Origin of the sequence: Streptomyces flavovariabilis, from assembly GCF_000725785.1 — a bacterium.
GTDB classification, from domain to species: domain Bacteria; phylum Actinomycetota; class Actinomycetes; order Streptomycetales; family Streptomycetaceae; genus Streptomyces; species Streptomyces hawaiiensis.
The window spans coordinates 1-57331 of the sequence record NZ_JNXD01000008.1 but is presented as its reverse complement, the minus strand read 5'-3'; the positions used below and the strand labels follow the sequence as shown (position 1 = coordinate 57331).

Below are 57331 nucleotides of genomic sequence, written 5' to 3'. Positions count from 1 at the left end.
GGCGCCCGCTATGTGCTCGACCCGCGCCGCAAGCACGGCCCGTCCCTGCTCGATCCGGACCCCGACGACCGGGCCCGCCGCACCGACCTGCTCGCCCGGGCCGTCCGGGTGGCCGCCGACCTCGGCGCCCACGCGGTGCACTGCTTCAGCGGGGTCGTCCCGCAGGGAACCGGCACCGACAGCGCGTGGAAGCGCCTCACCGAGGCCCTCACCCCCGTCCTGGACGCCGCAGCGTCCGCAGGCATCCCGCTCGCCGTCGAACCCGAGCCGGGCCACCTCCTCGCCACCCTGGCCGACTTCCACCACCTCCGCCGTGCCCTGGGCGACCCCGAACCCCTCGGCCTCACCCTGGACATCGGCCACTGCCAGTGCCTCGAACCCCTTCCTCCCGCCGACTGCGTGCGGGCCGCCGCCCCCTGGCTGCGGCACGTGCAGATCGAGGACATGCGACGCGGTGTCCACGAGCACCTGCCGCTCGGGGACGGGGAGATCGACTTTCCGCCGGTCCTGGCGGCCCTCGCCGCCACCGGTTACCAGGGGCTGACCGTCGTCGAGCTGCCCCGCCACTCCCACGCCGGCCCTCACTTCGCCGCGCACTCCCTCCCGTTCCTCCGCCACGCCGAGCGGACCGCGGCCACCGTGCCGCCCGGCTCCGCTCCGGCCCTCCAGCAGACCGCGCCACCCCACGGCGCTCCCTCCACCACCCCTGAAGGGAGCAGCAGATGACCCACCCCCGCGCCACGCCCGGGGCGAGAACCGCGCGCACCCAGGACGCCCCGAGCACCGGAACCCACACCGGCGAAACGACCCCGGACACCACCCTCACCACCCGCCCCTCACTCACAGACCTCCAGGACCACCTCACCACCCACCTCGACCCACCGGCCCGCTCCTGGCTCGGCCACGCCCTCGACGAGGCCGCCGCCCAGCCCGGCATCCACGGACCCATCTCCGTATGGGAGCTGCGTCTCGCCGAAGCCGGACGCCGCTGCGGCCCCCTGCACGCCGACGCCGCACGGGTCCTCATCCTGAACGCGGCCCGCGCCGGCCTCGACGCGCTGACCCGGGTGTACTTCCAGGGCACCGCCGACGAGCGCCGGGCCGTCCTGCACGCCCTGCCCCACCTCGTGTCCGGCCCCGGCGCCCTCCCGCTGATCGAGGACGCCCTGCGCACCAACGACACCCGGCTCCTCAGCGCCGCCGTCGGCCCCTACGCCGCCCGGCACCTGCCCGCCCACGCCTGGCGTCACGCCGTGCTGAAGTGCCTGTTCACCGGCGTCCCCGTCGACCAAGTGGCGGATCTGCCCCGGCGCGCCGCCGGCGACGGCGAACTCGCCCGGATGCTGGGCGACTACGCCGCCGAACGCACCGCCGCCGACCGCTCCGTCCCCGAGGACCTGTACCGCGTCCTGGACCTGACCGAGTCCGTCACCCCGGCCGCCGGCACGGACCGCCCCCACGGCAAGGAGTCCTGATGCGCATCTTCGACCCCCACATCCACATGACGTCCCGGACCACCGACGACTACGAGGCCATGTACGCCGCCGGTGTCCGCGCCGTCGTCGAGCCGTCCTTCTGGCTCGGCCAGCCGCGCACCTCGCCCGCCTCCTTCCGTGACTACTTCGACTCCCTCCTCGGCTGGGAGCCCTTCCGCGCCGCCCAGTACGGCATCGCCCACCACTGCACGATCGCCCTCAACCCCAAGGAGGCGAACGACCCGCGCTGCCTGCCCGTCCTCGACGAACTGCCGCGGTATCTCGTCAAGGACAACGTCGTGGCGGTCGGGGAGATCGGCTACGACTCCATGACCCCCGCCGAGGACACCGCCCTCGCCACGCAGCTCCAGCTCGCCGCCGACCACGGTCTGCCCGCCCTCGTGCACACCCCGCACCGCGACAAGCTCGCCGGGCTGCGCCGCACTCTCGACGTCGTCCGGGAGTCCGCACTGGCCCCGGACCGGGTCCTGGTCGACCACCTCAACGAGACCACCGTCAAGGAGGCCAGGGACAGCGGCTGCTGGCTGGGCTTCTCCGTCTATCCGGACACCAAGATGGACGAGGAACGCATGGTCGCGATCCTGCGCGCCCACGGGACCGAGCAGGTCCTGGTGAACTCCGCCGCGGACTGGGGAAAGAGCGACCCCCTCAAGACCCGCAAGGTCGGCGACCTGATGCTGGCCGAGGGCTTCGACGACGACGACGTCGACCAGGTGCTGTGGCGCAACCCGGTCGCCTTCTACGGAATCAGCGGCCGTCTGAACCTCGACGTCACCGGCACGGAGGGCACCCACGAGGGCAACTCCATCCTCCGCGGCGCCCCGAAGGATCCGGGCGAGCCGGACGCCGGGACCGGCAGGCCGGCCCGCGCGTCCGCCGCGGAGGCGTGACCCATGCGCTTCCGCCACCCCGACGGCACCACCGTCCACCTCGCCTATTGCACCAACGTCCACCCCGCCGAAACCCTGGACGGCGTTCTCACCCAGCTCCGCGACCACTGCGAACCCGTCCGTCGCCGCCTGGGCCGCGACCGGCTGGGCATCGGCCTGTGGCTCGCCAAGGACGCCGCCCACGCCCTGGTCACCGACCCCTCCGCATTGCGCAAGCTGCGCACGGAGCTGGACCGGCGTGGCCTCGAGGTCGTCACCCTCAACGGCTTCCCCTATGAGGGCTTCGGCGCCGAGGAGGTCAAGTACCGCGTGTACAAGCCGGACTGGGCCGACCCGGAACGCCTCGACCACACCACCGCGCTGGCCCGCGTCCTCGCCGGACTCCTCCCCGACGACGTCACCGACGGGACCATCTCCACGCTGCCCCTCGCCTGGCGCACCGCGTACGACGCCGAGCGCGCGGAGACCTCCCGCACCGCGCTGCGCACCCTCGGCGAACGCCTCGACGCCATCGAGGAGCTGACCGGACGCTCCATCCGCGTCGGCCTCGAACCGGAACCCGGCTGCGTCGTCGAGACCACCCGCGACGCCATCGCCCCGCTCACCGCGATCGGCCACGACCGCATCGGCATCTGCGTCGACACCTGCCATCTCGCCACCTCCTTCGAAGATCCGCACACTGCCTTCGACGCCCTCACCGGGGCCCGCGTCCCCGTCGTCAAATCCCAGCTCTCCGCCGCCCTGCACGCCGAGCACCCTCATCTCCCCGAGGTCCGCCACGCCCTCGCCGCCTTCGCCGAACCCCGCTTCCTGCACCAGACCCGCACGGCCACCGCCGCCGGCCTGCGAGCCACGGACGACCTCGACGAGGCCCTCGCCGGACACGCCCTGCCGGACGCCTCACCCTGGCGCGCCCACTTCCACGTCCCCCTGCACGCGGCCCCCGCCGCGCCCCTCACCTCCACCCTCCCGGTCCTGAAATCCGCACTGACCCGGCTCGTCGGCGGCCCGGCCCCGCTCACCCGCCACCTGGAGGTCGAGACCTACACCTGGCAGGCCCTCCCGCCCGAGCTGCGGCCCAGGAGCCGCACCCAGCTCGCCGAGGGCATCGCCGCCGAACTCGCCCTCGCCCGCGACCTGCTGACAGACCTCGGCCTGAAGGAGCTGCCATGAGCACCGGCACCCATGAGCACCCGGACCAGGCCGCCACGGACCGCCCCACCCCGCTCCTCGTCCTCGACGTCGTCGGCCTCACCCCCCGTCTCCTCGACCACATGCCCCACCTCAAGGCGCTCGGCCAGTCCGGCTCCCGCGCCCCGCTGGGTACCGTCCTGCCCGCCGTCACCTGCGCCGCCCAGTCCACCTTCCTCACCGGCACCATGCCCTCGGAGCACGGCATCGTCGGCAACGGCTGGTACTTCCGTGAACTCGGCGACGTGCTCCTGTGGCGCCAGCACAACGGGCTCGTGGCGGGCGACAAGCTCTGGGACGCCGCACGCCGAGCCCTCCCCGGCTACACCGTCGCGAACATCTGCTGGTGGTACGCCATGGGTGCCGACACCGACATCACCGTCACCCCCCGTCCGGTCTACTACGCCGACGGCCGCAAGGAACCCGACTGCTACACCCGGCCGGCCGCGCTGCACGACGAACTCACCGAGAAGTTCGGCACGTTCCCCCTGTTCCACTTCTGGGGCCCCGGAGCGGACCTCGTCTCCAGCCGGTGGATCATCGACGCGACCCGGCACATCATCCGCACCCGGCACCCCGACCTGACGCTCTGTTACCTCCCTCATCTCGACTACGACCTGCAGCGCTTCGGCCCCGACGACCCGCGCTCCCTGAAGGCGGCCGCCGACCTCGACGCCGCCGTGGCTCCGCTCCTGAGCGACGCCCGCGCCGAGGGCCGTACCGTCGTCGTACTGTCCGAATACGGCATCACCCGCGTGAACCGGCACGTCGACATCAACCGCGCCCTGCGCCGCGCCGGTCTGCTGGAGGTGCACACGCAGGACGGCATGGAGTACCTCGACCCGATGGCGTCCCGCGCCTTCGCGGTCGCCGACCACCAGATCGCCCATGTCTACGTGCGCCGCCCCGAAGACCTGGACGCCACGCGGGCCGCACTCGACAACCTGCCCGGCATCGACCGGCTCCTGGACGACGAGGGCAAGAAGACCCACCATCTCGACCATCCGCGCGCGGGCGAACTCGTCGCCGTGGCGGAACCCGACGCCTGGTTCACGTACTACTACTGGCTCGACGACAACCACGCGCCCGACTTCGCCCAGCTCGTCGAGATCCACCGCAAACCCGGCTACGACCCGGTCGAACTCTTCATGGATCCCCTCGACCCGTACGTCAAGGTCAAGGCGGCAACCGCTCTGGCGCGCAAGAAAGTCGGCATGCGCTACCGCATGGCGGTCGTGCCCCTGGACCCGTCACCTATTCGCGGCAGCCACGGCCGCCTTCCGGCGAGCGACGACGACGGTCCGCTCCTCATCTGCTCCACCCCCCGTGCTGTCGGTGACCGCGTCGCGGCCACCGATGTGAAGTCACTGCTGCTCCGACTCGCCGGTCTCGGCTGAGGCCACAGCCCTCGGTCCCGACTGGTCACAAGTGAAGCACTCACCACTGACAACGCCCCGCGATCACGAGGAGTTCCACGCATGAGCCGCTACTCCCAGCCCGACCCAGAGCTCGGCCACCGCCTCAGCAGACGAGGCATGCTCGGCGTGGCCGCCGGTGCCACCGCCGCAGCGCTGCTCGGCGCCGCGGCCCCCGCGAACGCCGCTCCCGCGACGGCATCCACCGGCACCGCGGCGGGCGCCAAGGGCCGTGGCCGCCCCGTCCTGCCGCCCGGTCGCCTCGGCATCCAGCTCTACAGCCTGCGCGACAAGGTCGCCACCCTCGGCTTCGGCCCCGTCTTCGCCGAACTGGAGCGCTACGGCTACGACGAGGTCGAGTTCGCGGGATACACCCAGGGCTCGGCGGGCCCCATCACGCTCGCCCAGCTCAAGCGGCTGGCCCGCAACCACGGCCTGAACCCGATCGGCAGCCACGTCGGCTACTACTCCGACGACCCGAACGCCTACACCTTCGCCCAGAACCTCACCAAGGTCCTCGACGACGCCCAGGCCCTCGGCCTCAAGCACATCGGCACGGCCGCCGGGCCGTTCCGCTACGGCTCGACCATCGACGCCTGGAAGCGCGCCGCCGAGGACTTCAACACCTACGGCGCGGCCGCCAGGGCCCGGGGCATGAAGTTCTACCAGCACAACCACTCCGAGGAGTTCTCCTTCGCCACCGACAACCCCAAGGTCCGCCTCTACGACGTCCTGCTCAAGGAGACCGACCCGGACCTCGTGCACCTGGAGATGGACATCTACTGGGCGTACGTCGGCCAGTTCCGCTTCTCCAAGCGGCCCGACGGCACACCGGCGCCGTTCGAGCCGCTGAACTACGTCCTGCGGCAGCCCGACCGCTATCCGCTCTTCCATGTGAAGGACGGCGAGAGCGACCCGTCGAACCCGTACGGCTACCGCATGACCGACGTCGGTGACGGGGACATCGACTACCAGCGGTTCATCTCCGCCGTGACCAGGCTGCGCGGCCACCGCCTGGCCCACCACTGGCAGGCCGAGCACGACAACCCCGCCGAGTCCTTCACGTTCGCGCGCCGCTCCAGCGCGCACCTGCACTCCCTGAGGGAGAAGTGCTGACCGGCGTACGGACGTGAGGAGGCCCCTCCCCGTCCGGGGAGGGGCCTCCTCACGTGGGGGGACGGTCAGCCCACGGGCCGCGCCCGGCCCGGGACGTCCCCGCTCATCTCGCAGAGGCGGTGGACGCGGTCGTGGAGTCGGTCGTTCGACGAGGGGGGACGGTGTACGGCGGACGGTGTGGAGGGTCTGCTCGCCGCGGGCGGATCCGCTGTCATGTCAGGCCGTGTCCTCGCCGAGCGGTCGCGGGTTCGGAGCGATGCGGCGCGTTTCCTTGTCGCGTCCCGGCGGGGTCAGGAACAGTGCCACGCAGCCGGCGAAGAGGGAGATGGAGCCGGCCAGGATGAAGGCACCGGAGTGCCCCCAGGCACCGACGACCACGGCACCCATGCCGGCCCCCAGGCCGGAGACGAGCTTGGCGCTGTAGACCATGCCGTAGTTGGACGCGTTGTTGTTCTCACCGAAGTAGTCGGCGGTGAGCGCGGCGAACATCGGGAAGATGGCGCCGCCGCCGAAGCCGGAGATCGAGGAGAAGATCAGGAACAGCGGAAGGTTCTCGGCGTTCGCCGACCAGAGGATGCCGTACTGGGACAGGCCCAGGATCACGCACACGGCGAGCAGGCATCGCTTGCGGCCGTACAGGTCGGAGAGCCAGCCGATGACACCGCGGCCGGTGCCGTTGACGATGGCCTTGAGGGACATGGCGGTGGCGACGACGCCGCCCGCGAATCCGGCCTCCTCGCCGATCTCCACCTGGAAGGCGATACCGAAGATGTTCACGCCGGACGTACAGGCCAGACAGAACCACATCAGGGCCACCCGGCCGGTCTTCCACGCCTCCTTGGGGGAGTACTGGCGCACCGCCGGCGGGTTCATGCGCATCGAGCGGGCCGCGCGCGGGTCCTTCGGCGGGTTGAGCGGGTCGATGTCGGAGGGCCACCAGTTCTTCGGCGGGTCTTTGAAGAAGTAACCGGAGCACGCGACTATTCCGGCCAGGAACAGGCCTACGGAGACCAGGACCCAGCGGAAGTTGGTGAGGTCCATGTAGCCGTTGAAGAGGAAGACGAAGGGCACCGAGCCGTAGGCGAAACCGCCGTTGACGAAGCCGGTCTTGCCGCCCTTGCGCTCCGGGTACCACTTGCCGACCATGTTGACGCACGTCGCGTACACCATGCCGGCGCCCATGCCGCTGAACATGCTGAAGCCGATGTAGGCGACGACGACGTGCGGTGCGAAGGCGAGTGACAGGTAGCCCAGCAGTGTGCCCGCCGCGCCGCACATCATCGCCCAGCGAGCGGGGAGTTTTCCGCTCTCACGCAGCTTGCCCGCGGGGAAGGCCACCGCGGCCTGGAAGAAGACCCAGACGGTCATCATCCAGAAGATGTGCATGCTGTCCCACGCGTGTGCCGTGTGCAGGGTCTCCTCTGCGGACGCGAACGCGTACTCGGCGGAGGAGATGCCCATCATGCCGATCCAGGGCAGGATCACCATCCACTTGCGCTTGCGCCCCATGATGTCGATGTCGGTCTCACCGAGGCGGTAGACGCGTCCGTTCGCGTCGGTGACCTCCCGGTAGGGAACCGTGGTGGGCAGATCGGTCGTTGTCATGTCGTGTCGCACCCCTTGCGTCGAAAGATCTGGCCAGCGCCCCCTGTCCCATGCCTTTCGTGCGCGCGCGGGTCCCGGGGCCGGCCGACGCGCACCCTCGGCCGGCCCCCCGCTCACTCACCTCATGTACCGCCCCCCAGCAGCCCCGCCGCCCGTGCCCAGCGGTATTTCGCGCCGAGCACGGCCACCGGCTTCTCGGTCGTGTACGGGTACGCCACGACCCCGCGCTCGAAGAGGTACTGGCAGGCCTCCTCGACCTCCACGTCCCCCGCGAGCGACGCCACCACGGGCTTCTCGATCCCCCGCTCCCGGAACTCGGCCACCACGCGCGCGGTGAGCTCGGCGAAGACCATGGGAGGAGTGACGATGGTGTGCCAGTAGCCGAGGACCAGCGCATGGATGCGCGGATCCTCCAGACCCAGCCGGATCGTCGCCTCGTACGTCGACGGCGGCTCGCCCCCGGTGATGTCCACCGGGTTGCCCGCGGCCCCGAAGGGCGGGATGAACTTCCGGAACGCCTCGTCCAGATCGGGCGGGATCTCCATCAGTGACAGGCCGTTGTCCGTCACCGCGTCGGAGAGCAGCACACCGCTGCCGCCGGCGCCCGTGATGATCACGACGTTGTCGCCCTGGGGAGCCGGAAGCACCGGCAACGCGCGCGCGTACTCCAGCATCTCGTTCAGCCCCGGCGCCCGGATCACCCCGGCCTGCCGCAGGATGTCGTCGTACACGGCGTCGTCGCCCGCCAGGGCACCGGTGTGCGATCCCGCGGCCTTGGCACCCGCCGCCGTCCGCCCGGCCTTCAGCACGACCACCGGCTTCTTCGGCACGGTCGCCCGGGCGGCCTCCACGAAGGCGCGGCCGTCCTTGAGGTCCTCCAGGTGCATCGCGATGCACTCGGTGTGCGGGTCCTCGCCGAACCAGGTCAGCAGGTCGTCCTCGTCCAGGTCCGACTTGTTGCCGAGCCCGACGATCGCCGACACACCGGTCTTGGTGGTGCGGGCGAAGCCCAGGATGGCCATCCCGATGCCGCCCGACTGCGAGGTCAGCGCCACCCCGCCCTTGACGTCGTAGGGCGTGCAGAACGTGGCGCACAGGTCGTGCCAGGTCGAGTAGTAGCCGTAGATGTTCGGGCCCAGCAGCCGGACGCCGTGCCGCTCGGCGATCGCCACGATCTCCGCCTGGAGTTCGTGCTCGCCGGTCTCAGCGAACCCGGAGGGGATCAGAACGGCGTTCGGGATCTTCTTGCGTCCCACCTCCTCCAGGGCCGAGGCCACGAACTTGGCGGGGATCGCGAAGACCGCCACATCCACCTCACCGGGAACGTCCGTGACACTCTTGTACGCCTTGCGGCCCAGAATGTCATCGGCCTTGGGATTCACCGGATGGATCTCCCCGGCGAACCCCCCGTCGATGAGGTTGCGCATCACCGAGTTGCCGATCTTGCCCTGCTCGTTGGATGCACCGATCACGGCGACCGAGCCCGGCTGCATCAGGCGGCGCATCGAGGTGAGGATCTCGTCGCGCGAGTACTTCCGGCGCGGCACGGGCTGCGACTCGGCGAGGATCACCCGGATGTCGGCCGCGACGGCCCCCTCCGCCGTCGCGATCACGGGATTGAGGTCCACCTCGGCGATCTCGGGGAAGTCCGCGACGAGTTGCGACACCCGGCGGATCTGCTCGGCGACCGCCCACCGGTCCACGCCCGCCTGGCCGCGCACCCCGCGCAGGATCTCCGCCGACCGGATCGAGTCCAGCATCGACAGCGCCTCGTCTGCGGTCACCGGCGCGAGCCGGAACGTGACGTCCTTCAGGACCTCGACGAGCACCCCACCGAGCCCGAAGGCGACCACTTTCCCGAACGTCGGGTCCGTGACCGCGCCGACGATGACCTCTTGTCCCTTCGGCAGCAGCTCCTGCACCTGCACGCCCGAGATACGGGCATCGGCGTTGTACGCTCGCGCGTTGTCGATGATGCGGTGGAAGGCCGCCCGTACGTCGGTCGCGCCCTCGACCCCGACGATCACCCCGCCGGCGTCGGTCTTGTGCAGGATGTCCGGGGAGACGATCTTCATCACGACGGGCCCGCCGAAGCGCGCCGCGAACGCCACGGCCTCGTCGACGTCCGTGGCCAGTTCCTCGCCCGGTACGGCGATCCCGTACGCGTCGGCGATCACCTTGCCCTCGGGCGCGGTCAGCGCGGTCCGTCCCCCGGCCCGCACGGACTCCAGGAGGGACCGCACCCGCAGGACCCGGTCTTCCGCCATCACGTCAGATCACTCCGTTCGACTTGAGCAGGCGTACTTCCTCGTCGCCGAGGCCGAGTTCGCCGACGTAGACCTCTTCGTTGTGCTCGCCGAGCAGAGGGGAGCTGGTCACCTCGACGGGGGAGTCGGACAACTTGAGCGGGCTGCCGACGGTCACGAAGTCGCCGCGCTCGGGGTGGGGGACGGTGACGACCATCCCGTTGGCGACGAGCGAACGGTCCTCGATGATCTCCCGGGTGGACAGGATCGGCCCGCACGGGATGTTGCGCGCGTTGAGCCGCTCCAGTACCTCCCACTTGGGCAGCGTCGAGGACCACTCCTCGATCAGCTGGAACATCTTGCCGAGCTTGGGCAGCCGTGCCTCAGGCGTCGCCCACTCGGGGTCGTCGGCCAGCTCGGGCCGGCCGATGAGCTCGCTGATCGGCTGCCAGCCGACGGGCTGCACGATGACGTACACGTAGTCGTTCGGGCCGCCCGGCGCGCACTTGACCGCCCAGCCGGGCTGGCCGCCGCCGGACGCGTTTCCGGACCTGGGGACCTCGTCGCCGAAGTCCTCGTTGGGATATTCAGCGAGCGGCCCGTGTGCCAGACGCTGCTGATCCCGCAGCTTCACCCGGCACAGGTTGAGTACGGCGTGCTGCATGGCCACGTTGACCCGCTGCCCGCGCCCGGTGCGCTCCCGTTGGTAGAGCGCGGCGAGGATGCCCGCCACGGCGTGCACACCCGTCCCCGAGTCCCCGATCTGGGCCCCCGTCGCCAGCGGCGGCCCGTCCTCGAAACCGGTGGTCGACATCGACCCGCCCATGGCCTGCGCGACGACCTCGTACGCCTTGAAGTTGGTGTACGGGCCTTCGCCGAACCCCTTGATGGAGGCATAGACGATCCGTGGATTGATCTCCTGGATGCGGTCCCAGGTGAAGCCCATCCGGTCCACCGCGCCCGGGCCGAAGTTCTCGACCATGACGTCGGAGCGCCTGATCAGCTCGGTGAGGATTTCCTTGCCGCGCCCGGTCTTGGTGTTGAGGGTGATGCTCCGCTTGTTGCAGTTGAGCATCGTGAAGTAGAGGGAGTCGACGTCCGGCAGGTCACGCAGCTGCTTGCGCGTGATGTCGCCGGTCGGCGCCTCCAGCTTGACGACGTCCGCGCCGAGCCAGGCGAGCAGCTGCGTCGCGGAGGGTCCGGACTGGACGTGGGTCATGTCCAGGACGCGGATGCCTTCGAGGGCCTTGGTTCCTGTCATCGGGGGCACCTCACTTGTACATGGTCTGGTTCATGGTTCCGGGGGCGTACGCGTCGGGGTCGACCCAGACGTTGATCAGTGACGGCTTGCCGGACTCGCGGGCGCGCAGCAGGGCGGGGCCGATGTCGGCGGGGTCGCGGACCTCTTCGCCGTAACCGCCCAGCATCTGGGCGAACTTGTCGTAGTGGACGTCGCCGAGGGTGTTGCCGACCCGGTCGCGGTCCTTGCCGTACTTGGCGGCCTGGCCGTAGCGGATCTGGTTCATGGAGGAGTTGTTGCCGACGATGCCGACGAACGGGAGGTCGTAGCGGACGAGCGTCTCGAAGTCCCAGCCGGTCAGGGAGAACGCGCCGTCGCCGAAGAGCGCGACGACCTCCTTGTCGGGCCGCGCCTGCTTGGCCGCGAGCACGAAGGGGACGCCGACGCCGAGCGTGCCGAGGGGGCCCGGGTCCATCCAGTGCCCGGGCGACTTGGGCTGCACGACCTGCCCGGAGAAGGTGACGATGTCGCCACCGTCTCCGATGTAGATGGAGTCCTCGGTGAGGAAGTCGTTGATCTCGCTGACCAGGCGGTAGGGGTGGATGGGCGAGGCGTCGGACTTCAGGCTGGGCAGCCGCTTGTCCAGAGCGGTCTGCTCGGCCGCCCGCAACTCGTCCAGCCACTCCTTGCGCCTGGACGCACCGCCGTTGACGCGCCCTGAGGCCGCCTCGGTCACCGACTTCAGCACCAGGCCGGCGTCACCCACGATGCCGAGGTCGATGTCGCGGTTCTTGCCGACCGTGCGGTAGTCGAGGTCGATCTGCACGACGGTGGCGTCCGGAGACAGCCGCTTGCCGTAGCCCATGCGGAAGTCGAAGGGCGTTCCGACGATGACGATGACGTCGGCGTTGGAGAACGCGTACCGGCGCGAGAGCTGGAAGTGGTGCGGGTCGCCGGGCGGAAGGGTGCCGCGTCCCGCGCCGTTCATGTAGGCGGGGATGTTGAGGGCCCTGACGAGCTCGATGGCCGACTCGGTGCCCCGGGTCGTCCACACCTGGCTGCCGAGCAGGATGGCCGGCTTCTCGGCGTGCACCAGCAGGTCGGCGAGCTTCTCGATGGCCTCGGGGTCGCCGGCCGAGCGGGTCGAGGCGCGGTAGGCGCCTTCCTGCGGCACGCGCGCCTTGGACGCGGGCACCTTGGCGTCCAGCACGTCGCGTGGGATCTCCAGGAAGGAGGGGCCGGGTGCGCCGTGGAAGCATTCGCGGAACGCCATGGACACCATGTCCGCGGCGCGGGCCGTGTCGGGCACGGTCGCCGCGAACTTGGTGATGGGGTTCATCATGTCGACGTGCGGCAGGTCTTGCAGGGAACCCATCTTGTGCTGGGTGAGAGCCCCCTGGCCGCCGATCAGCAGCATGGGGGATTCCGCGCGGAAGGCGTTGGCGACACCGGTGACGGCGTCGGTCGTTCCGGGGCCGGCGGTGACCACCGCGCAGCCGGGTTTGCCGGTGATGCGGGCGTAACCGTCGGCGGCGTGGGCGGCGACCTGCTCGTGGCGTACGTCGACGACTTCGATGCCCTCGTCGACGCAGCCGTCGTAGATGTCGATGATGTGGCCGCCGCACAGCGTGTAGATGCGGTCGACCCCCTCGGCCTTCAGCGCCTTGGCTACGAGATGACCACCGGAAATCAAGTCCTGGGTGTCGTCGGGCATGGCGAAGTCCTGTCCCTTCGTAGGGGGTTGGAGCGGCTCGCAGTACATTGCATACAGTCGACGAATACTGTATGAAGCTTGTTATCCCGCATCCGGTGGGTGGTGTCCAGGGGGCGTGCGGCACTTTCGGGGGACTGGGGGTCGCTCCCCGGAAGACACAGCAGTCAGGAGCCGAAATGGACCTGTACGAACACCAGGCAAGGGAACTCTTCGAAGAACACGGCATTTTGGTGCCGCGGGCCGAGGTGACCGACTCGCCCAAGGAAGCACGCGCGATCGCACGCCGGCTCGGCGGCCGGGTCGTGGTGAAAGCCCAGGTGAAGACCGGTGGGCGTGGCAAGGCCGGCGGTGTGAAACTGGCCGCCGACCCGGTCGCCGCGGAGCTGACCGCACGCCAGATTCTCGGCATGGACATCAAGGGCCACACGGTCGGCACGGTCATGCTGGCCCAACCGGTGGACATCGCAGCCGAGTTCTACGTGTCCTACGTACTCGACCGTGCGGCGGGCCGCTTCCTCGCGATCGCCTCGGCCGAGGGCGGCATGGACATCGAGGAGGTCGCCGCCACGAGGCCGGAGGCGGTCGCCCGCATCCCCGTCGACCCGGCCGAGGGCGTGACCCCGGCCAAGGCCACCGAGATCGCCGACGCCGCCGGACTGCCGCACCAGGCCGTCGACGTGCTCGTACGCCTGTGGCAGGTCCTGGTCCGCGAGGACGCCCTCCTCGTCGAGGTCAACCCGCTCGTCCGCACGAAGGAGGGCCGGATCCTGGCCCTCGACGGCAAGGTCACTCTTGACGACAACGCCCGCTTCCGGCAGGCACGCTGGGGCGCGGACGACACCGGGCACGACGACCCTCTCGAGGCGGCCGCCGCCGCGAAGGGCCTCAACTACGTCAAGCTGGACGGCGAGGTCGGCATCATCGGCAACGGCGCCGGCCTCGTCATGTCGACGCTCGACGTGGTCGCGGGGTGCGGCGCGCGACCGGCCGACTTCCTCGACATCGGCGGCGGTGCGAGCGCCCAGGTGATGGCGGACGGGCTGGCGGTCATCCTCTCCGACCCGGCCGTGAAATCAGTCTTCGTCAACGTTTTCGGCGGGATCACCGCCTGCGACGCGGTCGCCGACGGCATAGTCCGGGCGCTGGACACCGTCCGGCTGACCAAGCCGCTCGTCGTGCGTCTCGACGGCAACAACGCGGCCCGGGGCCGGGCCATCCTCGACGAGCACGCCCACCCGCTGGTCCAGCAGGTCACCACCATGGACGGCGCCGCCGCCCGTGCCGCCGAACTCGCCACCACGGCCTGAGGAGAGGGAACGCCATGGCCATCTACCTCACCAAGGAGAGCAGGGTCCTCGTCCAAGGCATGACCGGCGGCGAGGGCATGAAGCACACCCGGCGGATGCTGGAGGCCGGAACGAACGTCGTCGGTGGCGTCAACCCGCGCAAGGCGGGCCGCACCGTCGACTTCGACGTCCACCAGCGACTGAAGGGCCTGGGAGGCGCCCCCATGGCCGTGCCCGTCTTCGGCTCGGTCGCCGACGGGATGCGCGCGACCGGAGCGGACGTCACCGTGGTCTTCGTGCCGCCCGCCTTCGCCAAGGCGGCCGTCGTCGAAGCCGCCGACGCCGGCATCGGCCTCGCGGTCGTCATCACCGAGGGCATCCCCGTCCACGACTCCGTCGCCTTCACCGCGTACGCCCAGGACAAGGGCACCCGCATCGTCGGCCCCAACTGCCCAGGCCTCATCACGCCCGGCCAGTCCAACGCCGGCATCATCCCGGCCGACATCACCGAACCGGGCCGCATCGGACTGGTCTCCAAGTCCGGCACGCTGACGTACCAGCTCATGTACGAGTTGCGCGACATCGGCTTCTCCACCTGTGTCGGCATCGGCGGCGACCCCGTCGTCGGCACCACGCACATCGACTGCCTCGCCGCTTTCCAGGACGACCCCGACACCGAACTGATCGTCCTCATCGGCGAGATCGGCGGCGACGCGGAGGAACGCGCGGCGGCGTACATCCGCGAGCACGTCACCAAGCCGGTCGTCGGCTACATCGCCGGATTCACCGCACCCGAGGGCAAGACCATGGGGCACGCCGGCGCGATCGTGTCGGGCTCCTCCGGCACGGCCGCCGCGAAGAAAGAGGCCCTGGAGGCGGTCGGAGTGAGCGTGGGCGGCACACCGACCGAGACGGCGAAACTGGTGCTCGCACGACTCGAAGGCCGCTAGCCGGGCCACCGCCATGCTCGCGCGACTCGAATCCCGCTAGCCGGGCCGCCACCATGCTCGCCCGACTCTCGAAGGCCGGTAACCGGGCCGGCCACCATGCTCGCCCGACTCGAAGGCCGCTAGCAGGCCACTCACGCCGATTCCCCGCCCCCGACTGTGCACCGAGAGCGGAGCAACCCCATGGCACCCACCCTCACCCTCAAGACCGGCACGTCCTGGCCCGACGCGTGGCGGCGCTGCCTCGCCGTCGCCCCCGAGGCCTTCCGCGACGACCGGGTCCTCAACCTCTGGAACAGCGCCTGGCAGGAGGACGGCCGGGTCCTGCCCGCCGTCAGCCCGGTCGACGGCAGCCCGATCGCCGGTCCGCCACGCCTGGACGGGACCACCGCGCACCGGGCCGTGTGCGCCGCACTCGACCAGCACCGCGCCTGGCGGCACCTGCCTCTGGAGGAGCGCCGGGCGCGGGTCGCCGCCACCCTCGACGCGCTCGCCGAACACCGCGGCCTGCTCGCACTCCTGCTCGTCTGGGAGATCGGCAAGCCCTGGCGGCTCGCCCAGGCGGACGTCGACCGGGCCATCGACGGGGTCCGCTGGTACGTCGACGGCATCGAACCGATGCTCGCCGGCCGGGCCCCGCTGGACGGACCGGTCTCCAACATCGCGAGCTGGAACTACCCGATGAGCGTGCTCGTTCACGCAATGCTGGTCCAGGCACTGGCAGGCAACGCGGTCATCGCCAAGACCCCGACCGACGGCGGTGTCGCCTGCCTGACGCTGGCCTGTGCCCTCGCCGCCCGCGAGGGGATTCCCGTGACGCTCGTCAGCGGCAGCGGAGGCGAGCTGTCCCAGGCGCTGGTGCGGGCGCCCGAGATCGGCTGCGTCTCCTTCGTCGGCGGCCGCGACACCGGCGCCGCCGTGGCCACGGCCGTCACCGACCTCGGCAAACGACACGTACTCGAACAGGAAGGACTCAACACCTGGGGCATCTGGAACTACTCGGACTGGGACACCCTCACCGCGGTGATCCCCAAGCTCTTCGACTACGGCAAGCAGCGCTGCACGGCGTACCCGCGCTTCGTCGTCCAGCGGCACCTGTTCGACGCGTTCCTGGCGGCGTACCTCCCGGCGGTGCGCACGCTCAGAGTCGGGCATCCGCTCGCCGTGGAGCAACGGGACGACCCGTACCCGGAGCTGGACTTCGGGCCGGTGATCAACGCGGCCAAGGCGAAGGAGCTGCGGGACCAGGTCGCCGAGGCGATCGAGCGCGGCGCCGTACCACTGCACCGCGCCACGCCCGACGACGCCCGCTTCCTGCCCGGCCAGGACACCGCCGCCTACGTCCAGCCGGTCACGCTCCTCAACCCGCCCTCGTCCTCTCCGCTGCACCACGCGGAGCCGTTCGGCCCGGTCGACACGATCGTCCTGGTCGACACGGAGGCGGAGCTGCTGGCCGCGATGAACGCCTCCAACGGCGCGCTGGTCGCCACGCTGTCCACGGACGACCGGGCGACGTACGACCGGCTAGCCCCGCACATCCGCGCGTTCAAGGTCGGCCACGGCGCGCCCCGCTCCCGGGGTGATCGCCACGAGCTGTTCGGCGGGCTCGGGGCGTCCTGGCGCGGCGCGTTCGTCGGCGGCGACCTGCTGGTGCGCGCGGTGACGCGGGGACCGCAGGGGGAGCGGCTGCCGGGGAACTTCCCGGAATACCAGCTGCTGCCCTGACGAGGGGGGCGTGTCCGACGCCGGTTCGCCACGCCGTCCGCCCCGTGGCTGCCGGCGTCGGACGCCGAGCGCGGTCCGACGCTCCGGCCCTGCCCGGCAGCCCCACCGCTCCGCCACCGCTCCCTCCCGTCCCGGGTGGGCCGGATCCGGTTCCCCCTCGCGTGCCGGGCCTGGCCGTTTGCCGCTCGTGCCCGAGCGCGCCGGGCGTCTCTCAGCCGATCCCCTGCCGGTCCGGGCGCAGGGCGAACTCCCGGTCCGACGCGGTCGGCGCGGTCTGGTCGACGGCCTGCCGGAGCAGTTCGCGATGGCGCAGCAGCGGCTTACGGCGTTCCGGCGGGGCGAGCAGAAGCAGGTCGTCCAGTCCGGCCAGCATGCGCCGGGAGACCTGCGGACTCCCGACGGCACAGACCCGTACCTCGGTGAACCCGAGATCCACCAGCTCGGTCCACCCCGGCACCGGCTGCACCAACCGCACCGCACCGGCCCGGTCCCGGTGCAGGGCGGCGTCCAGCGGGCGCCGGCTCAGCGCCGCCAGGAACTGGACGATACGGTCCAGCGCCTGCACGGCGGTCGTCGGATCGTTGATCGCCGAGGACAGGGCGCGCAGCGCGATGTCGGACAACTGGCGCAGCCCGAAACCGAGATCCTGGTGGTAGGTCCGCTCCACCCCCACCGAGATCGCGTACCGCAGCACCCTGCGCGGCGGCACCGGCCCGCCGTGCACCGCCAGAACCGGCATACCGGGCACCACGAAGTCACCGATCCGAGGGATCAGCCGCAGCACCACCCCGTGTTTGCGCGCCACCCGCACCAACCGCGCGATGTGCACGTCCCGCAGCACCCCCGCCCGGCCCTCGTGCGGCACCCACGCGGTCTCGGCGCCGAGGCCCGAAGCCTCCTGCCCGCCCACCGGCACGGGCATCGAGGCGGCCACCCGGAACGACTCCGAGGCGATCCGCGCGATCACATGGCTGATCCGCATCAGCCGCAGGGTGGCGTTCACGTACAGCACGAAGAGCAGCAGGCTCAGCCCGACCATGCAGAGGGTGAGAACCGACTGCACCAGAGGCACCGATGTGACGGCCCGGGGGTCGTCGACACTGTCGAAGCTCGTCAGGACCAGCAAGGTCAGCACGAAGGTCGCCAGGAAGACCGCGAAGGTCGCCTTGGTGATCCGGCTCCGGACGAAGAGCCGCACCACGCGCGGGGTGAACTGCCCGCTCGCCATCTGCACGGCGACCAGCGAGATGCTGAAGACCACACCGATGAAGGTCATCATCGCCGAGCCGACCGCGTTCACCACGGCCTTCGCGTCGTCCGCGAACCGCAGCAGCTCGTCGAGCGTCTCGTAGTCCCGGTCCTCCTGGAGCGTGTCGACGACGACCGTGTCGAGCGCCTGCGCCCCCACCCAGATCACGAAGACGCTCACCATCGCCGCGGTCGGGGCGAACCAGAACGTGTCCCGCAGATGCTCCCTGAGCGGCGACAGCGCGCGCGGGCGACGCCCCGCCGAGGAGCTCCGCGTAACCATCCAGTCACTCATGGTGTGACCCTAGAGGTATCGGAGCGCGAGGGCCCGGACCCCCGCCAGGCGGACGGAAACGCAGGTGAAAGGCACTCCGAAAGCTTGGTATTGTTGTCCGTGTCGCCGCGGGGAACACCCTTGCAAGGCGGCAGACACCTGGTCCGGGTGGCGGAATGGCAGACGCGCTAGCTTGAGGTGCTAGTGCCCTTTATCGGGCGTGGGGGTTCAAGTCCCCCCTCGGACACAGACCAGCTCGGGCGGGTCGAGATCATCTCGACCCGCCCGAGCTGTTTGTGCGTGCCTGCGGCTCAGCGCCGGTAGCTCCGCAGCTTGCGGTACAGCGTCGCCCGGCCGGTCCGTCCCGGACGGCGCCCCTACGGCGCCTGGGCACGCCGGCGCGATATCTCCGGCGCGGGCGCCCTTCTCGTCCGTCCCGACGGTTTCGTCGCCTTCCGGCACTTCTCCGCCGCTCCGGACGCGGAGAACCGCTCACGGACGCGCTGCGGCGCATGCTCGGGCATGCCTGGGCACGCCATCATGGAGGAAGCGGACATCGACGACGAGGAGCCGGGATGACCACCGATGCGACCGGGACCGGCGTCACCGAGCAGGCTTTGGCCAGCCTGCGCGGGACCGCCGACCCGCGGCTGCGTGAACTGCTCACCGGCCTCGTCCGCCATCTGCACGACTTCGCGCGTGAGACCCGCCTCACCCAGGAGGAGTGGGAGCGGGCGATCGCCTTCCTGACGTCGACCGGCCGGGCCTGCACCGACACCCGGCAGGAGTTCATCCTGCTGTCGGACGTGCTGGGCCTCTCCATGCTCGTGGAGACCGTCAACGGCCATCGCGCGGCCGGCGCCACCGAGTCGACCGTGCTCGGCCCCTTCCATATGACCGAGTCGCCGGTCCGCGCGCTCGGCGACGACATCGACCTGGTGGGCGGCGGCGCCAGGTGCGTCGTCAGCGGCCGGGTGCGGTCCGCGGACGGCACCCCGCTGCCCGGTGCCGTCGTCGACGTCTGGCAGGCCGACGACAAGGGCTACTACGACGTACAGCAGCCCGGCGTCCAGCCCGCGGGCAACGGACGCGGACTGTTCACCGCCGACTCCGAGGGCCGCTTCTGGTTCCGCACCTGCGTCCCGGCGGCGTATCCGATCCCCACCGACGGCCCCGTGGGCGGGCTGCTGCGGGCGACCGGGCGGCACCCCTACCGCCCCGCGCACATCCACTTCATCGCCGCGGCCGAAGGCCACACGCCCGTCACCACGCACATCTTCGTGGCCGGGGGCGACTACCTCGACTCCGACGCGGTGTTCGCCGTGAAGCAGAGCCTGGTGCAGGACTTCACGGCGACGGACGACCCCTCGCTGGCCCGCGAGTTCGGTGTGGAGAACCCCTTCCGGCATGCCCGCTTCGACCTCGTCCTGGAGCGGACCGCATGACGTTCCAGGAGCAGTTCACATACGAGACCCGGCCCGTGCGAATCGTGTTCCGGCCCGGCGCGGCCGTCACCGCCACCCCGGGCGAGGCGGCGCGCCTCGGCCTGAGGCGGCTGCTGGTGGTGTGCGGCAGCCGGGGCGAGCGCGTGGCCCGGACGGTGGCGGACGCCCTCGGCGACAGGTGCGCGGGACTGCACGCCGAGGCGCGGATGCACGTGCCCGTCGAGGACGCCGACCGGGCCGTCGAAGCCGTCCGGGCGGCCGGGGCGGACGGCTGCGTCGCGGTCGGGGGCGGCTCGGCGATCGGGCTCGGCAAGGCGATCGCCCTGCGCACCCAACTGCCGCTGATCGCGGTGCCGTCGACCTACTCGGGCTCCGAGATGACCCCGGTGTGGGGCCTGACCGAGCACGGCACCAAACGCACCGGCCGCGACCCGGTCGTCCAGCCCCGCAGCGTCGTCTACGACCCCACGCTCACCCTTTCCCTGCCCGTACCGCTGACCGTGACCAGCGGGATCAACGCGCTCGCGCACGCCGTCGAGGCGCTGTACGCGCCGGACGTCTCACCGCTGGTCCCGGTCATGGCGGAGGAGGGCGTGCGGGCGATGGCCGAGGCGCTGCCGCGGCTGGCCGGCGACCCGGAGAACCTCGACGCGCGCAGCCGGGCACTGTACGCGGCGTGGCTGTGCGGCGCGTGCCTCGGCACGACCACGATGGGGCTGCACCACAAGCTGTGCCACGTCCTCGGCGGCACATACGGCCTGCCCCACGCCGAGACCCACACCGTCGTCCTGCCCTACGCCCTCGCCCACAACGCCCCCGCAGCACCACAGGCGGTGACCGTACTGCGCCGCGCCCTCGGCGCCGACGACGTGCCCCGCGCCCTGTGGGACCTGGCCGGCCGCCTCGGCGCACCGCGTTCCCTCGCCCAACTGGGCTTCACGGAGGCCGACGTGACACCGGCGGCGGCCCGTGTCGCGGGCGAACCGTACGCCAACCCGCGCGAGGTGACGGCGGAGGGGGTGCGGGGCGTACTGCTCGCGGCGTACGAGGGCGGGCCGCCCTTGACGGCGTAGGGACCGCCGTCAGCCGGTACGCCCGCACCCGTGGTGACGGTGACATCACCACACCGTGCTTGATGTGGCGTCAGCGCTGCCGTCGTCAGCCGGAGATCCCCGGGCCCGCAGACCCCTCAGAGGCGGGGTCAGGAGAGCCCGCGGGCGGCGTGGACGCGATCCGACCGAAGGTGCCGGCGCGGCCGGACGTGCGGTTGCAGCGCCCATGACCAGGGCGGATGATGAAAGCAGGCCCTCCGGCTGCTGCTGTCTCCCACCGCCCTGTGCAGGGCCGCACCCACGCGCACCGGGAGTCCACATGGACCGAGCCGACCTCTCAACGGTGTTCTACGGGGATGGTCCCGTCCCTGTCCTGTGGGCCACCTACTGCCCCGTGCACTTCGACGTGTGGCTGGCGTTCGCCCGGCCACCGTCCTCGCCGAGGGACGCCGACGGCCCGGGGGCCGTGGTCCGGGCGGGAGAGCGGGGACGGCAGGACCTGATTCTCGCGATCCGCGAGGAGTACGGCGTCGAGCACGTACTGGAGCGTTTCCAGAGCCGCGGGCTGATGGAGAAGTGCCGTCCGATCGCCGCCGGCAGTTTCGTGGCGGCGCAGCTGACCCTGAAGGAACTCGTCAGCGACGTCCTGCCCCTGACCAGTCTGGCCGGTGCGGTGCGCGTCGCCCACGAACTCGCCCGCAACGGCGGGACCGAAGGCATCGAAGCGGCCCTCGCAGGACACGTCAGGACCCCGGCCACCAGCGAGATCCACGACAGCATGGAGCGCCGGCAGGAGCGCGGCCGCCACGTCACCTGGCTGTTGAGGCTGCTGCACCGCATCGTGCGGAACGCGAGGCCGGACCTGGACCGGGGTGAGACAGGGGAACGGGCCGTGACCGGCGTGCTCGTCGACATGCTGGACGCCGTCGTCATGGACACCGGCCCCGTGCGCCGGCCGCACGCACCCGCCGGGCGGGTGGCCGACCGGAGACAGAAGTACCCCGTCGTATCCGTGACGACGAACCGGCCCGCGACCGGAGCGGTCGTACGGTCCCGCCGGACCATCAAAGCCGACGCGGCGGAGCAGGTCTTCTCGGTCGACACCGCCTCCATCGGCTGGGCCGTGGTCGACAGCGGCATCGACCCGCGGCACCCCGCCTTCCACGACTGGGACACCACCGGCTCGACACCGCAGCAACTCGAGACGCGCATCGCCCGCTCCTTCGACTTCACCGGCGTACGGGAGAAACTCTCCGCCGACGTGCTCGTGGGCGGCCTCGTCAACTGGGCGGCCGCCCTGCCGTCCGTCGAGACCACCCCGGCCCCGGAACAGCCCGCACGGCCACCGCCCGGCGACCAGCACGGCACCCACATCGCCGGCATCATCGGCGGCTGGTGGCCGGATCTGGACTTCCGCGGCATCTGCCCACGCATCCGGCTCTACGACTTCCGAGTCCTCGACGACGACGGAGGGGGTGATGAATTCTCCATCGTCACCGCGTTGCAGGCGATCCGTCACATCAACGAGCACGCCGGGCGCCTCATCGTCGCCGGGGTCAACATCAGCTTGTCGGTCCCGCACGATGTCGCCAGCCACTCCACCGGGTGGACACCCGTGTGCGTCGAATGCGACCGTCTGACACGGTCGGGCGTCGTGGTCGTCACCGCGGCCGGCAACGCGGGGTTCGCCGGCACCGCGCGGACCGTGGGCGCCGACTACCAGGACATCAGCATCTCAGACCCCGGAAACGCGGAGTCCGTCATCACCGTCGGCTCCACCCACCGCAGCAACCCGCACCGCCACGGCGTCAGCTACTTCTCCAGCCGGGGACCCACCGGCGACGGGCGGCCCAAGCCCGACCTGGTGGCGCCCGGGGAGGACATCGACGGCCCCATTCCCGGGGAAGGCATCGCCGCCATGCACGGCACCAGTCAGGCGGCGGCCCATGTCAGCGGAGCCGCGGCCATGCTGCTGGCCCGCAACCGGGAGTTGATCGGGCGCCCGGAACGCGTGAAGGAGATCCTGTGCGCCACGGCGACGGACCTGGCTCGCGAACGCCACTTCCAGGGCCATGGGCTCGTCGACGTGCTGCGCGCCATTCAGTCCGTCTGACGGATCGGCCCACCAGCCAGGAGCCGACATGCTCACCTTCGATTTTCTGGACGCTCGCCACGGCGACTGCTTCCTCGTCCACTGGGGCTCACCCGACGGGCGGGTCATGCTCGTCGACGGCGGCCCCGGCGGCGTCTACCGGGCCACGCTCCGAGGCCGGCTGCGCCGGCTCGGCGGACCGGACGGCGGCGACCCGCCGCACCTCGACGTCGTGTGCCTCTCCCACGTCGACGACGACCACGCCGGCGGGCTCGTCCGGCTCTTCCGCGACATGAGACAGGCCCAGCAGGACGGCGACGCCCTGCCGTACGCGGTGGACGCCCTGTGGTTCAACTCGGTGGAGGAACTCGTCGACCGGCGCGCCCCCGGGCTGAGCGCCTCCGTCCGGCCCCTCCTCGAACGCGCCGCCACGGACGCGGCGGTCGGGGCGAGCTACCACCAGGGCCGCGACATCCGCAACGCGGCGACCGCGCTGCACCTGGAGGGCAACACCCCGTTCGGCGGCCCGCTCACCGAAGGCGCCGAGGCCGTCCTCGACGGCCTGGACGTCACGGTCGTCGCGCCGGACGAGGAAGCGCTGGAGGAACTGGAGGAGCGGTGGCGCAAGGCGAAACAGCGTGGCGATCCCGATGTCATCACCGCGGGATACACCGACGGGTCGGTGCCGAACCTCTCCAGCATCGTCCTGCTGCTGCGCCACGCGGGCCGCACCGCCCTGCTCACCGGTGACGCCCGCGGCGACCGCGTCCTGTCGGGGCTGCGCGCACTGGGCCTGCTCGACGACTCGGAACCCCTCCACGTCGACCTGCTGAAATTGCCGCACCACGGCAGCGACCGCAACGTGGAAGCAGGCTTCTTCGAGCAGGTGCGGGCCGACCACTACGTCATATCCGCTGACGGCGTCCGCCACCACCACCCCAGCGAGGACACCCTGCGCTGGCTCGTCGAGTCCCGGGCACCGGACGACGCGTACGTCGTCCACCTGACCAACCCCATCCCCTTCGCCGAGGAGGAACTGGCGCGTCTGAGAGAAGGCCGCGCCTTCGGCATCGACGTCCGGGCGCCCGCCGAGCAAGCCCTCCTCATCACGATCGGAGAGCCGCCATGACCACCTCCCGGCAGGCCCCCGCCCCTTCCGCGCCCCCGGCCGGCGCCGTGCCGGCCGGCGGTCCGCAGTGGGCCGTCGACTCGCCCGCCGCCGGCACCGGTCTCACGGCGCGTCCCTGCGGTGACACGCTCCGCCCCGCCGAACCGCCCGCCACCGCGCACCCGGTCGCGCTCGCCCTGTCCGGCGGCGGATTCCGCGCCACCCTCGCCGCCCTGGGCTTCGTGCGGCTGCTGGCCGACACCGGGCTGCTCTCCCGGCTGCGGTACTCCTCGTCCGTGTCGGGCGGTTCGATAGCCAACGGCTGCCTGGCCGCCGCCTGGCCCGCGCTGCGGCGGGAGAACTTCACCGCACGCGCCGTCGACGAGCAGGTCGTCGCACCCGTTGTCGACCGCGTCTCCTCCCGCTCCCTCAAGCGTGCCCTTGTCCACGGCCTGTGGCGGACCCTCGGCCCCTCGACCCGTACGGACCTCCTGGCCGGACGTCTCGACGAGTGGTTCCTGCGGGAGACCGAACTGGAGCGCCTGGACCCCGAGGTGCGCTGGATCGTCAACGCGGCCAACCTGACCACCGGTGCCCGCTTCACCTTCGAACGCGACGTGTACGGGGACTACACCATCGGTCTGGCCTCCACGGCCGGCTCGCGGCTGCGGCTGAGCCGGGCCGTGTCGGCCTCCGCCGCGGTCCCCGGCGCGTTCCCGCCCGTCGTCCTCGACCAGGACCCCTTCCCGTGCGCCACCCGCCCGCCCGCCCTGCTCGACGGCGGTACGTACGACAACACCGGCCTGGAGGCCATCGACGGGGACCGCTACCGGCACACCTTCCTGTGCGTCCTCAACGCCGGAGGCCTGCTGCGCCCCGGCGTGTACGGGCGCGTCCCGGTGGTCCGGGACCTGGCCCGCGCGAACTCGATGCTGTACCGGCAGAGCACCACGCTGCGGACCCGTGCCGTCGTCGAACGCTTCGAGCGCGCGAGGGCCTCGGGCCCGGACGGTGAACTGCCGCGCGGTGCCCGCCGCGGAATCCTCGTCCAGCTCTCCACCCACTTCCCGGCGGGCGGCCCGGACACCCTGCGCCGCTGGCGCGCGGCCTTCCCCGAACACCCGGACTTCGACGGCCGCCATCTCGCGCTCGTCCCGACCGTGTTCGACCGCCTCGACCCCGGCCTCTGCCATGCCCTGGTCCACCGCGGCTGGTGGCTCGGCGGCGCGGCCCTCGCGGCCTACCACCCGGAGCTGCTTCCGGACGACCTGACAGCGCTGCGCCCGCCGCAACGATGACACCCCGGTCGACGACCGCAAGCGCAGCCCCGCCCGGTCCTTGCGGACAGAAGGTGACCGCAAGCCTTCGTAGGGTCGAGGCATGACTCAGACGCAGAGGATTCTTGTCACCGGCGCCACCGGAACCGTCGGCCGTCAGGTCGTCGCCGAACTGCTCGACCGGGGGCACCAGGTGCGTGCCCTGACACGCGACGCCGCGAACGCCGCCTTCCCGGCGGGGGTCGAGGTCGTCCAGGGCGACCTCACCGAGCCGGACGGCCTGGCCCCGGCCCTGAAGGGAATCACCGGCCTCCACCTGATCACCTTCGGCGGTGCCGCCTTCAGCCCGCTGGAGACCGGCCCCCGCATCCTGGAACTCGCCCGTGCGGCCGGGGTCCGCCGCGTCACCGTGCTGCACGGCGGCGGCCCCACCCCGCTGGAGGACGCGGTGCGCACCGGCGACGGCGTGGACTGGACGGTGCTCATGCCGGTCGAGTTCATGGCCAACGCCCTGGAGTGGGCGGACGGGATCGTGACCTCGGGCGAGGTGCGGGAGCCGTTCGTCGACCGGCTGAGCGCCATGGTCCACGAGGGCGACATCGGCGCCGTCGCGGCCGTCTCGCTCACGGAGGAGGGGCACGGCGGCCAGGAGTACGTGATCACCGGCCCCGAGGTGCTCACCATCGGCGACAAGGTGAAGACGATCGCCTCCGCCGTCGGCCGCGAGATAGCCCTGGTCGAACTGACCGAGGAGCAGGCCCTCGCGCAGTGGCGGACGGCAGGCCTTCCCGAGGACGTCATCGGCTTCCTGCTCGAGGCGTACGGGAACACCCCGGAGGTGGGCAGGACGGTCTCCGGCACCGTCGAGAAGGTCACCGGCCGCCCGGCGCGCACCTTCGCCCAGTGGGCCGCCGAACACACGGACGCCTTCACGGAACGGTCCTGACAGCCTCGTAAGGAGACACCCGGCCCGGAGCCGGCACGTCAACCCGCGTTCCATGCCGGCCCGGGGCATCGCGGTGATCGGCCCGACGGGCCAACTGGGACTCGACGTCCGGGCGATCTGCCGCACCCACGACACCCCGGCCCCGCCGGAATAATCCCTGGCCCCGTTCCACCCGGTCCCCCTACACTCACGCAGGTACCCGGCGCCGCCCACTACCGAGCGCCGGGCACCCTCGCGACGGATGAAGGGAGACGGCCATGCGTGACCACACCGCTGCCGTCTCCCTGCCGCGCTACGAGGTGATCCTCGTGTCCTCGTCGCCCCGGTGCCCGCTGCGCGGCGGCACCGGCTGACCGGGACGAACGTCTGACACCCGAAGATCCTGACGTGCTGTCAGGTTCGGGGGACACCTGTCCGTTTCGCCCTGGAATCGCGCTGCCCTTTTCCTGATCGCACCGAAAGGCCCCGGGCCGTGCGCACCCCAGTCAACCCGCTCGCCGTCGTCCGCAACCTCGGCATCCTCGCCCATGTCGACGCCGGCAAGACCACCGTCACCGAACGGATCCTGTTCGCCACCGGAACCACGCACAAGCGCGGCGAGGTCCACGACGGCACCACCGTCACCGACTTCGACCCGCAGGAGCGCGACCGGGGCATCACCATCTTCTCCGCGGCGGTGAGCTGCGCCTGGGACGGTCACCGGATCAACCTCATCGACACCCCGGGGCATGTCGACTTCGCCGACGAGGTGGAGCGTGCGCTGCGGGTGCTCGACGGTGCGGTGGCCGTGTTCGACGCGGTGGCCGGGGTGGAGCCGCAGAGCGAGTCGGTATGGCGGCAGGCCGACCGGCACGGCGTGCCGAGGATCGCGTTCGTCAACAAGATGGACCGCGCCGGGGCCGACCTCGACGCGGCCGTGGCGTCGATCCGCGCGCGACTGCACCCGGCGCCCCTGGTCGTACAGCTGCCGATCGGCGCGGAGGACACCTTCACCGGTGTCGTCGACCTGGTACGCATGCGCGCGCTGCTGTGGACCGATGACGGCACCGTCGAGAACGTGCCCGTGCCCGACGAGCTGCGGGCCGCGGCCCGTGAGCGCCGCCGGTCGCTGGAGGAGGCCGTGGCGGAACTGCACCCGGGCGCACTGGAGGAGTTCTGCGACACCGGCACGCTCGCCGAGGAGACCCTCTCCTCGGCGCTGCGCCAGGTGACCCGGGACGGTGACGGCGTGGTCGTGCTGTGCGGCTCCGCCTACCGCAACCGCGGTGTCGAGCCGCTGCTCGACGCGGTCGTGGCCTATCTGCCGTCGCCGCTGGACGTGCCGCCGGTCCGGGGCACGCTCGACGGAGCGGAGCAGGAGCGGCCCGCCGACCCCACGGCACCCGCGGCCGCCCTCGCGTTCAAGGTGCACGCCACCTCCACGGGGCGGCTGACCTATCTGCGGATCTACGCGGGCACCATCGAGAAGGGAGACACCCTGTGGGACGCGACCGCGCGGCGCACGGAGCGGATCGGGCGGATCCTGCGCGTCCAGGCCGACCGGCACGCCCCGCTGGACCGGGCCGTCGCCGGGGACATCGTCGCCGTGGTCGGGCTGAAGTCGGCCCGCGTCGGCTCGACCTTGTGCGCACCGGACGCTCCGCTCGTCCTGGAACCGCCCGGTGTGCCCGAGCCGGTGGTGTCGGTCGCGGTCGAGTCCCGCCGGGCCGGTGACACCGACCGGCTGGTGTCGGGGCTGGCGCGGCTGACCGAGGAGGATCCCTCGCTGGTCGTGCGAACCGACCCGGAGACCGGGCAGACCGTGCTGTCGGGCATGGGTGAACTGCACTTGGAGGTGGCGGTGGAGAAGCTCCGGCGCGAACTGGGTCTGGAGGTCAACGTCGGGCGGCCACGGGTCAGTTACCGGGAGACCGTCGGCCGGGGCGTGTCCGGGCTGGTGTTCCGGCACGTCAAACAGGACGGGGGAGCAGGGCAGTTCGCGCACGTCGTCCTCGACGTGGAGCCGTACGAAGAGGGTGTCTTCGACTTCCGCTCGGCCGTCGTCGGCGGGCGCGTGCCGCAGGAGTACGTGCGGGCGGTCGAGGCCGGCTGCCGGGACGCCCTCGCCGAGGGCCCGCTCGGCGGGCACCCGGTTACCGGGCTGCGTGTCACGCTCACCGACGGGGCGACCCATGTGAAGGACTCCTCGGACACGGCGTTCCGCACGGCCGGCCGCCTCGGTCTGCGGGAGGCCCTGCGTGCCTGCGCGATGGTCCTGCTGGAGCCGGTCGTCGAGGTCACGGTCACCGTGCCCGAGGACGCGGTCGGTGGCGTGCTCGGCGATCTCGCCGCCCGGCGCGGGAAGGTGACCGGCTCGGTCACCCGCGCGGGCGCGGCGGTCGTCACCGCCACCGTGCCGCTGGCCGAACTGTTCGGCTACGCGACCCGGTTGCGCAGCCGCACCCAGGGCCGCGGCACGTTCACTGCCCGGCCCACCGGCTACGCGCCGGCGCCGGTCGCGACGCCGGCGCGGTAGCGCACGGGACCGGCCCCTCCCTTCTGTGCCCGGAGGGAGGGGCCGGACCGGAAGGCCAGGGCCGCCGGACCGGGTGGGTGCATCAGGTCGGCTGGGCTTGCTCGAGGGTGAGCACCGGCAGCACGAGGCGCCCGGATGAACAGGTCCTGAACGGTGGCCCGGTCGGCGGAAGTGGTCCAGGGAGGCGCCGCGCGGCCGGTCTCCGGCGGCGTGGCGGAGGGCGGTTACCGGGATCGCCGGATACGCAGTGCCGTGACAGTCGGCGAAAGCGCTGTGACGATCAGTGACAAAAGTAACGCCCACCTTGGACATCGGTACCCGGCTCGTCGAATCCGGGCCCCGGTCGCGCGCCACGGACGGGACACGGCTGCCCGGTGATGGCCGAAGGCACCTGCCCACCGGCTGCCCTCCCCCGGGCCAGCCGCCGGACGCCGGCCATCTCCGACCTCCGTGGCCCGTCGTCGACGGTCAGGTTCAGCGCCTTGTGCTCAAGAGTGGACACGTAGCCGAACTGCCACAGAAGTTGAGTCAGTTGCCACCGAACCACAGGTCACCGAGCCGTAGACTTCGGCAGCGAGCGCCGACGACGCACGGCCGTTGCGCGCCCTCGTGGGGAGGAAACCGAATGCAGGCCCCTTCGGAATCGACGGAGATCGCCGAACCAGAGCAGAACGGCCAGAGCGATACCGCCGACTCACCCCTTGTGGACGATCCGACACCCGACTCGGACACCGACTCGGTGACGGCATCTACGCTCCTGGCGGAGGTGCTCCCAGGGGTTGCTGTCGTCCTTGGTGAGGTCCCGGCGGAGCTCGAGTCCGATCTGGTCGACTTCGGGCTCGTGCCGTCCGCCGACCGCGAGAAGATCTCCACAGCCCTCGCCTCGATCGGGAACGCGGCAACCGTCGCCGGCAGCTTCGCCAACGCGTGCGCCGGTGTGCAGGGGCTCTACAGGATCAGCAGCGCGACACAGGCCCTGCTGAAGGCAGGCGGAACGCTCGCCGTCAAAGATGGCGCGAACCTTGGGGCAGTGTTCGTCAACGGCAAAATCGTCGCTCAAGCCCGCCTCATCCCCGTGACGTCCGTGAGCATGGCGCAGAACGCCGCAACGCTCGGGCCGGCGCTGGCCATGGTCGCCCTTCAGATGCAGCTGAGTGAGATCACGGGCCTCGTGAGGACCAACATCGCGCTGACGAGCCAGGTACTCACTACCATCCGCACCGAGCAGTGGGCCGAACTGACAGGTCTGGTCACCACCGTCGAGCGCGCGATCGACCAGGCGCGAGCGGTCGGATCGGTCCCCGCCTCCCTGTGGGAGAACGTCGCGGGTAACGAGTCGTCGCTGAATAAGCAGCTCGACCTGTACCGACGGAACGTCCGTGGTCACGTCGGGCAGATCGATCAGGGCGACACACGCCGCCTCCGTGAGTACCTTCAGACGAACGCCGAGGCGATCCTCTTCGACGCCCACGCCCTGCTGTCCTCTCTCAAGGCATGGACCGGCTACCAGGCGCTCCGCGCCGGTAAGGCGAGAACCGCAGGACGCGAAGACGCAGATGAAGCCCGGCTCGTCGACGTCATCGCGCGCGACACTCGCACGGAGCTGGGGTCCGCTCTCGCCGAGACGACGCGCCTCGTCGACGCGCTGACGCGGGAGCTGCGCATCGTCGCGGAACTCCCTGGACGCGAGACACTGTCACAGTCACTGCCGGGGAAGCGGAAAGACTCGAAGGCGGCTCGCCAGACCTCCGCCCGTCTTCTGGAGGCGATCGAGCCTCTCGCCGACGCCCTTCGTCCGCCGGCCCCTCCGCTCGAGGCTCCGGAAGTCGTCTGCACGCCCGAATCGCTGGATCTCAAGCCGTACCTTCGCATCCTGCGGTGGTACGTCGAGGACGGTGAGACCCTGCGTGTCCTTGGCTTCGCTGACCAGCCCGATGCCCTCGGTCCGCTTTCCGCGATCATCGGCGGGGCGAAGGAGAAGTTGGCGGCAGCTAGGGACAAGGCTGCGGCGAAGACCCTGGTCGCCGTCACGGACCGCCGCATCATCACGACCAAGACGAACGCCTTCCTCGAGCAGGGCGAGATCCGTCAGGAAATTCCGGTCGACCGAGTGCGATACGTCCGAGCAGCAACTCAGGACAAGAGTGAGTGCTTGGCGATCGACCTCATCACACGCGACGAGAGCATCCGGTGGCTCTTCCGCGCTGACATCGACAACACTCAAGTGGACGCGCTCGCCGCCGTGCTCGCCGAGTCGATGACGATTCCGGACGAGGAGCGTGAAGCCCTTCGACGGCGGCGCCACGCTCCCCTCGAGGCGGACAAGACGGGCGAGAGTACCGGGATGGGTTCCGAGAAGCTCACTGAGTCCTAGACCGCGAGCTGCGGGGCCGGGTAGGCATCGAGCCAACTGACGGGGCCGCCCCGGCCGCGCACACCGTACGCCGTCGGTTCGGTGCGCCGCCATCGTGCGCGTGAGGCGGTTGTCATGGGCTCGGCGGCAGTCCGACCAGGTGCTGGGGGAGCGCCGGTGCCTGCGGACGGATACTGCCGGGCCGATCGCTCGACGCGGTAGCCAGTACCGCCCACACCGTCCTGCCGGGACCCGAGCGGCGGTCGGTGCCGCCCCAGCCGTCGGCCAGGGCGGCGACGAGGAGGAGTCCGCGGCCGGATTCGGACTCGGCGTTGGGACCCGTGGCGCTGGTGGCGACGGGCCGACGTTCCGCGCGGGTGTCGGAGATTTCCACGCGAAACCGCCCGCCGTCAGCCTCGGCGGCCAGGGACGTGGAAGTCCCGGCCGGGCACCCTCCCGTGCCGTACGGCGTTGGCGCACAGCTCCGCGGTGATCAGGGTCAGCGTCTCGTTGACGTGGCTGTCGACCTATGAACGGGGAACCCGCCTTCTCCCAACCGGGCTACGCAAGGCGGTATGTGACGGGCCGGTCCTCCACCTTCATCAGCAGGCCCTGGCTCGCGAGGTCCCGGAGGATCTGCCGGGTGTGCTTGTCCCGCGGGTCGTGTCCCGCGTCGCGCAGTGCGCGAAGCCCGCGTTCTGTGTCCCAGAGGCCGCCGTAACTCCGCACGGCCTTCTCGAGGTCGGCGCGCTGGCTGCCGGCCGGTTCGGTCAACGCTCCGCTCCCTGTGCCTGCTCGCCGACGGCGACGGTGTGCGCCTTCCTTTTGTGGTTGGCGATGCTCGCCGGTGCGCCGACGTAGTCGCACGACGGACACTCCCGCCACACTCCCTCGGACACGGCACGCGCGCTCACCGAGTGTCCGGGCCCGTATCCATGTCCGTGCAGCAACTGGGCGACGGAGGAACCGTACTCGACCGCAAGCAGCGCCGCCTCCGCCACCTTGTCGTGTCCGGGCGCGAAGAACGATCCGGTTCCGACCTTCTTGGCGCAGCCGCACCAACAGGTGCCAGTCGGAGTTAGGTTGGGAAGAGGCTTCGTGGTCATGCCGTCACAGTAGGTCGACTTGCGGTGGAGCACGGGGCGTTCGTCGTGTTCGGTGCCTTCACCGAGCCGCCGTGAGAGCACAGGAACCGGCAGCCATGGCCTTACGGCCTGCTACCCCCGAACCGCGGCAGCCGTCGCGTCTTCCTCCGTCCCGAAGCCCGGCACGGGCCCGGTGAGGTCCGGGTCGCCGAACTCCGCCCGCAGTGCCTGGAAAGCGGTCACCTTGTCCGCGCCGAAGCGGCGGATGTGGGCGGCGTACTCGTCGGGGGAGAGGTACGCCGACGGGCGGGACTTGGTGTGGAACTTGTCCGCGTACATCACCAGCCTCTCCTCCTCCGTCACCGCCACATAGTCGGCGGGAGGGAGGGGCAGTCCCTGGCTCACGATGTCCTGCCGCGTGAGTCCCACTCCGGTGTGGTGGGAGCAGAAGCGGCGGAGGTTCTCCGGGAAGCCCTCCGCTTCGAGGATCTCGTGGCCGAGCAGGCCGTGCCGGATGTAGTTCTCGTGGTCCAGCCGCCCGTCGTCCCGGTAGAGGCGGTAGACGCCGATGTCGTGGAGGAGGCAGCCGGCGCGGACCAGATCGGCGTCGAGGTGGGCGAGGCGGGGCGCCGAAAGGAGCTGCTCGGCGATTTCCCAGACGATCTCGCAGTGCGTATGGACGAGGGTGAACGCCTCGGTGGTGGGCGCGTACTTCTCGTGCAGCGCCCGGATCTCTGCGGGGCCTGGAATCCTCATCAGGTGAGCGTAACAATCGCTCATCCGGCTGAGCCGGGTAGTTCCCGCAACGCCCTTTTTCACGCGATCGGATGGTGCCTCGGGGAGCGGGCACCTGCCTGGCCTGCGGGCCGTTCGAGCTGGTGACGGGACTTGTTGTCCATTCTCAGCACGGTAACGGGAGCACACCATGGGCCTGCACTTCCACCGCAACCCCGACGGCACGACGACCGGGCGCAACGAGGCCAACGGCTTCACGGTGACGCATGCCGACGAAGAAGAGGTGAAACGGCAGTTGTACGAGGACGCCGGGTGGGAGTACACCCCTCCACCGCCTCCGGTTCCTTCCGGCCTCCATCGGTTCTCGCTGGTGCACGACGAGTTCCGGGCCTCCGGATTCGGCGACGAGAGGTACGCGGGGCTGCGGGCGCGTCCGCCGGAGGGGTGTGTGCCGGTCGACTGGGGGTGCTTCGCCCTGGAGTGTGTGCGGCCCGGCAAGACGCTCATGGACGCGGTCGCCGGTACCGTCGCGGAGGTCCGCCGGGAGCACGGGCTGGTGATGAACAGTCTGGGTGTCGAGAAGCCCCAGGAATGGTTCGACGCGGACAACAAGAACGGCTACGCGGCGAAGACCGTCGCGCACCTGGTGCTGATGGCCGCTGACCGAGCCCGACTGCTCGGGTACGGGCGCAAGGACGTGGTCCGGCTGCTCGATGCCACGGGGATCGAGTAGCCGGAGGGGGGAAGGCGCCTTGGGCGACGCCTTGGGTGTGGTGCGCCTCAAGGCCGGGCGGTCGGCCCCGGGACGAAGTCCGGATCCACCTGCGCCGCCAGGTCCTCGCCCGTACGCGCGTCGGCCCAGGCCCGGACGTTGCGCAGGTGGAACTCGACCGCGTGGTGGTGCAAGCGGTCCCAGTCGCGGTGGCGGGAGTCGACCGCCTCGCGCAGGACCGTCAGGGCATGACGGTTGTGTGGCTCCAAGGAGTTCAGGGCCTCCGGTCCGGCGTCCGTGCGGCCCTGCTCGGCCGCGCGGATCCAGGGGGAGTGGACCAGGTGGGTCAGGAGGTCGTCGCCCACCTGTTCCTTCAGGAAGAGCAGGTCGTCCTCGCCGGTCACCTTGTTGCCGACGACCGCGATGCGGATGCCGAACTGCTCCGCGTGGTCGCGGTACTGGCGGTACACCGAGACGCCCTTGCGGGTGGGTTCCACCACCAGGAACGTGATGTCGAAGCGGGTGAACAGGCCCGAGGCGAAAGCGTCCGCGCCCGCCGTCATGTCGACCACGACGTACTCGCCGGGGCCGTCCACCAGATGCCCGAGGTACAGCTCGACCGCGCCGAGCTTCGAGTGGTAGCAGGCCACGCCCAGGTCGGACTCGTCGAACTCGCCCGTCACCATGAGGGGCACGCCGCCCGCCCGGCCGACATGCCGCGTGTGCAGTTCGTCCTCGCCGAGCGGGCGCAGCAGGCGCGAACCGCGTCCCGGCGGGGTCGTCTTGATCATCGCCTCGGGGGAGGGGATGCGGGGGTTGTCGCCACGGAGGAAACTCTTGATGTCCGGCACGTGCGCGCCCAGGGGAGGGGCGGGCTTCTCCTCGCCGCCCAGCGCCTCGGCCAGGTGCTGGTTGATGTCGCCGTCGATGGCGAGGACCGGGGCGCCGGAGCGCGCCAGGTGGCGGGAGAAGAGCGCGGAGAGCGTGGTCTTGCCGCTGCCGCCCTTGCCGACGAATGCGACCCTCACGACCGCCCCATCTTTTTGAAAACGGATGTCATGTGGTTAGGTTTAGGGAGTGATCCATGGTGATGTCAAATCGCTTGCTCCGTACGGGATTTGGTGATGTCCCTCGCGCGATCACCCGGTTGACCGGCGTGTTTCGCTTGATGCATATGCTGTGCAAGTGCGTCTTCCGAGCATCAAGAGCCACCGTCGGCTCCTCAGCGCCCTTGCCCTCGTGCCGTGTCTGGCCGGCTGCTTCGTCTCCCCCGGCGGTGAGGGGTCGCCGGTGGGCGGACCGTCGGGGGCGCGGCTGCGCGTCGCCCTCGCCTTCCCGCCCGCCGAGAACTTCTCGCCGTACGGAGCCGACGCCACGCTGCTCAGCCGCCTCGGCGTCACCGAGGGGCTGACCGCCCTGGACGCCAACGGTGCCGCGGCTCCCGCACTCGCCCAGTCCTGGCGCCGGGAGAACGACCGCACCTGGCGGTTCACCCTGCGCGAGGCCGCCTTCCAGGACGGTACGGACGTCACCCCCACCGCCGTCGCCGCCGCGCTCACCCACGCCACGAAGGCCGAGCCCGCACCCGCCGCCCTCGCCGGCGTCACCCTCGGCGCGCAGGCCGACGGCGACCACGGCGTCCGCATCACCACCGCGGCACCCGATCCCGTCCTGCCCATGCGCCTGGCCGGCCCGAGCCTGGCCATCCTCTCCCCGAAGGCGTACGAGAAGAAGGGCGGCCCGACACCGGTCGGCACCGCCACCGGGCCCTTCGAGATCACCGAGGTCAACGGCGGCGGCTCCGCCACCCTCGACCGCTACGACGACTACTGGGGCGGCCTCGCCCACGCCACCGGCATCGACGCGCGTTTCGTCAAGGACGGCACCGCACGCGCCAACGCCGTACGCACCGGCGACGTCGACATCGCCGAGGCGATCCCCGTCGCCCAGGCCACCACACTCGACAAGGCCACCCTCAGGGAAGCCGGCACCACCCGCACCACCAGCCTGCAACTCAACACGGAGACCGGACCCTTCAAGGACCCGGAGCTGCGCGCCGCCGCCCGCACCGCGATCGACTCCTCCGCACTCGTCAAAGGCGTCTTCGAGGGGTACGCCGACCCGGGCGCCGGCATCTTCGGGCCCGCCGTCACCTGGGCCGAGAGCAAGCGGGTGAAGCCGGCCGGGCGCGCGAAGGCCGCCCGGCCCGACGGCACGCCGATCACCCTCGCCACCTACGACAACCGGCCCGAGCTTCCCGAGGTCGCCCAGGTCGTGCAACAGCAACTCCAGAAAGCCGGCTTCATGGTGAAACTGGAGGTCCGCGAGTACTCACGGCTGGAGAGCGACGCGCTCGCCGGGAAGTTCGACGCGTTCATCGGCGCCCGCAACAGCCTCCTGGACACCGGCGACCCCATCGGCATCCTCGGAAGCGACTACACCTGCGACGGCGGCTACAACCTGGCCCGGCTGTGCGACAAGAAAGCCGACCGGGCCATCGCCGAGGCCGTCGGGACCGACGGCACCGGCGAGCGGCAGGACGCCGCCATGGCGGCCGAAGCCGCGATCCTCGGTACGGACGCGGTCGTGCCGCTGGCCCACCAGCAGATCATCGCCGGCGTCTCCACCAAGGTCCGGGGCGTTCTGCTCGACCCGTACGAGCGGGCCCTGGTGGGCGCGGGAACACGAACACGACGCTGAAACCGGCCGCTCAGGCAGGCAGCTTCGTGTCGATCACGCAGCTGATCTCGACGAGCTGCCCGGAAAAGGTCAGTTCGGTGACGCCCAGGGCCGTGCTGACCGGCCGGTGGGTGCCGAAGTACGCCCGGTTGCCCTTCGCCACCACCTCGGCGTTGCCCGCCAGGTCCACCGCGTAGAGCGTCTGGGAGACGACCTGGTTGCGGGTGACGCCGTAGTGGGCCAGGACCTTGTCGAGGTTGACGTAGGTCTGCTCGAGCTGGGCGGCGACGTCGTCCTCGGGGTGGAAGACACCCGCCTCGTCGAACGAGAGCTGCCCCGAGACGTGGATCAGATCACCGGACCTGATCGCCTGCGAGTAGCCGAAGTGGCTCTCGGCCGGGATGCCGTGGTCGTAGACGTCGATGGTCGTCACAGTCGCTGTCCTTCCGTCGAGCGCGAACCCGCGCTCTCTTGCGGTTACTCGGAAACCGTAGGAGAGTGACCGCCGACCTGGAAGAACGCACTTTTCAGTGACTGGGGAACCCGATGGTGACCAAGCAGTTGAGAGACCTGCCGGAGAACACGGACCTGCGGAGGGCGGATTCCCTGGCGCGGGAGATCTTCTCGGACGTCGCCAACAAGTGGGCGCTGCTGATCATCGAGGCCCTCGGGGAACGCACCCTGCGGTTCAGCGAGTTGCGCGACGAGGTCGAGGGCATCAGTCACAAGATGCTGACCCAGAACCTGCGGATGCTGGAGCGCAACGGCCTGGTGTCCCGGAAGGTGCACCCCACCGTGCCGCCCAAGGTCGAGTACACGCTCACCGAGCCGGGCCGGGCCCTGCGCGCCACGGTCGACGCGATCTGCGGCTGGACCCACCAGTACCTGGGTCACATCGAGGAGGCACGCGGGCGGTTCGACGACTGACCGCCACCCGTTCCGGACGTTCAGCTCGCGACCAGTTCCCGTACCTGACGGGGCGCCACCGGCTCCTGGACGCGTGAGGTCCGGTACAGCCACAGCACGTCACGCCCGAACGACCAGACCAGCAGGCCCAGCGCCAGGGCCGCGACACCGAAGTTGGCCGCGTAGGGCAGCAGATCGGCGCCCGCCAGAAGCAGCAGCACACCCTGGAGCGCGGCGACGGTCTTCCGGGCCGTGCTCGGCGGGAGCGCGGCGGTCAGCCAGGGCCACACCTTGGCCGCGGCGACGAAGACGTAGCGCATGCCGCCGATCAGCAGCACCCACGGGCCCAGTTGCGTGGACACGTACACGCTGAGCACCAGGATCAGGAACGCGTCGACCTCCATGTCGAAGCGCGCGCCCAGCGGGGTCGAGGTCCCGGTACGGCGGGCGACCTTGCCGTCGACGCCGTCGAGGATCAGCGCCACCGCCGTCATGCCGACGAACAGCGACACGGGCGGAGAACTCTGGAAGGAGTCGGCAACCAGGGCGGTGACCCCGCCGACGAGGGTGGCCCGGCCGAGCGTGACCCGGTTGGCCGCGCCGAACGACCGCAGCCGCGAGCGGTGCAGGGCCCGGGAGAGCACCGCCCAGGTGGCGATCGCGAACGCGAGGCCGGTCAGCCAGCCCGCCGGCCCCATCCCGATCGCCGTACCGATCAGGGCCAGCAGCAGGACCTGCGCACCCGCCCCCAGGGCGGTCTCCTGCTGTACGAGCCTCGCGTCGTAAGTGTTGTTCAGGGCCACCGAACACCCTCCGGCCGTGTGACAGAGTCGATCAACGCCGCTACGTTGTGCGCGGCCTGTGCACCCCTCGGTACGCAAGCAGCTTCCCGATCGTTCAGGAGGACTTCGATGAAGCACACCGGACGCGCGTTCTGGATCGACTCGCCTGGGCGAGGCTCGATCCGGGACGTCGCCCTGCCGGCGCCCGGCGAGGGCGAGGTGCTGGTCCGCACACTGTTCTCCGGTGTGAGCCGCGGCACCGAGACGCTCGTCTTCCGCGGCGGCGTGCCCGTCAGCCAGCACACGGCCATGCGCGCGCCCTTCCAGGAGGGCGACTTCCCGGGCCCGGTGAAGTACGGCTACCTCAACGTCGGCGTGGTGGAGGAGGGGCCCGGGGAACTCGCCGGCCGCACCGTGTTCTGCCTCTACCCGCACCAGACGCGCTACGTCGTACCGGCCACCGCGGTCACTCCCGTCCCGGACACCGTGCCCGCCGAACGGGCCGTGCTCGCCGGGACCGTGGAGACCGCCGTCAACGCCCTGTGGGACGCCGCGCCCCTGGTCGGCGACCGCATCGCCGTGGTCGGCGGCGGCATGGTCGGCTGCTCGGTGGCCGCCCTCCTCGCCCGGTTCCCCGGGGTCCGCGTCCAGCTGGTCGACGCCGACCCGTCCCGGGCGAAGATCGCCGAGGCGCTCGGCGTCGGCTTCGCCACCCCCGAGGACGCCGACGGGGACCGCGACCTCGTCGTGCACGCCAGCGCCACGGAACAGGGCCTCGCCAGGTCCCTGGAACTCCTCACCGCGGAGGGAACCGTCCTCGAACTCAGCTGGTACGGCGACCGGCAGGTCAGCCTCCCGCTCGGTGAGGCCTTCCACTCCCGGCGGCTCGTCATCCGCAGCAGCCAGGTCGGCACCGTCTCCCCGGCCCGCCCCAACCGCACCTACGCCGACCGGCTCGCGGTCGCTCTGGACCTGCTCGCCGACCCCGCGCTCGACGCCCTCATCACCGGCGAATCCCCCTTCGAGGACCTGCCGGACGTACTGCCCAAGCTGGTTTCCGGCGAGGTCCCCGCGCTGTGCCACCGCGTCCGTTACGACGAGAGCGATTGACGCATCGGCTGACGATTCGTTCCATCCGGTACGACTTCGCCACGACAAGAGCGCCTGACCTGAGAAAAGACGTGCGGAAGGCTGAACAGGGGAAGGCAACGAGCCGTACTACCCGGCATCCCCGGCACCCGAGAGCGGGGAGCAGACGCGCCGCACCTGGAGGGTCGTCCGTTGTTCAGCATCACCGTCCGCGATCACATCATGATCGCCCACAGCTTCCGTGGCGACGTCTTCGGACCCGCGCAGCGCCTGCACGGAGCCACGTTCCTCGTGGACGCCACCTTCCGGCGCGAACAGCTGGACGAGGACAACATCGTCGTCGACATCGGGCTGGCCACCCAGGAACTGGGCGCGGTCGTCAGCGAGCTGAACTACCGCAATCTCGACAACGAGCCCGACTTCGCCGGAGTCAACACCTCCACGGAGTTCCTCGCCAAGGTCATCGCCGACCGGCTCGCCGAGCGCATCCACAAGGGAGCGCTGGGCGAGGGCGCGAAGGGCATCGCGGGCCTCACCGTCACGCTGCACGAGTCGCACATCGCCTGGGCGAGTTACGAGCGTGCGCTGTGACCGACACGACCATCGAGCGGCCCGAGCACGTGGATCCGGCACCGGCGCGGCTGAATTATGTTCCCGTGCAGCATGCCTTGCTGAAGAACGCCGAGATCATCCCCATGTCCTTGCGCACCGTGCACTTCGTGCTGCCGGGCGGCGTCGACGACCCGGCGGCGCCGAGCGGCGGCAACGCCTACGACCGGCGCGTGTGCCTGGACCTGCCCGGCTTCGGCTGGCAGGTGACCAAACACGCCGTGGCCGGTGACTGGCCCCGGCCGGGGGCCGACGCCCGCACGGAACTCGCCCGCACCCTGAGCGGTCTGCCCGACGGGGCCGTCGTCCTGCTCGACGGGCTGGTGGCCTGCGGCGTGCCGGAGATCGTCGTGCCCGAGGTGGAACGGCTGCGCATGGCCGTCCTCGTCCACCTCCCGCTCGGCGACGAGACGGGCCTGGACGCGGCGGTGGCCGCCGAACTGGACGCCAAGGAGCGGACGGTGCTGCGGGCGGCGCCGACGGTGATCGCCACCAGCGACTGGGCGGTCCGCCGCCTGGTCGCCCACCACGGTCTTCCCCCCGAGCGGGTGCACGTCGCCGCCCCCGGCGCCGACATCGCGCCCCTCGCGCCCGGTACCGACGGTGTGTCGCGCCTGCTGTGCGTGGCCGCCGTGACCCCGCGCAAGGGCCAGCACCGGCTGGTGGAGGCACTGGCCACGGTGAGCGAGCTGCCCTGGAGCTGCGTGTGCGTCGGCGCTCTGACCCAGGACCCGGAGTACGTCGCCCACCTGCGGTCCCTCATCAGGAAGCACGGCCTTCAGGACCGGCTGGAGCTGGCCGGGCCGAAGTCCGGCCCCGCGCTCGACGCCGCCTACGCCACCGCCGACCTGATGGTCCTCACCTCCTACGCCGAGACGTACGGCATGGCGGTGACCGAGGCCCTGGCACGGGGCATCCCGGTGCTGGCCACGGACGTCGGCGGGCTGCCCGAGGCGGTCGGCCGCGCGCCCGACGGCGGGGTGCCCGGCATCCTCGTCCCGCCGGAGAACCCCGCCGCCATCGCCGCCGAACTGCGCGGCTGGTTCGGCGAGGCGGACGTACGACGCCGTCTGAAGGCCGCCGCCCGCAGCCGCCGCGCCGCCCTCGACGGCTGGGCGACGACCGCACAGAGCCTGGCGGCGGTACTGCGCCGGCTCCCGACCGAACCCCGGAGGGCCGCATGACGAACCCGGTGACGACGACCCAGCAGAGCGGGGCGATTCCGGCACAGCCCGGGCCGAGGGAGGTCATGGGGATGACGGACGACGTGATTCCGGGCGCGGCTCCTCGCGGGCAGTCCGGGCGGGTGCAGGCCACCGAGGCCGTGCTCCCCGGTCTCGGCTCCAGCGTGGAGTCCGGCCCGTGGCAGGCGCCGGGGGGCGTCATCCCCGGCGCCGGACCCAGCGGCAAGCCCGGCTCGCGGCCGACCGTCAAGCTGCGTGAGGCCAACCCGGATGATCCGCCCCGGTACGCGCCCGAGTGGCTGGAGTTGCGGGAGCCGGCCGATGCCGCCGCGCGGGCGCACGAACTGCTCGACCCGCTGCGGATCCGGCTCGCCAACCTGCCCGGCAAGTCGGGCGGCGTCGTCATCCACGACCTGGGCTGCGGCACCGGCTCGATGGGCCGCTGGCTCGCACCCCGCCTGGACGGTGCCCAGCACTGGATCCTGCACGACCGGGACCCCTACCTCCTGCACTTCGCCGCCGTCTCCTCCCCGCGCTCGGCCGCCGACGGCAGCCGGGTCTCCGTGGAGACGCGGCGTGGTGACGTCGCCCGCCTCACCCCGGACGCCCTCCAGGGCGCGTCCCTGGTCACGGCATCCGCCCTGCTGGACGTCCTCACCCGCGAGGAGATCGACACCTTCGCCGCCGCGTGCGCCGGAGCCGGCTGCCCCGCCCTGCTGACGCTGTCCGTCGCCGGGCGCGTGGAACTGACCCCGTCGCACCCGCTGGACGCGGAGATCGCCCAGGCGTTCAACGACCACCAGCGCCGCGGCGGCCTGCTCGGCCCCGATGCCGTCACGGCGGCCGCCGAGGCGTTCTCCGAGCACGGCGCGACCGTACGGCTGCACCCGAGCCCCTGGCGGCTCGGCCCCGAGCAGGCCGCGCTCACCGAGCAGTGGCTGCGCGGCTGGGTCGGCGCCGCCGTCGAGGAGCGCCCCGAGCTGCGGGCCGAGGCCGACGTCTACCTGACCAACCGGCTGGCGGCGTGCGCCGCGGGCGAGTTGCGTGTCCTCGTCCACCACGTCGACCTCCTGGCCCTGTCCCGCCCGGCGGGCGGAGCGTCATGAGCCCCCAGGCGACGGGAACCCGCCCCCGCACCACGCTTCCGGAGAACCGCCGGTCGCCCGCGACCGGCAGCGGCACCCGTGCGCGTGCCGTCTCCGGCGCGGCGGCGGCCCGGGCAGACGCGGCCGTGCCGCGCCCGGTCGTGGGCGACAGGAGCGAGCCCGCCGCCTCCAACCCGCCCGGCCCCGGCCGGACTGCCGAAGCCCCGTCGCCGAGCACCGGCCTGGAGGACAACTGCGCGGGCAGCGCCGGCGCGGCGGACATCGGCGCGGCCGGAGCCGGCCCGAACCGCATCGGCGCGGATGGCACCAGCCCGAACGACGCCGGCGCGGGCCGCGTCGGCGTGGAGGGCATCAACGCGGACGGCAGCGCCCCGGAGGGCACCGGCCCGGACAGTGCCCGCTCGTCTTCGCCCGGCCCGATCCGCGCGGCCCTGGCCCGGCTCGGCTCTCCCGCAGTCCGTACGCACCTCGGCACCGTCGCCGGAGTCGCCATTTTGGGCGTGCTGTTCTGGCGGCTCGGTACCGGCGTCTTCCTGGACGGGCTGCGGCGGATCGACGGGGTGTCGCTGCTGCTCGCGCTCGGCATCGGGCTCGTCACCACCGTGTTCAGCGCGTGGCGGTGGGCGATCGTCGCCCGGGGGCTCAGGATCCGGCTGCCGTTCGGTCCGGCCGTCGCCGACTACTACCGCGCGCTGTTCCTGAACGCGGCTCTGCCCGGCGGTGTCCTCGGCGATGTGCACCGGGCCGTGCGGCACGGGCAGAGCGAGGGGGATGTGCGGCGGGGCGTGAAGGCCGTCGTCCTCGAACGGGCCGCCGGGCAGATCGCGTTGTTCGCCGTCGGGGCGGTCGTCCTGCTGACCATGCCGTCGCCGGTGCTGGCCGAATCCCGGCACATCGCCCCGCTCGCGGCTCTGGCCGCCCTGGGGGCACTCGCCGTCGTCCTCGCCCTGCGCATGAACCGCGCGGCACCCTCCCCCCGCGGCCGCAGGCTGCGCGCGGTCCTCGCCGAGGCCCGCGAGGGGCTGCTGTCGCGGCGGAACGGACCCGGAGTGGTTGTCTCCTCCGTGGTGGTGCTGGCAGGTTACGTCGCGATGTTCGTGCTCGCCGCCCGCGTCGCCGGGACCGCCGCCTCCGTGGCCGTCCTGCTGCCCCTGGCGGTCCTCGCCCTGCTGGCGATGGGCCTGCCGCTGAACGTCGGAGGCTGGGGCCCCAGGGAAGGCGTCACCGCCTGGGCGTTCGGCGCCGCGGGCCTGGGCGCCGGCCGGGGACTGGCCGTCGCGGTCGTCTACGGGGTGCTCAGCCTCGTGGCCAGCCTGCCCGGCCTGATCGTGCTCGTCGCCCGCTGGTACGCGGGCCTGCGGGCCGGGGCCCGGGCGACTGCCGGGGCCCCGGCGCCACAGGGTGACTACTCGTCGGAGGCCAGCATCGAGAAATACGCCCCGAAGGAATCCGCCAGGCTCGCCAGGAGTTCCTTCCCCTTTTCCGCCGAGCCCAGCGATGGACGGCCGATGACTCCCGAATCGGTATAGCCGGACATGCCGAGGGTGAGCAGATGACGCCGGTCGTCAGCGACGAAATCGGAGGTCTCATAACCGGGTCGGAGCATTTCGGGATGAGCGTGCAGAAGGATGGAGGTTTCTATTTCCCCCGCATGCATGTCGGTGAGCAGCGAGGTGACCACACCCGCCCGCTCGCGCGCCGCCTCCCAGTCCTCCGCGGCCGGGAAGAGCGCCATCCGCTCGCCGCGGGCGGAGGATTCCTGAACCACGTTGCCCAGCACGTAGTTGCCGCCGTGCCCGTTGACCACCACCAGGGCGTCGACCCCGGACCGGCGCAGCGAAGCCGCAATGTCCCGTACCACCGCATGAAGGGTCACCGAGGAGATGCTGACGGTCCCCGGCCAGGCCGCGTGCTCGTGCGAACACGAGATCGTCACAGGAGGAAGGAGGTGCACCGGGTACGCGCCGGCTATCTCCCGCGCGACGGCACACGCGACGAGCGTGTCGGTCGCCAGCGGGAGGTACGGACCGTGCTGCTCGAAGCTCCCCACGGGAAGCACCGCGACCTGCCGTGAGACACCGGAGCCCCGCGTCCGTACGTCTTCCGTGGTGTCCGCCGGCACCAGATCACTCATAACGTCACGGCCTTTCGTCTCTGCTTAGGAACTCGAGAATCATGACAGAAAAAATTGGCGTACTCGGCAAGAAGTCGGTGCAGCGGACCGGCGTGGAACGCGTCGTGAATGCGCCCTTGCCCACCGTGTACGGGAAATTCCAGGCGGTCGGCTACCTGGACCACGACCGCGGTGACGAACAGGTGGCGCTGGTCTACGGAGAGATCGGCACGGACGACGTCCTCATCCGGCTGCACTCGGAGTGCCTTACCGGCGACGCCTTCGGCTCCCAGCACTGCGAGTGCGGCGACCAGCTCGACGCCGCCCTGCGCGCGGTCGTCGCCGAGGGCGCCGGTGTCGTGGTCTACCTCAGAGGGCATGAAGGCCGAGGCATCGGCCTGCTCGCCAAGCTGCGCGCGATGGCCCTGCAGGCGGAGGGCCTGGACACCGTCGAGGCCAACCTCGCCCTCGGCCTGCCGGTCGACGCCCGTGACTACGGCGTGGCCGCGCGCATCCTGGAGGACCTGGGCGTGCGGTCCGTCCGCCTGATGTCCAACAACCCGCGCAAGCGCGAGGCGCTGGTGGACCACGGCATCGAGGTCGCCGAACAGGTACCGCTGCTGATCCCGCCGTGCGAGAACAACATCACCTACCTGCGCACCAAGCGGGAGCGCCTCGACCACCATCTGCCCCACCTGGACGCGGTGGTCAGCTCCTCCTGACCGGCCTCGGCCGGTTCCCGTTCCCCGACGTGACCTGGGCGAATCCGTGCGCGACCCGCAGGCGGGCCGCGTACGCTTCGTGGACGTCCGCCCTTTGAGCGTCGGCCCTCAGCGGCCGACGCCTCACGCCGGAGGCCCACCTGGTATGACCGAGCTCCATCTGTGGCTGCGCCACGAGGCCCGCACGACCGAGCGACGCACTCCGATCGTGCCCGACGACGCCCGGCGGCTCGTCGGGCACGGAGTGGAACTGACCGTCGAGGAGTCCCCACAGCGGGTCTTCCCGATCGAGGAGTACGAGGCGGCCGGCTGCCGCGTCGCCCCCGCGGGCTCCTGGGTGACGGCGCCGCGGGACGCCGTCGTGCTCGGTCTGAAGGAACTGCCCGACGACCCGGCCGAACTGACGCACCGCCACGTCTTCTTCGGCCACGCCTACAAGGGCCAGCCGGGAGCGGCGGGTCTGCTGGGCCGGTTCGCCGCCGGGGACGGGGCGTTGTTCGACCTGGAGTACCTGGTGGACGACACCGGGCGGCGCCTCGCCGCCTTCGGTTTCTGGGCCGGCTATCTGGGTGCCGCCCTGGCCGTGCTCCGGCACCGGGGCCGGCTGCGGGCACCGCTGACGCCGACCACCAAGGAAGACCTGGACGAGACGCTGCGGCCCGCCGCCGCCGACGCCGAGTTCACCGGCCTCGTCATCGGCGCCCTGGGCCGCAGCGGCCGCGGCGCCCGCGCGGCCTTCGTCACCGCCGGCGTCGATCCGACCTGCTGGGACCTCGCCGAGACCCGGGACCTGGACCGCCCCGCCCTGCTGCGGCACGACGTGATGGTCAACGCCGTGCTCGCCACCACCCCCGTCCCGCCCTTCCTCCGCGGGCAGGACCTCGACACCCCCGGCCGCCGCCTGCGCACCCTGTGCGATGTGACCTGCGACGTCGGTTCCCCGCTCAACGTCCTTCCGGTGTACGACGACACCACCGACTGGGACGAGCCCGTACGGCGGCTGCGCGACGAACCCCCGCTCGACCTCATCGCCATCGACAACCTGCCCTCCCTGCTGCCGCTGGAGTCCAGCGCCGACTTCTCGGCAGCCCTGCTGCCCCACCTGCTCGACTTCGGTGTCTCCGGGGCCTGGGGGCGCTGCCTGGACCGGTTCCGTGACGCGTTCCGTGCACACGGCTTCGACAAGGGAGAGTCCCATGGCCACTGAACCGGCGGCGGCGAGCGGCACCGTCCACTGGATCGGCGCCGGACTGTCCACGGGCAGTGGTCTCGCCGCGCTGTGCGACACCGCCGAGTGTGTCCGGCTCTGGCACCGCACCGAGGCCCGGGCCGCCGACGCCCTCGGCCGGCTGGGCCTCGCCGGCCGGGCGGAGCCCCGCGCCTACACGCCGTCCGCGCTCGCCGGCGAACTCGCACCGGGCGATGTCGTCGTGTCGATGCTGCCCGCGCCGGAGCACGCCCCGCTGCTCGCGCAGTGCGTACGGCAGGGGGCCCACTTCGCGTGCTCCAGCTATGTGTCGGAGGCGGTGCTGGAGCAGGTGCCCGCCGCCGGGAAGGCCGGGCTCGTCGTCCTCACCGAGGCCGGGCTCGACCCGGGCATCGACCACCTCTTCGCCCACGTCCTGGTGGCCCGGGCCCGCGAGGCGATCGGCGACGAGACGCCCGCCTCGTACACCCTCACGTCGTACTGCGGCGGAGTCCCCGCCGTCCCGAACGACTTCACGTACCGCTTCAGCTGGGCACCCGGGGGTGTCCTCAACGCCCTGCGCTCCCCGGCCCGTTACATCGAGGACGGTGTGCAGACGGTCGCCGAGCGGCCCTGGGAGGCGACCCGGCGGCACGTCGTCGACGGGGAGACCTTCGAGGTGTACCCCAACCGAGACAGCGTTCCGTTCGTCGCGCAGTACGGGCTGCCGGACGCCTGGACAGCGCGGACGTTCGTACGCGGCACCCTGCGTCTGGAGGGCTGGCTGCGCGCCTGGGACGGCGTCTTCGAGGAGCTGAGGACCGGCGACGACGCCCGGATCGCCGCCTTGGCCCAGGAGTTGGCCGCCGCCTACCCGACCACGGACGACGACCACGACCGGGTCGTCCTCGCCGTGTCGCTGGACGTGCGTGCCGAGTCGGGGCGGTCGTGGAGGGGCGGTTGTCTCCTCGACCTCGTGGGCGACGCCGAGGAGAGCGCGATGGCCCGCTGCGTCTCGCGGACCCTCGCCCTCGGCGTCCGCCACGTCCTGGACGGCTCGCTGCCGCCGGGCCTGAACCGCGCCGCCGAGACAGCGGCCCGGTCCGATCGGTGGCTGAGGGAACTCGCCCGGGACGGGGTCGAGTTCGCGCTCCGCGGCGACCGGTAGCGGGCATCAGTCCGACAGGGCCTCGTGGACCATCCGCTTGAGGTCCTTGAAGACCGTGTGGGGGGTCTTGGGCCGTACCTGTGTCATGAACTGCACTGTCAGGTCGCGGCCCGGGTCCACCCAGAACGTCGTCGTGGCCACGCCGCTCCAGCCGAAGGCGCCGAGCCCGGACGGCACCAGGGTGCGGGACGGGTCGATCACCACGGAGCAGTTGAGGCCGAAGCCGAGACCCTCGTTGCCGGGTTCGTCGTGCGCGGGGCGGCTGCCGAAGGCCCGCAGGTCGGCGCCGCCGGGCAGGTGATTTCGGGTCATGAGGTCCACGGTCTGCGGGGCGAGCAGCCGCACGCCGTCGAGTTCGCCCCGGCGGCGCAGCAACTCCATGAAGCGGTGGTAGTCGTGGGCCGAGCACACCATGCCGCCGCTGCCCGACAGGAACCGCGGCCGGCCGCGCAGCGGGAGCCCCGGGATCGGTTCGATGCCGCCGCCCTCCTTCTCCCCGTACATCTCGGAGAGCCGGGGCGCCTGCGCGTCCGTGACGTGGAAGCCGGCGTCCGTCATGCCGAGCGGCCCGAAGATCCGCTCGGCGCAGAACACGTCGAGCGGCTGCCCGGACACGACCTCGATGATCCGGCCGAGGACGTTGCTGGCCACGGAGTAGTTCCACTCGGTGCCTGGCTCGAACTGCAGCGGCAGGCTCGCGTACACCTCGATGGTCTCGGCCAGGTTGGCGCCCGGCGGCACCGACGACTCCAGGTGGGCCTCGCGGTACAGGGCGTCGACGGGGTGGGCGTGGTAGAAGCCGAAGGTCAGACCCGAGGTGTGGGTCATCAGATGCCGGACGAGTATCGGACCGTCGGCCGGGCGGGTTTCGACGTCCTTGCCGGAGCCGCCGACGTAGACCCGCGGGTCGGCGAAGGCGGGCAGATGGTCGGCGACCGGGTCGTCCAGCGACAGCCGGCCCTCTTCCACCAGCAGCAGCGCGGCGACCGCGGTGACGGGCTTCGTCATGGAGTAGACCCGCCACAGCGTGTCCGGCTCGACCGGGAGCCCGGCCGCGATGTCGCGCCGGCCGTGCGTCGTGAGGTGGGCGACGCGTCCGCCCCGGGCGACGGACACGAGGAAGCCCGGCAGATTCCCGTCGTCGACCAGCCGGGCGAAGTGCCGGTCCAGGCGGCCCAGCACCTGAGGATCCAGCCCGGCGTCACCAGGATCGACCTCTTGTCGCAGCTGTGCCATGGCTCGTCTCCCGTCGTGCTCGTCGAGGTGAGATCCGGCATACCCCGCCCGGACCGCCTCAGACCCCATCGTGGTGCAGGAACGGTTCATGATCGCGCAGGAACACGTGAGCGAGAGCCCTGGGCCCCGGGGCGCACGACCGAAGAGGTCACGGTGCCCGCAGCTGAACGCGTCGAGGCCCGGGGACAAGGTTCTCCAGGGGCGCGGGGAACTGCGCGACCAGCCCCCACGCACCCGCACCCGCACCCGAGGACCATCCATGGCCGGGCCTCAGGAGGAGCCGGGAGGAACCGGCAGGGAACGGTGGCCTCAGGCCGTCACCTTCTCCGGCCGCACAGCCCCGGATTCGGCGCGTTCCCCCAGCAGCTCCGTGGGAACCCGGTGGGTCTCCCGAGCCGACACCGCCGCGACCACCGGCGGCACGCACAGCGCCGCCGTGAAGAGCGCCACCGCCGACCAGTCGTCCCCGCCCGGGCCCGCGATCTGCGCCGCGAACGTCACCGCGAACCCGGCCGCCGCGAAACCGATCTGCGTGCCGATGGCCACTCCGGACAGCCGGACCCGGGTCGCGAACATCTCGCCGTAGAAGGCGGGCCACACCCCGTTCGCGGCGCTGTAGACCACGCCGAAGCAGACGATTCCCGTCAGGAACGTCAGCGGGTAGGAGCCCGTGGAGACCGCCCACAGGTACAGGAACATCGTCACCGCGCTGCCCGCCGCGCCGATCAGGAACACCGGGCGGCGTCCGATCCGGTCGGACAGCGTCGCCCAGAGCGGGATCGCGGCGAGCGCGACGACGTTGGCGAGGGCACCCACCCACAGCATGGCCGTGCGCGACATGCCGACCGCGTCGCTGGTGGCGTACGCCAGCGCCCACACCGTGAAGATCGTGCTGACCGAGGCGACCAGCGCACCCGCGATCACCCGCAGCACGTCCGCCCAGTGCTCGCGGAGCAGGATGACCAGCGGCAGCTTGGCCACGCCCTCCTCGGCGGCCTGCTGGGCGAAGGCCGGTGTCTCGTCCAGCTTGCGGCGGATGACGTAGCCGACGACGGCGACCCCGACACTCAGCCAGAACGGCAGTCGCCAGCCCCACGACAGCAGCTGGTCCTCCGGCAGTGCGGCGACCGGGATGAAGACCAGCGTGGCCAGCAGCTGGCCGCCCTGCGTGCCGCTGAGGGTGAAGCTGGTGAAGAAGCCGCGCCGGCCCGGTGGTGCGTGTTCCAGCGTCATGGAGTTGGCGCTCGCCTGCTCACCCGCCGCCGAGATGCCCTGCAGCACCCGGCACGCCACCAGCAGGACCGGGGCGAGGCCGCCGACCTGGTCCCGGGTGGGCAGACAGCCGATGAGGAACGTGGACACGCCCATCAGCATCAGCGTGAAGACCATGATCTTCTTGCGGCCGGCCCGGTCGCCGAAGTGGCCCAGGAAGAGCGCGCCGATCGGGCGTGCGGCGTACGCGACCCCGAACGTGGCCAGCGACAGCAGGGTCGCCGTGGCCGGGTCGGACTCGTCGAAGAACACCTCGGGGAAGATCAGCGCGGCGGCGCTGCCGTAGATGAAGAAGTCGTAGTACTCCAGGGCGCTGCCGATCCAGGCGGCGGTCGCGGCTTTCCTGGGCTGACCGGGTGGGGCGGCTGCCCCTCGGGGCGTGGCGGGGACGGACACGGCGGCTCCTTCGGGGGGCTCCACCCTGGGCGGAGCGGGACAAGAGGCGAGCAGGGGGGACGCGCAGGGGAGATGCGCGGGGGCGGGCCGGATCGCGGCTAATTAACCCACTGGGTAGTTAGCAGGGGATGGCCAGTGATGTTGCGCCCGTGTGCCGCCGGTGTCAAGGGGTCGTGCGCCGGGCGTTCAGTCCGCCGTCCGCTCGGCCGTGAGGTAGGCGATGACCATGTCGCCCAGCATCGCGCGGTAGTGCGCGCGCCGCGCCCCGTCGAGCAGGTCGCGGCCGAACAGGGCGCCGAAGGTGTGCCGGTTGGAGACCCGGAAGAAACAGAAGGAGGAGATCATCGCGTGCAGGTCCACGGCGTCGACGTCGGCCGTGAACAGCCCCGACTTCTGGCCCGACGCCAGGATCCGGCGGATCACGTCCAGGGCGGGGGAGCCGATCTTGCCGAGCTTCTCGGAGGCGGCGATGTGGTGCGCCTCGTGGATGTTCTCGATGCTGACCAGGCGGATGAAGTCCGGGTGCTGCTCGTGGTGGTCGAAGGTCAGCTCGGCCAGGCGCCGGATGGCCGCCACGGGGTCGAGGTGGTCGACGTCGAGCTGCTGCTCGGCTTCCCGGATCACGCCGTACGCGCGCTCCAGCACGGCTGTGAACAGCTGCTCCTTGCCACCGAAGTAGTAGTAGATCATCCGCTTGGTGGTGCGGGTGCGGGCGGCGATCTCGTCCACCCGGGCCCCGTCGTAGCCGGCCCGCGCGAACTCCTGCGTGGCGACGTCGAGGATCTCGGCCCGGGTGCGGGCGGCGTCACGGATGCGCTCGCCGGGGCGTGCCGGTTCTTCGACGCTGGTCATCAGGTCAGGTTCCTTCGGGCGGAGGGGCCGGTGCCGGTGATTCTAGAAGCAGGGGGCCGTCCCGCCCGTGGGTCTTCCCGAGTCCGGACTTGGCTGATATAGCTAACGTACTGGTTCGTACATTAGTGAGCCGCTCGGGAGGCGCGCGTGCCCAGGGAGTCGTATCTCGTCGGACTGATCGGTTCCGGCATCGGCCCGTCGCTCAGTCCGGCGCTGCACGAGCGGGAGGCCGGCCGGCGGGGCCTGCGCCTGGTGTACCGCCTGATCGACATCGACACGCTCGGGGTGCCGCCCGAGGCGGTGGGCGATCTGCTGCGGGCCGCCCGCGACCTGGGCTTCGACGGACTCAACATCACGCACCCCTGCAAGCAGCTCGTCATCGAGCACCTGGACGCGCTGGCCCCGCAGGCCGAGGCGCTGGGCGCGGTCAACACCGTCGTCTTCGAGGACGGCCGCGCGGTCGGCCACAACACGGACGTGACCGGCTTCGCCGCGTCCTTCGCGCGCGGGCTGCCCGACGCCCCGCTGGAGCGGGTCGTACAGCTGGGCGCCGGCGGTGCGGGCGCGGCCGTCGCCCACGCCATGCTCACCCTCGGCGCCGAGCGGGTCACCGTCGTCGACGCCCTGCCCGAGCGGGCCGCGGCCCTGGCCGGCTCGCTGAACCGGGCCTTCGGAAAGGCCCGCGCGGCCGCCGCCTCCCCCGACCGGCAGCCCGACCTCCTCGCGCGGGCCGACGGCATCGTCCACGCCACACCCACCGGCATGGCCGCACACCCCGGCCTGCCCCTGCCCGCCGATCTGCTCCACCCGGGGCTGTGGGTGGCCGAGGTGGTCTACCGCCCGCTGGAGACCGAACTGCTGCGCGCCGCCCGTGCCCTGGGCTGCGCCACCCTCGACGGTGGCGGCATGGCCGCCTTCCAGGCCGCCGACGCGTTCCGCCTGTTCACCGGGCGGGAACCCGACGCCGCGCGGATGCTGGCGGACCTGACCGAACTGGCCGGGGCCGTCGGGGCTTCGAACTAGAGAGAGGTACCGACGTGCGTACGTCCATCGCCACCGTCTCCCTCAGCGGCTCCCTCACCGAGAAACTCGACGCCGCGGCCCGGGCCGGCTTCGACGGGGTGGAGATCTTCGAGAACGACCTGCTGGCCAGCCCCCTCACCCCCGAGGACGTCCGCGCCCGCTGCGCCGACCTCGGGCTCCGCATCGACCTCTACCAGCCGATGCGGGACATCGAGGCCGTCCCCGAGGCCGAGTTCGCCCGGAACCTGCGGCGGGCCCGGCACAAGTTCGAGCTGATGCGCCGGCTCGGCGCCGACACGGTCCTCGTCTGCTCCAGCGTCTCCCCGCAGGCGGTGGACGACGACGCCCTCGCGGCCGGGCAGCTGAGCCGGCTCGCCGACGCGGCCCGGGAGTCCGGCGTCCGGGTGGCCTACGAGGCGCTCGCGTGGGGGCGGCACGTCAGCACGTACGACCACGCCTGGCGCATCGTCGAGGCGGCCGGGCACCCGGCGCTCGGCACCTGTCTGGACAGTTTCCACATCCTCTCGCGCGGCTCCGGACCCGAGGGCCTCGAAGGCATCGCGGCCATCCCCGGCGAGAAGATCTTCTTCCTCCAGCTGGCCGACGCCCCGCTGCTCGCCATGGACGTCCTCCAGTGGAGCCGCCACTACCGCTGCTTCCCTGGCCAGGGCGGCTTCGACGTCGCGGGACTGGTGCGCCGCGTGCTGGCCACCGGCTACGACGGCCCGCTGTCCCTGGAGGTCTTCAACGACGTCTTCCGGCAGGCCGAGGCCGGACCGACCGCCGTGGACGCCCGGCGCTCCCTGCTGCTTCTGCAGGAGGCGGTGGGCGAAACGCCCCTGCCCGGCCCCGTCGTCCCCACCGGTGTCGCCTTCGCCGAGCTGGTCACGCCCGACGCCGAACCCCTGACCGCGCTGCTCGGCGCCCTCGGCTTCACCCGCACGGCACGCCACCGCGGCAAGCCCGTCGCCCTGTGGGAGCAGGGTGAGGCCCGGATCCTGGTCAACACCGGGCCGGCCGTCCGCCGCGAGGGCACCCAGCTCGCCGCGATCGGGCTGGAGTCACCGGACCCTGCCGGAGCGGCCCGGCGCGCCGAGGCTCTCCTCGCGCCCGTCCTGCCACGCCGCCGCGCACCGCAGGACGCCCCGCTGGACGCGGTCGCCGCCCCCGACGGCACGGAGCTGTTCTTCTGCGCCACCGGCCGCCCGGAACTGCCCGACTGGCGAGCCGACTTCGAGGACACGGGCCCGCCCTCGGAGCGAGCGGGCATCCGGGCCATCGACCACCTCGCCCTCACCCAGCCCTGGCACCACTTCGACGAAGCGGCCCTGTTCCACCGCGGGGTGCTCGGTCTGGACGCCCAGGAGAGCGTGGACGTCGCCGACCCCTACGGTCTGATGCGCAGCCGCGCCGTCACCGACGCCGACGGCAGCGTCCGGATCGCCCTCACCGTCGGCGCCGCGCCGGCGGACGACACCGTCCACGCCCAGCACATCGCCCTGGCCACCGACGACGTGGTCGCCGCGGCCCGCCGCTTCCGGGACGCGGGGGGCCGTCCGCTGCCGGTCCCGGCGAACTACTACGACGACCTCGCCGCCCGCTTCGAGTTCGCCGACGGTGAGCTGGAGACCTACCGCGACCTCGGCATCCTCTACGACCGCGATGCCCACGGCGTCTTCCGCCACTGCTACACCCGCACCGTCGGCCGGGTCTTCTTCGAACTGGTCCAGCGCGACGGCGGCTACCGGGGCTACGGCGCCGCCAACGCCCCTGTGCGGCTGGCCGCGCAGCACGCGGTGCGGGCGCTCACTGGCGGCTGACGGTGCGGGTGATGCCGGTGACGACGGTGGTGGCGAGGATCCAGCCCGTGAGCACGAGGGTGTAGGAGAGCCACTGGTATCCGCCGGTGGGGGCGAACGCGGCCTCCTGCCCGAAGGAGATCACCGGCAGCAGCAGGTCGAGTGTGTAGAACACCGGGTTGAACTGCGGAGCCTCGTCCGCCTTCAGCGGCTCGGGGTGGTGCAGCGCGTAGGCGAGGGAGCCGGCCACGAGCAGCGACACCAGCCAGCCCGCGGCCCGCAGGGGGCGGAAGCCGTACCCGACGGTGGCGTCCTGCACATGGCCCCACAGCCGACCGTACCAGGGCAGGGTGGCGCGTCGGCGGCGCTGCTTGGCGAGCTGGACGAGCCGGGCGGCGTCGTCGTCGCCCATCCGGCGGTAGGCGGCGGTCAACTGCTGGTAGGCGTGCGGGACATAGCCCTCGCCGTCCCGCTCCAGCATCGCCAGGCGCCGCTCGGCGGGCTCGTGCGGGGTGAGGGAGGTGTAGACGAGACTGTTGAGCAGGACCTCCTCGGGGACCACCTCCGGCTCCAGGAACAGCACGTCCACCTGGGCGCGGCGCAGATTGAGGGTGCCCTCCATGCGGGGGCCCTTGCGCAGCCAGAGTTCCCCGATGGTGCAGCTGCTGGCCCGCAGCGCCGCGTCACCCGGGTTCGCCAGCCGCGTGTGCGACAGGTCGAGGCGGCCCGCGATCCGGGCGCCGCGCAGGCCGATCCAGCCCAGGACGTCCGCTTCGCGCAGCAGGGCGTCGCCCTCGACCGTGAGTGTCTCCGCGTCCACGGCGACCTCGCCGGCACCTGCCTCGAGCCGTGCCCCGTTGAGGTCGACGGAGCCGGCGACCGACGCGCCCGTCAGGCGCACCTCGCCACGCGCCCGCAGACCCGGTGCCGACAGGCCGTCCCCGACGGTGATGTGGTTGAGCTGGAGCGCCGCCTCACCGGCCGGCGGATTGGCGATGTGGGCCCCGTCCATGAACAGCGCGCCGGAGATCTGCGCCCCGCCGAGTCGCACGGGGCCGTCGAACAGGCAGTCCGACATGCGCAGGACGCCGTCCACCCGCAGGGTGGCGGCGTCCAGGCCGGGAAGGACCGAGCCACGCAGGTTCAGCTGGCGCAGCCGCGCCGCGTACAGCACGGGCACGTGCTCGAAGTGGCAGGCGCTGAGGCGCACGGCGGGGTCGATGTCGGCGTACTGGAGGTTCAGCACGCCGGTGATCCGTGCGCCCGCCAGTCTGAGGGCGGCCGTCTCGCCGTCCTCCTGCGGGGCGCTCAGCAGCAGGGCCCGCACCACGGCCGCGCGTACGGTCCGTTCGGGCCCCCAGTCCGCGCCTCGCGCAGGGTCCTCGTCGGCCGGGTCCCGGAAGTCGACGTCCTCTCCGCGCGCGAAGGCACGCCACACCCGTTCCTCGGCGGGTGTCATGTCGTCGATCTCCATCAGCCGGGACTCTGACGTGCCCGGCCGGAGGCTGTCAACTCACCTCCGGCCGGGGCCGGTTACGCCCTGGTGTTCCACTCCGCGATCACGGGCCGCCCGTGCTCGGTCGACAGCCGGCTGACCGTCCCGGTCTCCAGCCGGAACAGCCGCCCCTCCGCCGGGGACAGGCCCAGCCGGCGGGCCGTCAGCACGCGGAGGAAGTGGCCGTGCGCCACCAGCATCACATCGCCCTCGGGCAGCGCCTTCGCCGCCCGGGTCAGGACCCGGTCGGCCCGCTCGCCGACCTCCGCGGGGGACTCGCCGGGCCGGCCGTCGGGCCCGGTCGGCCCGCCGTCGGTCCACAGGTCCCAGTCGGGGCGGGTGCGGTGTATCTCCTCGGTGGTGACGCCCTCGTAGGTGCCGTAGTACCACTCGTGCAGGTCCGGTTCCCGCACGGCCCCGCTCAGGCCCGCGAGTTCGGCGGTGCGCACCGCGCGGCCCAGCGGGCTGGTGAGGACCAGTGCGAAGGAGCGGTCCGCCAGGAGCGGGGCGAGCGACTTGGCCTGCTCCTCACCGTGCCGGGTGAGGGGCAGGTCGGTGAAGCTGGTGTGCTGTCCGCTCCGGCTCCACTCCGTCTCGCCGTGGCGGACCAGCAGCAGATCGCCCACGCCCTACCCCTTCTTCGCGGACTCGACGGCGTGGCCGCCGAACTGGTTGCGCAGCGCCGCGATCATCTTCATCTGCGGCGAGTCGTCCTGCCGGGAGGCGAACCGGGAGAACAGGGAGGCGGTGATCGCGGGCAGCGGCACGGAGTTGTCGATCGCGGCCTCCACGGTCCAGCGTCCCTCGCCGGAGTCCTGGGCAAAGCCCCGGAGGTCCTCCAGGTGCTCGTCCTCGTCGAGCGCGTTGACCGCGAGGTCCAGCAGCCAGGAGCGGATGACGGTGCCGTCCTGCCAGGAGCGGAACACCTCGCGGACGTTGTCCACCGAGTCCACGGCCTCCAGCAGCTCCCAGCCCTCGGCGTAGGCCTGCATCATGGCGTACTCGATGCCGTTGTGGACCATCTTCGCGAAGTGCCCGGCGCCCACCTTGCCCGCGTGGACGTAGCCGTACGGGCCCTCCGGCTTGAGCGCCTCGAAGATCGGCTGCAGCCGGTCGACGTACTCCTTCTCGCCGCCGACCATCAGGGCGTAGCCGTTCTTCAGGCCCCACACGCCGCCGGAGACGCCCGCGTCGACGAAACCGATGCCGCGCTTGCTCAGCTCCTCGGCGTGCCTCTCGTCGTCCGTCCAGCGCGAGTTGCCGCCGTCGACCACCGTGTCGTAGGGCTTGAGGAGGTCCGCCAGACGGTCGATGACGTGCTGGGTGGGGTCGCCGGCCGGGACCATGACCCAGACCGTGCGCGGCGCCTCCAGCTGGTTGACGAGGTCGGCCAGGCCGGCGACGTCGGACTTGTCCGGGTTGGTGTCGTAGCCGATGACGGTGTGGCCGGCGTTGCGCAGGCGCTCGCGCATGTTGCCGCCCATCTTGCCGAGACCCACAAGACCGATCTGCATGTCAGTTCACTTCCCGAAGATTGCGGTAGGCGGCCACCAGCGCGGCCGTGGACGGGTCGAGACCGGGGACGGAGCCCGCCGCGTCAGCGGCTGATGCAAACGTCTCGGTCAGAGCGGGCTCGACGCGCTTGGCGAGGACCTTGCCGAGTTCGACGCCCCACTGGTCGAAGGAGTCGATGTTCCACACGGCGCCCTGCACGAACACCTTGTGCTCGTAGAGGGCGACCAGCTGACCGAGGACCGACGGCGTCAGTTCGGTGGCCAGGATCGTCGTGGTGGGGTGGTTGCCCCGGAAGGTGCGGTGCGGCACCTGCTCCTCGGGCACGCCCTCCGCGCGGACCTCGTCGGAGGTCTTGCCGAAGGCGAGTGCCTGCCCCTGCGCGAACAGGTTGGCCATCAGCAGGTCGTGCTGGGCCTTCAGTTCGTCGTTCAGCTCGGCGACCGGCCTCGCGAAGCCGATGAAGTCCGCCGGGATGAGCTTCGTGCC

Annotated in this window: 49 protein-coding genes, 1 tRNA gene and 3 pseudogenes (1 of these 53 cut by a window edge); 33 read left to right on the top strand and 20 right to left on the bottom strand. The window is 71.6% G+C overall.

The genetic code is table 11. From position 1 onward, the window contains the following. From IO24_RS0116125 to IO24_RS0116100, 6 genes are all read left to right on the top strand, one after another. Positions 1-726: the 3' portion of a sugar phosphate isomerase/epimerase family protein gene (locus IO24_RS0116125; RefSeq protein ID WP_234335225.1), read on the top strand. Its footprint begins 438 nt before the window's first position; 726 of the gene's 1164 nt are visible here — the last part of the coding sequence; the start codon falls outside the window, past its left edge; its stop codon occupies positions 724-726. Continuing rightward, positions 723-1475 (top strand): EboA domain-containing protein, encoded by a 753-nt coding sequence (locus tag IO24_RS0116120; RefSeq protein ID WP_031136296.1) that lies wholly within the window; start codon positions 723-725, stop codon positions 1473-1475. The genes IO24_RS0116125 and IO24_RS0116120 overlap by 4 nt, the downstream gene beginning before the upstream one ends. Beyond that, a complete protein-coding gene (locus tag IO24_RS0116115) occupies positions 1475-2386 on the top strand; it encodes a TatD family hydrolase (protein WP_031136294.1) in 912 nt (303 codons plus the stop codon). The genes IO24_RS0116120 and IO24_RS0116115 overlap by 1 nt, the downstream gene beginning before the upstream one ends. 3 nt (positions 2387-2389) lie before the next feature. After that, the gene (eboE, locus tag IO24_RS0116110; protein ID WP_031136293.1) at positions 2390-3559 is read left to right on the top strand and encodes a metabolite traffic protein EboE; all 1170 of its coding nucleotides are present in this window, start codon (positions 2390-2392) and stop codon (positions 3557-3559) included. Further along, positions 3556-4974, top strand: a complete 1419-nt coding sequence (locus IO24_RS0116105; protein ID WP_031136292.1) for an alkaline phosphatase family protein — start codon at positions 3556-3558, stop codon at positions 4972-4974. Before eboE ends, IO24_RS0116105 begins: the two co-directional genes overlap by 4 nt. A gap of 81 nt (positions 4975-5055) precedes the next feature. Next, on the top strand, positions 5056-6108 hold the full coding sequence (locus tag IO24_RS0116100; RefSeq protein ID WP_031136290.1) for a sugar phosphate isomerase/epimerase family protein: 1053 nt from the start codon (positions 5056-5058) through the stop codon (positions 6106-6108). Positions 6109-6324: 216 nt separating this feature from the next. Here the strand turns inward: IO24_RS0116100 and IO24_RS0116095 are convergent, their stop codons facing one another. The 4 genes from IO24_RS0116095 to IO24_RS0116080 all read right to left on the bottom strand — a co-directional run bounded on the left by IO24_RS0116095 (position 6325) and on the right by IO24_RS0116080 (position 12913). Beyond that, positions 6325-7713 carry an OFA family MFS transporter gene (locus IO24_RS0116095; RefSeq protein ID WP_031136287.1) on the bottom strand — a complete coding sequence of 463 codons (1389 nt, stop codon included), beginning with the start codon at positions 7711-7713 and terminating at the stop codon, positions 6325-6327. A 122-nt stretch (positions 7714-7835) separates the two neighbouring features. After that, complete coding sequence (locus tag IO24_RS0116090; protein WP_031136286.1) at positions 7836-9980, bottom strand: acetate--CoA ligase family protein; 2145 nt, start codon at positions 9978-9980, stop codon at positions 7836-7838. A gap of 4 nt (positions 9981-9984) precedes the next feature. Further along, positions 9985-11220, bottom strand: coding sequence for a formyl-CoA transferase (frc, locus tag IO24_RS0116085; RefSeq protein ID WP_031136284.1), 1236 nt, complete (start codon positions 11218-11220; stop codon positions 9985-9987). A 10-nt stretch (positions 11221-11230) separates the two neighbouring features. Beyond that, positions 11231-12913, bottom strand: coding sequence for a thiamine pyrophosphate-binding protein (locus IO24_RS0116080; RefSeq protein WP_031136282.1), 1683 nt, complete (start codon positions 12911-12913; stop codon positions 11231-11233). A 176-nt stretch (positions 12914-13089) separates the two neighbouring features. Between IO24_RS0116080 and sucC the strand changes: the two genes are divergently transcribed. The 3 genes from sucC to IO24_RS0116065 all read left to right on the top strand — a co-directional run bounded on the left by sucC (position 13090) and on the right by IO24_RS0116065 (position 16871). Then, complete coding sequence (gene sucC / locus IO24_RS0116075) at positions 13090-14220, top strand: ADP-forming succinate--CoA ligase subunit beta (protein ID WP_031136280.1); 1131 nt, start codon at positions 13090-13092, stop codon at positions 14218-14220. A 14-nt stretch (positions 14221-14234) separates the two neighbouring features. Continuing rightward, positions 14235-15149, top strand: coding sequence for a succinate--CoA ligase subunit alpha (sucD, locus tag IO24_RS0116070; RefSeq protein WP_031136278.1), 915 nt, complete (start codon positions 14235-14237; stop codon positions 15147-15149). A 180-nt stretch (positions 15150-15329) separates the two neighbouring features. Continuing rightward, positions 15330-16871: an aldehyde dehydrogenase family protein gene (locus tag IO24_RS0116065; RefSeq protein WP_031136276.1), complete on the top strand. Its 1542-nt coding sequence runs from the start codon at positions 15330-15332 to the stop codon at positions 16869-16871. 211 nt (positions 16872-17082) lie between these two features. Here IO24_RS0116065 and IO24_RS0116060 read toward each other — a convergent pair whose 3' ends face one another. Beyond that, positions 17083-18414 (bottom strand): DUF2254 domain-containing protein, encoded by a 1332-nt coding sequence (locus IO24_RS0116060; protein WP_045296224.1) that lies wholly within the window; start codon positions 18412-18414, stop codon positions 17083-17085. Between the two features lie 141 nt (positions 18415-18555). Here IO24_RS0116060 and IO24_RS0116055 point away from each other — a divergent pair. From IO24_RS0116055 to IO24_RS0116000, 11 genes and pseudogenes are all read left to right on the top strand, one after another. Beyond that, positions 18556-18640, top strand: a tRNA-Leu gene (locus tag IO24_RS0116055). A gap of 86 nt (positions 18641-18726) precedes the next feature. Next, on the top strand, positions 18727-18972 hold the full coding sequence (locus tag IO24_RS47600; RefSeq protein WP_031136273.1) for an aromatic-ring hydroxylase C-terminal domain-containing protein: 246 nt from the start codon (positions 18727-18729) through the stop codon (positions 18970-18972). Then, positions 18969-19838, top strand: a complete 870-nt coding sequence (locus IO24_RS0116045; protein WP_031136272.1) for an intradiol ring-cleavage dioxygenase — start codon at positions 18969-18971, stop codon at positions 19836-19838. The genes IO24_RS47600 and IO24_RS0116045 overlap by 4 nt, the downstream gene beginning before the upstream one ends. Further along, positions 19835-20911 (top strand): maleylacetate reductase, encoded by a 1077-nt coding sequence (locus tag IO24_RS0116040; protein ID WP_031136270.1) that lies wholly within the window; start codon positions 19835-19837, stop codon positions 20909-20911. Before IO24_RS0116045 ends, IO24_RS0116040 begins: the two co-directional genes overlap by 4 nt. A gap of 298 nt (positions 20912-21209) precedes the next feature. Then, positions 21210-23003: a S8 family serine peptidase gene (locus IO24_RS0116035; RefSeq protein ID WP_031136268.1), complete on the top strand. Its 1794-nt coding sequence runs from the start codon at positions 21210-21212 to the stop codon at positions 23001-23003. 28 nt (positions 23004-23031) lie between these two features. Further along, positions 23032-24111 carry a ComEC/Rec2 family competence protein gene (locus tag IO24_RS0116030; protein WP_031136266.1) on the top strand — a complete coding sequence of 360 codons (1080 nt, stop codon included), beginning with the start codon at positions 23032-23034 and terminating at the stop codon, positions 24109-24111. Then, the gene (locus tag IO24_RS0116025; RefSeq protein ID WP_031136264.1) at positions 24108-25388 is read left to right on the top strand and encodes a patatin-like phospholipase family protein; all 1281 of its coding nucleotides are present in this window, start codon (positions 24108-24110) and stop codon (positions 25386-25388) included. The genes IO24_RS0116030 and IO24_RS0116025 overlap by 4 nt, the downstream gene beginning before the upstream one ends. 82 nt (positions 25389-25470) lie before the next feature. Next, a complete protein-coding gene (locus tag IO24_RS0116020) occupies positions 25471-26313 on the top strand; it encodes an NmrA family NAD(P)-binding protein (RefSeq protein ID WP_031136262.1) in 843 nt (280 codons plus the stop codon). 37 nt (positions 26314-26350) lie between these two features. Next, a pseudogene (locus tag IO24_RS47595) lies at positions 26351-26467 on the top strand (YceI family protein); the annotation flags it as partial. Positions 26468-26785: 318 nt separating this feature from the next. Then, positions 26786-28828: an elongation factor G gene (gene fusA / locus IO24_RS0116005; RefSeq protein ID WP_031136260.1), complete on the top strand. Its 2043-nt coding sequence runs from the start codon at positions 26786-26788 to the stop codon at positions 28826-28828. 625 nt (positions 28829-29453) lie between these two features. After that, positions 29454-31202, top strand: coding sequence for a hypothetical protein (locus IO24_RS0116000; RefSeq protein ID WP_031136259.1), 1749 nt, complete (start codon positions 29454-29456; stop codon positions 31200-31202). A gap of 112 nt (positions 31203-31314) precedes the next feature. On the opposite strand, the gene IO24_RS45970 is transcribed toward IO24_RS0116000, so the two are convergent. The 4 genes from IO24_RS45970 to IO24_RS0115980 all read right to left on the bottom strand — a co-directional run bounded on the left by IO24_RS45970 (position 31315) and on the right by IO24_RS0115980 (position 33022). Continuing rightward, positions 31315-31575, bottom strand: coding sequence for an ATP-binding protein (locus tag IO24_RS45970; RefSeq protein ID WP_051905917.1), 261 nt, complete (start codon positions 31573-31575; stop codon positions 31315-31317). Between the two features lie 167 nt (positions 31576-31742). Next, positions 31743-31955 (bottom strand): hypothetical protein, encoded by a 213-nt coding sequence (locus tag IO24_RS40690; RefSeq protein WP_037667914.1) that lies wholly within the window; start codon positions 31953-31955, stop codon positions 31743-31745. Then, on the bottom strand, positions 31952-32287 hold the full coding sequence (locus tag IO24_RS0115985; RefSeq protein WP_234335224.1) for a hypothetical protein: 336 nt from the start codon (positions 32285-32287) through the stop codon (positions 31952-31954). Before IO24_RS0115985 ends, IO24_RS40690 begins: the two co-directional genes overlap by 4 nt. Positions 32288-32398: 111 nt before the next feature. Continuing rightward, positions 32399-33022, bottom strand: coding sequence for an HD domain-containing protein (locus tag IO24_RS0115980; RefSeq protein ID WP_045296222.1), 624 nt, complete (start codon positions 33020-33022; stop codon positions 32399-32401). A gap of 169 nt (positions 33023-33191) precedes the next feature. Between IO24_RS0115980 and IO24_RS0115975 the strand changes: the two genes are divergently transcribed. Then, entirely contained in the window at positions 33192-33734 is a 543-nt protein-coding gene (locus IO24_RS0115975) for a hypothetical protein (RefSeq protein ID WP_031136254.1), read from the top strand. A 47-nt stretch (positions 33735-33781) separates the two neighbouring features. Here the strand turns inward: IO24_RS0115975 and IO24_RS0115970 are convergent, their stop codons facing one another. After that, positions 33782-34741, bottom strand: a complete 960-nt coding sequence (locus tag IO24_RS0115970; RefSeq protein WP_031136252.1) for an ATP-binding protein — start codon at positions 34739-34741, stop codon at positions 33782-33784. Between the two features lie 151 nt (positions 34742-34892). Here IO24_RS0115970 and IO24_RS0115965 point away from each other — a divergent pair, with 151 nt between their 5' ends. Further along, positions 34893-36413: an ABC transporter substrate-binding protein gene (locus IO24_RS0115965; RefSeq protein WP_031136250.1), complete on the top strand. Its 1521-nt coding sequence runs from the start codon at positions 34893-34895 to the stop codon at positions 36411-36413. 10 nt (positions 36414-36423) lie between these two features. On the opposite strand, the gene IO24_RS0115960 is transcribed toward IO24_RS0115965, so the two are convergent. After that, positions 36424-36825, bottom strand: coding sequence for a RidA family protein (locus tag IO24_RS0115960; RefSeq protein ID WP_031136249.1), 402 nt, complete (start codon positions 36823-36825; stop codon positions 36424-36426). Between the two features lie 113 nt (positions 36826-36938). On the opposite strand from IO24_RS0115960, the gene IO24_RS0115955 reads away from it, so the two are divergent. Then, positions 36939-37319: a winged helix-turn-helix transcriptional regulator gene (locus tag IO24_RS0115955; RefSeq protein WP_031136248.1), complete on the top strand. Its 381-nt coding sequence runs from the start codon at positions 36939-36941 to the stop codon at positions 37317-37319. A 20-nt stretch (positions 37320-37339) separates the two neighbouring features. On the opposite strand, the gene IO24_RS0115950 is transcribed toward IO24_RS0115955, so the two are convergent. Next, positions 37340-38101 (bottom strand): CDP-alcohol phosphatidyltransferase family protein, encoded by a 762-nt coding sequence (locus IO24_RS0115950; RefSeq protein ID WP_031136246.1) that lies wholly within the window; start codon positions 38099-38101, stop codon positions 37340-37342. Between the two features lie 108 nt (positions 38102-38209). Here IO24_RS0115950 and IO24_RS0115945 point away from each other — a divergent pair, with 108 nt between their 5' ends. The 5 genes and pseudogenes from IO24_RS0115945 to IO24_RS46395 form a co-directional block, all read left to right on the top strand. After that, positions 38210-39190 (top strand): zinc-dependent alcohol dehydrogenase, encoded by a 981-nt coding sequence (locus IO24_RS0115945; protein ID WP_031136244.1) that lies wholly within the window; start codon positions 38210-38212, stop codon positions 39188-39190. Between the two features lie 171 nt (positions 39191-39361). Next, entirely contained in the window at positions 39362-39760 is a 399-nt protein-coding gene (locus IO24_RS0115940) for a 6-pyruvoyl trahydropterin synthase family protein (RefSeq protein WP_030843501.1), read from the top strand. Beyond that, complete coding sequence (locus tag IO24_RS0115935) at positions 39757-40962, top strand: glycosyltransferase family 4 protein (protein ID WP_031136242.1); 1206 nt, start codon at positions 39757-39759, stop codon at positions 40960-40962. The genes IO24_RS0115940 and IO24_RS0115935 overlap by 4 nt, the downstream gene beginning before the upstream one ends. Further along, positions 40959-42068 carry a class I SAM-dependent methyltransferase gene (locus IO24_RS0115930; RefSeq protein WP_031136240.1) on the top strand — a complete coding sequence of 370 codons (1110 nt, stop codon included), beginning with the start codon at positions 40959-40961 and terminating at the stop codon, positions 42066-42068. The genes IO24_RS0115935 and IO24_RS0115930 overlap by 4 nt, the downstream gene beginning before the upstream one ends. Continuing rightward, positions 42065-43327 (top strand): annotated as a pseudogene (locus IO24_RS46395) (lysylphosphatidylglycerol synthase transmembrane domain-containing protein); the annotation flags it as partial. The gene IO24_RS0115930 and the pseudogene IO24_RS46395, both read left to right, overlap by 4 nt. A 146-nt stretch (positions 43328-43473) precedes the next feature. On the opposite strand, the gene IO24_RS42995 reads toward IO24_RS46395, so the two are convergent. Further along, positions 43474-44202, bottom strand: a complete 729-nt coding sequence (locus IO24_RS42995; protein WP_078899288.1) for a creatininase family protein — start codon at positions 44200-44202, stop codon at positions 43474-43476. Positions 44203-44243: 41 nt separating this feature from the next. On the opposite strand from IO24_RS42995, the gene ribA reads away from it, so the two are divergent. The 3 genes from ribA to IO24_RS0115900 all read left to right on the top strand — a co-directional run bounded on the left by ribA (position 44244) and on the right by IO24_RS0115900 (position 47257). After that, the gene (gene ribA / locus IO24_RS0115910; protein WP_031136237.1) at positions 44244-44903 is read left to right on the top strand and encodes a GTP cyclohydrolase II; all 660 of its coding nucleotides are present in this window, start codon (positions 44244-44246) and stop codon (positions 44901-44903) included. 145 nt (positions 44904-45048) lie between these two features. Then, on the top strand, positions 45049-46110 hold the full coding sequence (locus tag IO24_RS0115905; RefSeq protein ID WP_031136235.1) for a saccharopine dehydrogenase: 1062 nt from the start codon (positions 45049-45051) through the stop codon (positions 46108-46110). Beyond that, on the top strand, positions 46100-47257 hold the full coding sequence (locus IO24_RS0115900; protein WP_031136233.1) for a saccharopine dehydrogenase family protein: 1158 nt from the start codon (positions 46100-46102) through the stop codon (positions 47255-47257). The genes IO24_RS0115905 and IO24_RS0115900 overlap by 11 nt, the downstream gene beginning before the upstream one ends. A gap of 6 nt (positions 47258-47263) precedes the next feature. Here IO24_RS0115900 and IO24_RS0115895 read toward each other — a convergent pair whose 3' ends face one another. From IO24_RS0115895 to IO24_RS0115885, 3 genes are all read right to left on the bottom strand, one after another. Further along, positions 47264-48493 carry a serine hydrolase domain-containing protein gene (locus tag IO24_RS0115895; RefSeq protein WP_031136231.1) on the bottom strand — a complete coding sequence of 410 codons (1230 nt, stop codon included), beginning with the start codon at positions 48491-48493 and terminating at the stop codon, positions 47264-47266. Between the two features lie 309 nt (positions 48494-48802). Beyond that, entirely contained in the window at positions 48803-50161 is a 1359-nt protein-coding gene (locus IO24_RS0115890; protein ID WP_031136229.1) for an MFS transporter, read from the bottom strand. Between the two features lie 186 nt (positions 50162-50347). Next, positions 50348-51013 carry a TetR/AcrR family transcriptional regulator gene (locus IO24_RS0115885; RefSeq protein WP_031136228.1) on the bottom strand — a complete coding sequence of 222 codons (666 nt, stop codon included), beginning with the start codon at positions 51011-51013 and terminating at the stop codon, positions 50348-50350. A gap of 147 nt (positions 51014-51160) precedes the next feature. Between IO24_RS0115885 and IO24_RS0115880 the strand changes: the two genes are divergently transcribed. Both IO24_RS0115880 and IO24_RS0115875 read left to right on the top strand, forming a co-directional pair. After that, positions 51161-52036: a shikimate dehydrogenase gene (locus tag IO24_RS0115880; RefSeq protein ID WP_031136227.1), complete on the top strand. Its 876-nt coding sequence runs from the start codon at positions 51161-51163 to the stop codon at positions 52034-52036. A 14-nt stretch (positions 52037-52050) separates the two neighbouring features. Next, complete coding sequence (locus tag IO24_RS0115875; RefSeq protein WP_031136226.1) at positions 52051-53856, top strand: bifunctional sugar phosphate isomerase/epimerase/4-hydroxyphenylpyruvate dioxygenase family protein; 1806 nt, start codon at positions 52051-52053, stop codon at positions 53854-53856. On the opposite strand, the gene IO24_RS0115870 is transcribed toward IO24_RS0115875, so the two are convergent. The 4 genes and pseudogenes from IO24_RS0115870 to IO24_RS0115855 form a co-directional block, all read right to left on the bottom strand. Next, entirely contained in the window at positions 53843-55309 is a 1467-nt protein-coding gene (locus tag IO24_RS0115870) for a hypothetical protein (RefSeq protein WP_031136224.1), read from the bottom strand. The two genes, IO24_RS0115875 and IO24_RS0115870, sit on opposite strands and share 14 nt — an antisense overlap. 59 nt (positions 55310-55368) lie before the next feature. Continuing rightward, positions 55369-55956: a histidine phosphatase family protein gene (locus IO24_RS0115865; RefSeq protein WP_031136222.1), complete on the bottom strand. Its 588-nt coding sequence runs from the start codon at positions 55954-55956 to the stop codon at positions 55369-55371. 3 nt (positions 55957-55959) lie between these two features. Beyond that, the gene (gnd, locus tag IO24_RS0115860) at positions 55960-56844 is read right to left on the bottom strand and encodes a phosphogluconate dehydrogenase (NAD(+)-dependent, decarboxylating) (RefSeq protein WP_031136220.1); all 885 of its coding nucleotides are present in this window, start codon (positions 56842-56844) and stop codon (positions 55960-55962) included. Between the two features lies 1 nt (position 56845). Continuing rightward, a pseudogene (locus IO24_RS0115855) lies at positions 56846-57331 on the bottom strand (glucose-6-phosphate isomerase); the annotation flags it as partial.

Excerpts from the sequence above, each read along its gene's own strand:
- IO24_RS0115885 (WP_031136228.1), bottom strand. The coding sequence starts at position 51,013 with ATGACCAGCGTCGAAGAACCGGCACGCCCCGGCGAGCGCATCCGTGAC.
- sucC (WP_031136280.1), top strand. The coding sequence starts at position 13,090 with ATGGACCTGTACGAACACCAGGCAAGGGAACTCTTCGAAGAACACGGC.
- eboE (WP_031136293.1), top strand. The coding sequence starts at position 2,390 with ATGCGCTTCCGCCACCCCGACGGCACCACCGTCCACCTCGCCTATTGC.
- IO24_RS0116105 (WP_031136292.1), top strand. The coding sequence starts at position 3,556 with ATGAGCACCGGCACCCATGAGCACCCGGACCAGGCCGCCACGGACCGC.
- IO24_RS0116030 (WP_031136266.1), top strand. The coding sequence starts at position 23,032 with ATGCTCACCTTCGATTTTCTGGACGCTCGCCACGGCGACTGCTTCCTC.
- IO24_RS0115945 (WP_031136244.1), top strand. The coding sequence starts at position 38,210 with ATGAAGCACACCGGACGCGCGTTCTGGATCGACTCGCCTGGGCGAGGC.
- IO24_RS0115870 (WP_031136224.1), bottom strand. The coding sequence starts at position 55,309 with ATGGAGATCGACGACATGACACCCGCCGAGGAACGGGTGTGGCGTGCC.
- IO24_RS0116035 (WP_031136268.1), top strand. The coding sequence starts at position 21,210 with ATGGACCGAGCCGACCTCTCAACGGTGTTCTACGGGGATGGTCCCGTC.
- sucD (WP_031136278.1), top strand. The coding sequence starts at position 14,235 with ATGGCCATCTACCTCACCAAGGAGAGCAGGGTCCTCGTCCAAGGCATG.
- IO24_RS0116120 (WP_031136296.1), top strand. The coding sequence starts at position 723 with ATGACCCACCCCCGCGCCACGCCCGGGGCGAGAACCGCGCGCACCCAG.
- IO24_RS0115895 (WP_031136231.1), bottom strand. The coding sequence starts at position 48,493 with ATGGCACAGCTGCGACAAGAGGTCGATCCTGGTGACGCCGGGCTGGAT.
- IO24_RS0115985 (WP_234335224.1), bottom strand. The coding sequence starts at position 32,287 with ATGACCACGAAGCCTCTTCCCAACCTAACTCCGACTGGCACCTGTTGG.
- IO24_RS0116065 (WP_031136276.1), top strand. The coding sequence starts at position 15,330 with ATGGCACCCACCCTCACCCTCAAGACCGGCACGTCCTGGCCCGACGCG.
- IO24_RS0116115 (WP_031136294.1), top strand. The coding sequence starts at position 1,475 with ATGCGCATCTTCGACCCCCACATCCACATGACGTCCCGGACCACCGAC.
- IO24_RS0115955 (WP_031136248.1), top strand. The coding sequence starts at position 36,939 with ATGGTGACCAAGCAGTTGAGAGACCTGCCGGAGAACACGGACCTGCGG.
- IO24_RS0116020 (WP_031136262.1), top strand. The coding sequence starts at position 25,471 with ATGACTCAGACGCAGAGGATTCTTGTCACCGGCGCCACCGGAACCGTC.
- IO24_RS0115975 (WP_031136254.1), top strand. The coding sequence starts at position 33,192 with ATGGGCCTGCACTTCCACCGCAACCCCGACGGCACGACGACCGGGCGC.
- IO24_RS0116025 (WP_031136264.1), top strand. The coding sequence starts at position 24,108 with ATGACCACCTCCCGGCAGGCCCCCGCCCCTTCCGCGCCCCCGGCCGGC.
- IO24_RS0116080 (WP_031136282.1), bottom strand. The coding sequence starts at position 12,913 with ATGCCCGACGACACCCAGGACTTGATTTCCGGTGGTCATCTCGTAGCC.
- IO24_RS0116090 (WP_031136286.1), bottom strand. The coding sequence starts at position 9,980 with ATGGCGGAAGACCGGGTCCTGCGGGTGCGGTCCCTCCTGGAGTCCGTG.
- IO24_RS0116045 (WP_031136272.1), top strand. The coding sequence starts at position 18,969 with ATGACCACCGATGCGACCGGGACCGGCGTCACCGAGCAGGCTTTGGCC.
- gnd (WP_031136220.1), bottom strand. The coding sequence starts at position 56,844 with ATGCAGATCGGTCTTGTGGGTCTCGGCAAGATGGGCGGCAACATGCGC.
- IO24_RS0116040 (WP_031136270.1), top strand. The coding sequence starts at position 19,835 with ATGACGTTCCAGGAGCAGTTCACATACGAGACCCGGCCCGTGCGAATC.
- IO24_RS0116095 (WP_031136287.1), bottom strand. The coding sequence starts at position 7,713 with ATGACAACGACCGATCTGCCCACCACGGTTCCCTACCGGGAGGTCACC.
- IO24_RS0115900 (WP_031136233.1), top strand. The coding sequence starts at position 46,100 with ATGGCCACTGAACCGGCGGCGGCGAGCGGCACCGTCCACTGGATCGGC.
- IO24_RS0116000 (WP_031136259.1), top strand. The coding sequence starts at position 29,454 with ATGCAGGCCCCTTCGGAATCGACGGAGATCGCCGAACCAGAGCAGAAC.
- ribA (WP_031136237.1), top strand. The coding sequence starts at position 44,244 with ATGACAGAAAAAATTGGCGTACTCGGCAAGAAGTCGGTGCAGCGGACC.
- IO24_RS0115980 (WP_045296222.1), bottom strand. The coding sequence starts at position 33,022 with ATGAGGATTCCAGGCCCCGCAGAGATCCGGGCGCTGCACGAGAAGTAC.
- IO24_RS0116100 (WP_031136290.1), top strand. The coding sequence starts at position 5,056 with ATGAGCCGCTACTCCCAGCCCGACCCAGAGCTCGGCCACCGCCTCAGC.
- IO24_RS0115905 (WP_031136235.1), top strand. The coding sequence starts at position 45,049 with ATGACCGAGCTCCATCTGTGGCTGCGCCACGAGGCCCGCACGACCGAG.
- IO24_RS0116060 (WP_045296224.1), bottom strand. The coding sequence starts at position 18,414 with ATGAGTGACTGGATGGTTACGCGGAGCTCCTCGGCGGGGCGTCGCCCG.
- IO24_RS0115930 (WP_031136240.1), top strand. The coding sequence starts at position 40,959 with ATGACGAACCCGGTGACGACGACCCAGCAGAGCGGGGCGATTCCGGCA.
- frc (WP_031136284.1), bottom strand. The coding sequence starts at position 11,220 with ATGACAGGAACCAAGGCCCTCGAAGGCATCCGCGTCCTGGACATGACC.
- IO24_RS42995 (WP_078899288.1), bottom strand. The coding sequence starts at position 44,202 with ATGAGTGATCTGGTGCCGGCGGACACCACGGAAGACGTACGGACGCGG.